The 57671-nt window shown below is 66.0% G+C and carries 46 protein-coding genes (1 of these 46 running past the window's edge); 21 read left to right on the forward strand and 25 right to left on the reverse strand.

Translation table 11 applies throughout. The features are described 5' to 3' along the window. A partial coding sequence (locus NMD1_RS00715; RefSeq protein WP_158453836.1) for a TolC family protein occupies positions 1–298 on the forward strand: 298 nt, incomplete at its 5' end. After that, positions 291–878: a TetR/AcrR family transcriptional regulator gene (locus tag NMD1_RS00720; RefSeq protein ID WP_199558034.1), complete on the forward strand. Its 588-nt coding sequence runs from the start codon at positions 291–293 to the stop codon at positions 876–878. The genes NMD1_RS00715 and NMD1_RS00720, both read left to right, overlap by 8 nt. A gap of 14 nt (positions 879–892) precedes the next feature. Here the strand turns inward: NMD1_RS00720 and NMD1_RS00725 are convergent, their stop codons facing one another. Further along, positions 893–2005 carry a LuxR family transcriptional regulator gene (locus tag NMD1_RS00725; protein ID WP_125953195.1) on the reverse strand — a complete coding sequence of 371 codons (1113 nt, stop codon included), beginning with the start codon at positions 2003–2005 and terminating at the stop codon, positions 893–895. An 80-nt stretch (positions 2006–2085) separates the two neighbouring features. Between NMD1_RS00725 and cysD the strand changes: the two genes are divergently transcribed. The 4 genes from cysD (at position 2086) to estDL136 (ending at position 6678) form a co-directional block, all read left to right on the forward strand. Next, positions 2086–3006: a sulfate adenylyltransferase subunit CysD gene (gene cysD, locus NMD1_RS00730; RefSeq protein ID WP_124810989.1), complete on the forward strand. Its 921-nt coding sequence runs from the start codon at positions 2086–2088 to the stop codon at positions 3004–3006. Further along, positions 3006–4931 (forward strand): sulfate adenylyltransferase subunit CysN, encoded by a 1926-nt coding sequence (gene cysN / locus NMD1_RS00735; RefSeq protein ID WP_125953196.1) that lies wholly within the window; start codon positions 3006–3008, stop codon positions 4929–4931. The genes cysD and cysN overlap by 1 nt, the downstream gene beginning before the upstream one ends. Then, a complete protein-coding gene (locus tag NMD1_RS00740) occupies positions 4928–5668 on the forward strand; it encodes a 3'(2'),5'-bisphosphate nucleotidase CysQ (protein ID WP_125953197.1) in 741 nt (246 codons plus the stop codon). The genes cysN and NMD1_RS00740 overlap by 4 nt, the downstream gene beginning before the upstream one ends. A 74-nt stretch (positions 5669–5742) precedes the next feature. Continuing rightward, positions 5743–6678, forward strand: coding sequence for a chloramphenicol hydrolase (gene estDL136 / locus NMD1_RS00745; RefSeq protein WP_125953198.1), 936 nt, complete (start codon positions 5743–5745; stop codon positions 6676–6678). 81 nt (positions 6679–6759) lie between these two features. Here the strand turns inward: estDL136 and NMD1_RS00750 are convergent, their stop codons facing one another. From NMD1_RS00750 to NMD1_RS00775, 6 genes are all read right to left on the reverse strand, one after another. Then, positions 6760–9174 carry a TonB-dependent receptor gene (locus NMD1_RS00750; protein ID WP_125953199.1) on the reverse strand — a complete coding sequence of 805 codons (2415 nt, stop codon included), beginning with the start codon at positions 9172–9174 and terminating at the stop codon, positions 6760–6762. 165 nt (positions 9175–9339) lie between these two features. After that, on the reverse strand, positions 9340–10743 hold the full coding sequence (locus NMD1_RS00755; RefSeq protein WP_125953200.1) for an efflux transporter outer membrane subunit: 1404 nt from the start codon (positions 10741–10743) through the stop codon (positions 9340–9342). Then, positions 10736–11902 carry an efflux RND transporter periplasmic adaptor subunit gene (locus tag NMD1_RS00760; protein WP_125953201.1) on the reverse strand — a complete coding sequence of 389 codons (1167 nt, stop codon included), beginning with the start codon at positions 11900–11902 and terminating at the stop codon, positions 10736–10738. Before NMD1_RS00760 ends, NMD1_RS00755 begins: the two co-directional genes overlap by 8 nt. Then, on the reverse strand, positions 11892–15119 hold the full coding sequence (locus NMD1_RS00765) for an efflux RND transporter permease subunit (protein WP_125953202.1): 3228 nt from the start codon (positions 15117–15119) through the stop codon (positions 11892–11894). The genes NMD1_RS00760 and NMD1_RS00765 overlap by 11 nt, the downstream gene beginning before the upstream one ends. A 152-nt stretch (positions 15120–15271) precedes the next feature. Next, positions 15272–16642: a HAMP domain-containing sensor histidine kinase gene (locus tag NMD1_RS00770; protein WP_125953203.1), complete on the reverse strand. Its 1371-nt coding sequence runs from the start codon at positions 16640–16642 to the stop codon at positions 15272–15274. After that, positions 16632–17312, reverse strand: coding sequence for a response regulator transcription factor (locus tag NMD1_RS00775; protein WP_124810998.1), 681 nt, complete (start codon positions 17310–17312; stop codon positions 16632–16634). The genes NMD1_RS00770 and NMD1_RS00775 overlap by 11 nt, the downstream gene beginning before the upstream one ends. Before the next feature lie 195 nt (positions 17313–17507). Here NMD1_RS00775 and NMD1_RS00780 point away from each other — a divergent pair, with 195 nt between their 5' ends. From NMD1_RS00780 to NMD1_RS00795, 4 genes are all read left to right on the forward strand, one after another. Continuing rightward, entirely contained in the window at positions 17508–17927 is a 420-nt protein-coding gene (locus NMD1_RS00780; RefSeq protein WP_124810999.1) for a group II truncated hemoglobin, read from the forward strand. 407 nt (positions 17928–18334) lie between these two features. Beyond that, a complete protein-coding gene (locus NMD1_RS00785; protein ID WP_125953204.1) occupies positions 18335–19531 on the forward strand; it encodes an AAA family ATPase in 1197 nt (398 codons plus the stop codon). 44 nt (positions 19532–19575) lie between these two features. Then, a complete protein-coding gene (locus NMD1_RS00790; protein ID WP_125953205.1) occupies positions 19576–20670 on the forward strand; it encodes a ParB/RepB/Spo0J family partition protein in 1095 nt (364 codons plus the stop codon). Between the two features lie 106 nt (positions 20671–20776). Beyond that, positions 20777–22027, forward strand: coding sequence for a replication initiator protein A (locus NMD1_RS00795; protein WP_125953206.1), 1251 nt, complete (start codon positions 20777–20779; stop codon positions 22025–22027). A gap of 660 nt (positions 22028–22687) precedes the next feature. Here NMD1_RS00795 and NMD1_RS00800 read toward each other — a convergent pair. The 14 genes from NMD1_RS00800 to NMD1_RS00865 all read right to left on the reverse strand — a co-directional run bounded on the left by NMD1_RS00800 (position 22688) and on the right by NMD1_RS00865 (position 34825). After that, on the reverse strand, positions 22688–22963 hold the full coding sequence (locus NMD1_RS00800; RefSeq protein ID WP_158453837.1) for a helix-turn-helix domain-containing protein: 276 nt from the start codon (positions 22961–22963) through the stop codon (positions 22688–22690). Positions 22964–23224: 261 nt separating this feature from the next. Next, a complete protein-coding gene (locus NMD1_RS00805) occupies positions 23225–25234 on the reverse strand; it encodes a TonB-dependent siderophore receptor (protein WP_125953208.1) in 2010 nt (669 codons plus the stop codon). A 227-nt stretch (positions 25235–25461) separates the two neighbouring features. Then, positions 25462–26058: a response regulator transcription factor gene (locus tag NMD1_RS00810; RefSeq protein ID WP_125953209.1), complete on the reverse strand. Its 597-nt coding sequence runs from the start codon at positions 26056–26058 to the stop codon at positions 25462–25464. Positions 26059–26297: 239 nt separating this feature from the next. Then, on the reverse strand, positions 26298–26507 hold the full coding sequence (locus NMD1_RS00815; protein WP_125953210.1) for a hypothetical protein: 210 nt from the start codon (positions 26505–26507) through the stop codon (positions 26298–26300). 11 nt (positions 26508–26518) lie between these two features. Next, positions 26519–27256, reverse strand: coding sequence for a PilZ domain-containing protein (locus NMD1_RS00820; RefSeq protein WP_125953211.1), 738 nt, complete (start codon positions 27254–27256; stop codon positions 26519–26521). A gap of 166 nt (positions 27257–27422) precedes the next feature. Continuing rightward, positions 27423–27698 (reverse strand): hypothetical protein, encoded by a 276-nt coding sequence (locus tag NMD1_RS00825; protein ID WP_125953212.1) that lies wholly within the window; start codon positions 27696–27698, stop codon positions 27423–27425. Then, a complete protein-coding gene (locus NMD1_RS00830) occupies positions 27695–28141 on the reverse strand; it encodes a chemotaxis protein CheW (protein WP_125953213.1) in 447 nt (148 codons plus the stop codon). Before NMD1_RS00830 ends, NMD1_RS00825 begins: the two co-directional genes overlap by 4 nt. Positions 28142–28160: 19 nt before the next feature. Beyond that, positions 28161–28532, reverse strand: coding sequence for a response regulator (locus NMD1_RS00835; RefSeq protein ID WP_125953214.1), 372 nt, complete (start codon positions 28530–28532; stop codon positions 28161–28163). 15 nt (positions 28533–28547) lie between these two features. Beyond that, positions 28548–29102 carry a chemotaxis protein CheD gene (locus NMD1_RS00840; RefSeq protein ID WP_371431877.1) on the reverse strand — a complete coding sequence of 185 codons (555 nt, stop codon included), beginning with the start codon at positions 29100–29102 and terminating at the stop codon, positions 28548–28550. 2 nt (positions 29103–29104) lie between these two features. Then, a complete protein-coding gene (gene cheB / locus NMD1_RS00845; protein ID WP_125953215.1) occupies positions 29105–30136 on the reverse strand; it encodes a chemotaxis-specific protein-glutamate methyltransferase CheB in 1032 nt (343 codons plus the stop codon). Next, on the reverse strand, positions 30133–31005 hold the full coding sequence (locus NMD1_RS00850) for a protein-glutamate O-methyltransferase CheR (protein ID WP_125953216.1): 873 nt from the start codon (positions 31003–31005) through the stop codon (positions 30133–30135). The genes cheB and NMD1_RS00850 overlap by 4 nt, the downstream gene beginning before the upstream one ends. Beyond that, on the reverse strand, positions 31002–33125 hold the full coding sequence (locus NMD1_RS00855) for a chemotaxis protein CheA (RefSeq protein WP_125953217.1): 2124 nt from the start codon (positions 33123–33125) through the stop codon (positions 31002–31004). The genes NMD1_RS00850 and NMD1_RS00855 overlap by 4 nt, the downstream gene beginning before the upstream one ends. After that, on the reverse strand, positions 33122–33382 hold the full coding sequence (locus tag NMD1_RS00860) for a lipid asymmetry maintenance protein MlaB (protein ID WP_124811351.1): 261 nt from the start codon (positions 33380–33382) through the stop codon (positions 33122–33124). Before NMD1_RS00860 ends, NMD1_RS00855 begins: the two co-directional genes overlap by 4 nt. 33 nt (positions 33383–33415) lie before the next feature. Further along, positions 33416–34825 carry a methyl-accepting chemotaxis protein gene (locus NMD1_RS00865; protein ID WP_125953218.1) on the reverse strand — a complete coding sequence of 470 codons (1410 nt, stop codon included), beginning with the start codon at positions 34823–34825 and terminating at the stop codon, positions 33416–33418. A 221-nt stretch (positions 34826–35046) separates the two neighbouring features. Here NMD1_RS00865 and NMD1_RS00870 point away from each other — a divergent pair, with 221 nt between their 5' ends. The 3 genes from NMD1_RS00870 (at position 35047) to NMD1_RS00880 (ending at position 39542) form a co-directional block, all read left to right on the forward strand. Further along, positions 35047–36075 carry a chemotaxis protein CheB gene (locus NMD1_RS00870; RefSeq protein WP_125953219.1) on the forward strand — a complete coding sequence of 343 codons (1029 nt, stop codon included), beginning with the start codon at positions 35047–35049 and terminating at the stop codon, positions 36073–36075. A 37-nt stretch (positions 36076–36112) separates the two neighbouring features. Further along, positions 36113–37651 (forward strand): globin-coupled sensor protein, encoded by a 1539-nt coding sequence (locus tag NMD1_RS00875; protein WP_125953220.1) that lies wholly within the window; start codon positions 36113–36115, stop codon positions 37649–37651. Positions 37652–37739: 88 nt separating this feature from the next. Continuing rightward, positions 37740–39542 carry a bifunctional diguanylate cyclase/phosphodiesterase gene (locus tag NMD1_RS00880; RefSeq protein ID WP_124811355.1) on the forward strand — a complete coding sequence of 601 codons (1803 nt, stop codon included), beginning with the start codon at positions 37740–37742 and terminating at the stop codon, positions 39540–39542. Positions 39543–39569: 27 nt separating this feature from the next. On the opposite strand, the gene NMD1_RS00885 is transcribed toward NMD1_RS00880, so the two are convergent. After that, positions 39570–40550, reverse strand: a complete 981-nt coding sequence (locus tag NMD1_RS00885) for an alpha/beta hydrolase (protein ID WP_125953221.1) — start codon at positions 40548–40550, stop codon at positions 39570–39572. A gap of 246 nt (positions 40551–40796) precedes the next feature. On the opposite strand from NMD1_RS00885, the gene NMD1_RS00890 reads away from it, so the two are divergent. Genes NMD1_RS00890 through NMD1_RS00905 form a run of 4 tightly spaced genes read left to right on the forward strand, consistent with a single transcriptional unit; the run spans position 40797 to position 45545 of the window. Further along, the gene (locus tag NMD1_RS00890; protein ID WP_125953222.1) at positions 40797–41921 is read left to right on the forward strand and encodes a fumarylacetoacetate hydrolase family protein; all 1125 of its coding nucleotides are present in this window, start codon (positions 40797–40799) and stop codon (positions 41919–41921) included. A gap of 53 nt (positions 41922–41974) precedes the next feature. Then, entirely contained in the window at positions 41975–42757 is a 783-nt protein-coding gene (locus NMD1_RS00895) for an SDR family NAD(P)-dependent oxidoreductase (protein WP_124811358.1), read from the forward strand. Next, a complete protein-coding gene (locus NMD1_RS00900; RefSeq protein ID WP_125953223.1) occupies positions 42748–43644 on the forward strand; it encodes an SMP-30/gluconolactonase/LRE family protein in 897 nt (298 codons plus the stop codon). The genes NMD1_RS00895 and NMD1_RS00900 overlap by 10 nt, the downstream gene beginning before the upstream one ends. Then, positions 43641–45545 carry a sialate O-acetylesterase gene (locus tag NMD1_RS00905; RefSeq protein ID WP_233497268.1) on the forward strand — a complete coding sequence of 635 codons (1905 nt, stop codon included), beginning with the start codon at positions 43641–43643 and terminating at the stop codon, positions 45543–45545. Before NMD1_RS00900 ends, NMD1_RS00905 begins: the two co-directional genes overlap by 4 nt. Positions 45546–45561: 16 nt before the next feature. Here the strand turns inward: NMD1_RS00905 and NMD1_RS00910 are convergent, their stop codons facing one another. Then, a complete protein-coding gene (locus NMD1_RS00910) occupies positions 45562–46620 on the reverse strand; it encodes a LacI family DNA-binding transcriptional regulator (RefSeq protein WP_125953224.1) in 1059 nt (352 codons plus the stop codon). 242 nt (positions 46621–46862) lie between these two features. On the opposite strand from NMD1_RS00910, the gene NMD1_RS00915 reads away from it, so the two are divergent. Beyond that, positions 46863–48278: a sugar porter family MFS transporter gene (locus NMD1_RS00915; RefSeq protein ID WP_125953225.1), complete on the forward strand. Its 1416-nt coding sequence runs from the start codon at positions 46863–46865 to the stop codon at positions 48276–48278. 117 nt (positions 48279–48395) lie between these two features. Here NMD1_RS00915 and NMD1_RS00920 read toward each other — a convergent pair whose 3' ends face one another. Then, the gene (locus tag NMD1_RS00920; protein WP_125953226.1) at positions 48396–49406 is read right to left on the reverse strand and encodes a cupin-like domain-containing protein; all 1011 of its coding nucleotides are present in this window, start codon (positions 49404–49406) and stop codon (positions 48396–48398) included. Positions 49407–49411: 5 nt separating this feature from the next. After that, a complete protein-coding gene (locus NMD1_RS00925) occupies positions 49412–50104 on the reverse strand; it encodes a SapC family protein (RefSeq protein WP_125953227.1) in 693 nt (230 codons plus the stop codon). A gap of 367 nt (positions 50105–50471) precedes the next feature. On the opposite strand from NMD1_RS00925, the gene NMD1_RS00930 reads away from it, so the two are divergent. The 3 genes from NMD1_RS00930 to NMD1_RS00940 form a co-directional block, all read left to right on the forward strand. Next, the gene (locus NMD1_RS00930; RefSeq protein WP_125953228.1) at positions 50472–53393 is read left to right on the forward strand and encodes a TonB-dependent receptor; all 2922 of its coding nucleotides are present in this window, start codon (positions 50472–50474) and stop codon (positions 53391–53393) included. A gap of 79 nt (positions 53394–53472) precedes the next feature. Then, positions 53473–55035 (forward strand): tryptophan halogenase family protein, encoded by a 1563-nt coding sequence (locus tag NMD1_RS00935; RefSeq protein WP_125953229.1) that lies wholly within the window; start codon positions 53473–53475, stop codon positions 55033–55035. Positions 55036–55108: 73 nt separating this feature from the next. Further along, a protein-coding gene (locus NMD1_RS00940) for a glycoside hydrolase family 3 C-terminal domain-containing protein (RefSeq protein ID WP_125953747.1) crosses the window boundary here: on the forward strand, positions 55109–57671 show its 5' portion. 101 nt of this gene lie beyond the right edge of the window; the window shows 2563 of its 2664 coding nt (coding positions 1–2563); its start codon is at positions 55109–55111; its stop codon lies off the right edge, out of view.

Below are 57671 nucleotides of genomic sequence, written 5' to 3' on the forward strand. Positions count from 1 at the left end.
GGTCGCCAGCGCCGAAGTGGCGGACGCGGTCGCCGCGCTGGCCGAAGGCCGGCGGGAACAGGACGAACTGGCCCGGCAAGTCGCCTTGCTCCGCCGTGCGCGCGATCAGGCGCGCGAAGCTTACGCGCAGGGAATCGTGGCCCTGATCGACGTGCTGGATGCCGATCGCAATCTGCTGGAGGCGACCGATCGCCTCGCGCAGAATCGCGAAGCGCTTGCGCGCGCCTCGGTGGCGGCGGTACGGGCGATGGGCGGCGGCTACGGCCCCGGCGAGCAGGAGGCGGATCACCATGGCTGACAAGAGCGCCCACAAGGCCAAAGTGCGCGCCCGGATTCTCGACGAGGCCGCCATCGCACTGCGCAGCGGCGGCACCGAAGGGTTGAGCGTCGCCAATCTGATGAAACGCGCAGGCCTGACGCATGGCGGGTTCTACGCCCATTTCGAGAACCGCGACGATCTGGTTGCCCACGCCGTCGATCGCATGTTCGAAGACAGCCGCGCGATGCTGGAACGCTTCCTGGGCGACCGGCCCGACCTTGGCGGGCTGATCGACCACTACCTGTCGGAAGCGGCCATGCGCCGGCACGATCTTGGCTGTCCCCTGCCCTGGCTGGCGGGTGAGGCCCCGAGAATGCCCGAGTCCGCACGCCGCCGCTTCCAGGCCGGCATTTCCGCCATGCGCGATGCCATCGCCGGCGCGCTGGTCAGAAGCGGCCACCCAAAGCCCGAAGCCGATGCCCTTGCCGCCTCGATAGTCGCCGAAATGGTCGGCGCCATGACTCTCGCCCGCGCACAGGGCGAAGGCGAGGAAGCCGTCGCCACGCTGAAGGCCGCGCGCGCGGCGCTTCACGCACGCGTGGCGTTACGGCCTCACTGAACCGGGCCGCGGACTCAGGCGAAAGGCGTCAGCCCGGTCAGCACCATCCGCACCAGATCGGCCTGCCCGGCGGCCCCGGTCTTGGCATATATGCGCTTCGAATAGTTCCGCGCGGTCTCGCTGGTCAGGCGCAGGCGGCGGCCGGCCTCCACGATCGTTTCGCCCATGCTGATGGCGTGCGCCAGCGCGGCTTCGCGATCCGACAGGCCATGGACCGCCGCCAGCGTGCGGACCGCTTCGCGCGCGGCTTCGCGGTGTTCGCGGCGCAGCGTGCCGATCACTGCCGGGAAGGCGCAAGGCTCCACCAGGGCAAGGTCCGACTTGCGCAGCAACACGTCGAGCGCCGAGCGCTCGTCGAGCCGGATCACGCGCGTTCCGCCCGCCGGACCGGCCGCCAGCGCGGCGCAGGCGGCATCGAGCGCGCGCGCGACATCGGGAAGCACCTGCAACCGGCGGCCCGGCGCCGGCCCTGGTTCGGGCGTGAACGCCAGCAGGGCTTCCGCCCAGGGATCGGCGGCCATGACCCGCCCGCCAGCATCGAACGCCAGTTGCCCCACGCCCAGCCGCGCCAGCGTGGCCTGCGCCATCGCCGCCTGGAGCCGCTGCTCGGTCAGCGCGCCCAGCGTACGCAGGGCGGCGGTCAGGTGCGGCGCGATCGCCGCCAGCGCGGAGACGGCGGTGGCGCTGAAATCCTCGCGCTCGCGCACCAGCAGCAGCCAGGCATCCGCCGAGCCGCCCGCCGAGACGCGCAACCAGCGACCATAGCGGATGCCCATGTCGTGCAGCGCCGCGCGCTGTTCGGCGAGCCGGGCGGGATGGTCGTAGTCCAGCATTTCGTCGAGCGCATAGACCCGGCCGGGGCGGAGCGCGCCGTATGGATGCAGCCGCAGCGCGTCGAGCCGGCGGAAGTCGAGCGGCGGCTCCTGCGCCGCGCGAGGCGCGGCGACATGAAGCACCGTGGGGTCCTGCGCAGGCGTCGCATTGGCCAGAGTCACGATCAGGAACGCCCGCCGGGCATAGGTGCGCGCCACCAGATTGCGCATGAACGCAACCCATGGCGGGCTTTCGTGAATGCCCTCGATCAAGGGCAGGAAAAGCTCGCGTTGATCGGCCGAAAGAAATGCCATCTGTTTTTGCTCCCATATGGGAGCTTCATGGTCAAGCCGTTACGCCGATGTGACAGGCAGCCACTCCCACGGAGTCATCCATGTCCAGTTCGTTGCCCCGTTCCTCGCTGACCCATCTCGAACGGCTCGAGGCCGAAGCGATCCACATCATGCGCGAAGTCGTGGCCGAGGCCGAACGCCCCGTCATGCTCTATTCGGTGGGCAAGGACTCCGCCGTGATGCTGCATCTGGCGCGCAAGGCGTTCTATCCCTCGCCACCGCCCTTCCCGCTGCTGCATGTCGATACGACGTGGAAATTCCGCGACATGTACGCGCTGCGGGACCGGATGGCTTCGGAAAGCGGCATGGAACTGCTGGTCTATCGCAATCCCGAAGCGCTGGAGCGGGGCATCAACCCGTTCGATCACGGCGCGCTCCACACCGACATGTGGAAGACCGAGGGGCTGAAGCAGGCGCTCGACAAGTGGGGCTTCGACGCGGCCTTTGGCGGCGCGCGGCGCGACGAGGAGAAGAGCCGGGCCAAGGAGCGCATCTTCTCGTTCCGCACCGCCAGCCACGGCTGGGACCCCAAGAACCAGCGCCCCGAACTGTGGAGCACGTACAACGCCCGCAAGAACAAGGGCGAATCGATCCGCGTCTTCCCGATCAGCAACTGGACCGAGCTGGACATCTGGCAGTACATCCACCTGAACGACGTGCCGATCGTGCCGCTCTATTTCGCAGCCGAGCGCCCCACCGTGGAGCGCGACGGCATGCTGTTGATGGTCGATGACGATCGCTTCCCGCTGCGCCCCGGCGAAGAGCCGGTGATGCGCTCGATCCGCTTCCGCACGCTGGGCTGCTATCCGCTGACCGGCGCGGTCGAAAGCAGTGCCGCCACGCTGCCGCAGGTGATCCAGGAAACGCTGCTGACCACCACCAGCGAGCGCCAGGGCCGCGCCATCGACAAGGATGCGGGCGGCGCGGGCATGGAAGTGAAGAAGCAGCAGGGGTACTTCTGATGTCCGAAGCAGACGTCATCTACAAGACCGATGCCCTCATCGCCGAGGACATCGACGCCTATCTCGAAACGCATCGCAACAAGACGATGCTGCGCTTCATCACCTGCGGTTCGGTGGATGACGGCAAGTCCACGCTGATCGGCCGGCTGCTGTATGATTCGAAGATGATCTTCGAGGACCAGCTCACCGCGCTGGAAGCCGACAGCAAGCGCGTGGGCACGCAGGGGCAGGAGATCGACTTCGCCCTGCTGGTCGATGGCCTTGCCGCCGAACGCGAACAGGGCATCACCATCGACGTCGCCTATCGCTTCTTCGCCACCGAAAAACGCAAGTTCATCGTTGCCGACACACCCGGCCACGAACAGTACACGCGCAACATGGTGACCGGCGCCTCCACCGCCGACCTCGCCGTGATCCTGATCGACGCGCGCAAGGGCGTGCTGACGCAGACGCGGCGGCACTCGTATCTCGCGCACCTGATCGGCATCCGCCACATCGTGCTGGCGGTGAACAAGATGGACCTTGTCGATTACGACCACGCCGTGTTCGACGGCATCGTCAAGGACTACACCGCCTTCGCGCGCTCGATCGGCATCGAAACCTTCGTGCCGATCCCGATCTCCGGCTTCAAGGGCGACAACATCACCACGCTTTCGGCGAACACGCCCTGGTACCAGGGGCCGGCGCTGATGGAACACCTGGAGACGGTGGAAGTCGACGCCACCATCGACCAGACCAAGCCGTTCCGTCTGCCGGTGCAGTGGGTCAACCGCCCCAACCTCGATTTTCGGGGCTTCTCGGGCCAGATCGCGACCGGTTCGGTGAAGCCGGGCGACGCGGTGCGCGTACTGCCTTCGGGCAAGACCAGCACCGTCACGCGCATCGTCACGCTCGATGGCGATCTGGAGGAAGCGGTCGCCGGCCAGTCGATCACGCTGTGCTTCGCCGACGAAATCGATTGTTCGCGGGGCGACGTCATCGCCGCCGCCGACAATCCGCCGCAGGCCGCCGACCAGTTCGAGGCAACGTTCGTGTGGATGGCCGACGAGGCCCTGATCCCCGGCCGCGCCTACTGGCTCAAGCTGGGCACGCAGACGGTTTCGGCAACGGTGCAGCAGCCCAAGTACACCGTCAACGTCAACACCATGGAGCAGCTGGCCGCCAAGACGCTGGACCTCAACGCCATCGGCGTGGCCGAACTGACGACCGACCGCGCAGTGGTGTTCGAACCCTATGCCGAAAGCCGCGCGCTGGGCGGGTTCATCCTGATCGACAAGATCACCAATGCCACGGTGGCGGCGGGGATGCTGAACTTCAGCCTGCGCCGCGCGCAGAACGTCCACTGGCAAGCGCTCGACGTGACCCGCAAGGCGCATGCCGCGCTCAAGCACCAGACGCCCGCGGTGCTGTGGTTCACCGGGCTGTCCGGCTCGGGCAAGTCCACGATCGCCAACCTCGTGGAAAAGAAGCTCCACGCATCGGGCAAGCACACGTTCCTGCTCGATGGCGACAACGTGCGCCACGGGCTGAACAAGGATCTCGGCTTTACCGAGGCGGACCGCATCGAGAATATCCGCCGCGTGGGCGAAGTGGCCAAGCTGATGACCGACGCCGGCCTGATCGTGCTGACCGCCTTCATCAGCCCGTTCCGCGCCGAACGCGAGATGGTGCGCGCGATGCTGCCCGAAGGCGAATTCATCGAAGTGTTCGTCGACACCCCGCTGGAGGAAGCGGAGCGGCGCGACGTGAAAGGCCTCTACAAGAAGGCGCGATCCGGCCAGCTCAAGAACTTCACCGGCATCGACAGCCCCTATGAAGCCCCCGAGCGGCCGGAAATCCGCATCGACACCACGCGCGAAACACCCGAAGATGCCGCCGAACGCATCGTCGAGCGCGTGATCGGCAGCTGGAGCCCCGTGATATGAACGACACCGAACTGGCCGCCCACCTCGCCGACGTGGCGGGCAAGCTGCTGATCACGGTGCGCGAAAGCGGGATGCTGAGCCTCAAGGCGCTGGGCAAGGCGGGCGATGCCACCGCCAACCAGTTCCTGTGCCACGCGCTGCGCGAACAGCGCCCGGACGATGCGCTGCTGTCCGAAGAGGAGAAGGACAGCCCCGAACGACTCGAGGCCGCGCGCGTGTGGATCGTCGATCCCGTCGACGGCACCCGCGAATATGGCGAGGCGCGGACCGACTGGGCGGTCCATGTCGGGCTGGCGGTGGACGGCGCACCGGTGCTGGGCGCGGTGGCGCTGCCCGGCGCCGGGGTGATACTGCGCTCCGACCGGCCGATCCCCCTTCCCCCCGCGCCCGCGCGGCTGCGCATGGTCGTCAGCCGCACGCGCCCCGCGCCAGAGGCGACCGCCGTAGCCGCACGGCTCGGCGCGGACCTGGTGCCGATGGGTTCGGCCGGGGCGAAAGCCATGGCCGTGATCCGGGGGCAGGCGGATATCTACCTGCATTCGGGCGGACAGTACGAATGGGATTCCTGCGCGCCGGTCGCGGTCGCGCTGGCCCATGGCCTCCATGCCAGCCGCATCGACGGCAGCCCGCTCGTGTACAACCAGCGCGATACCTACATGCCCGACCTGCTCATCTGCCGGAAGGAACACGCGCAACAGGTGCTCGATCTGGTGCGCGACGTGCGCGTGGAGGCATGATCACGCGCTAGCCTGGACACGGCGCCGCGGCGCGATCCGACAGAAATGAAGATGCGGAAGGGGAGAGTGGTTTCATGGCGTTGAATGCACAAGTCGAAGCCCTGCTCGCGATGTTCGCGCAGATGCCGCCCGTCGATTTCGCCGCGATCTCCGCACGGGCACTGCGCGAAATCAACGACCAGCGACCGATGCAGATGGGGCCGCCGCCCGCCGTGGCGATCGTCGAGGACCTGGCGCTGGACCTTGCCGGGCGGACGATCCCGGCGCGGCTCTACGTTCCCGAAGGTTCGGGCGAGAACCCGCCCCTGGTGATCTACTACCATGGCGGCGGCTGGGTGATCGGCACGCTCGATACGCACGACGGAACCTGCCGCGCGCTCGCGCGGGCCAGTGGCGCGGCGGTGCTTTCCATCGGCTACCGGCTGGCGCCCGAGCACCCCTTCCCGGCCCCGTTCGACGATTGCTACGACGCGCTCGTCTGGGCGCGGGACCATGCCGCCGATCTGGGAGTGGACGGCACCCGGATCGCCGTGGCGGGGGACAGCGCCGGCGGCAACCTGGCGGCGGCGGTGGCGATCCGCGCGCGCGACGAAGGCGGACCGGCGCTGCGCCACCAGTTGCTGATCTATCCCGTCACCGATGCCGATTTCTCGCTGCCATCCTATGCCGCCAACGGGGGCGGGCAGTATTTCCTCTCCACCGCCGCCATGCGCTGGTTCTGGGACCAGTATGTCGGAACCGAGGCTGACGGGCATATCCACGGCGCAACCGTGCTGCGCACCGAACACCTTTCCGGGCTGCCATCGGCGACGGTCATCACCGCGCAATACGATCCGCTGCGCGACGAAGGCGTCGCCTATGCGGAACGGCTGGCGGCCGCCGGCGTGCCGGTGGAGGCGGAGGAAGCGCCGGGCATGATTCACGGCTTCTTCTCGATGTTCGCGTTCGTGCCGGATGCCGTGGCCTATATCGATCGCGCCGGCGCGCGCCTGAAGGCGGCGCTGGCCTGATCGAAGAAAAGGGGTGGATGGCCATGCCACCCACCCCAGTTTTGCGCAGGGTGAGGATCCTGCGCGCCCTTCGATAGCTCGTCAGAAGTTGATAGAGGCTTCGAGGCCGAACGTGCGCGGCGGGTTGAAGTTGCCGTAATCGCCCAGCACCGCATCGTTCGCGCCCGAGCGGCGATAGATGTGCGTTTCGTTGAACAGGTTGCGCGCCCAGGCGGCGACCGTCAGCTTCTGGCCGTTGCCGTTCATCGGAATGTCCGCCAGCGCGAGCCGGCCGTTGACGATGAAGCTGTCGTCCGTCTTCACGTTCTCGGACTGGAAGCTGTACATGCTGCTCGCGTAGTTGGCATCGATGTGGAAGCGCAGCGCGGTGCCGGCGGCATTGAGCGGCACTTCGTAATCCGCGTAGGCCGAAGCCGCGTTCCGGGGCGTGTACACCACGAAGACCTGCGTCAACTGCCCGAACGTCGGCCCCGGGTTCGGGTTCGCCGTGGCGGGGATGTTGGTGTAGGTATAGGCATAGGACGCGCCTAGGGTCATGTTCTCGACCGGACGCACCGTCAGGTCCGCTTCCACGCCGCGGATCTTGGAGGTGCCCGGCGCATTGGCGGTGTTTTCGGTGTGCAGGTTGTAGGTCGGGTTGGGCGAGCCATCGGCCAGGAACTGCAGCGTATCGACGTTGTCGAAATCGATCTGCGTGCCGGTGCGATCCATGATGTAGCCGGCAAGGTTCAGGCGCACCTTGTGATCCAGGAAGTCCATCTTCGCGCCGAGTTCGTAAGCCTTGACCTTCTCCGGCCCGAACGCGCCGAACGTGCTCGACCGGTCGTTGGCGCCGCCGGCGCGGTAGCCGGTGGAATACTTGGCATAGACGTTCACGCCGGAGGACAGGTCATAGGCCAGCGTGACCATCGGATCGAACCGGTCCTTGTCGAACCGGAACGTCCACGGCGTGGCGACGCCCGAAACCGTGGTCAGCGCGCCATTGCGCTTGTCCTTGGTATAGCGGCCGCCGACGGTGATGTGCAGCGGATCGATCGGCGACCAGGTGACCTGCGCGAAGGCGGCATAGCTGCGGGCCGTGGCATGGCTGTCGCGCTGGATGAAGCGCGAGCCATAGGCCCAGCCGTTGTTCGACGAGGTGATCGCGCCGTTCACGATCTCGCTGTTGATGATGTAGCCGGTGCCGTCCGCGTTCCAGGTGTTCGACGAAGGCGTCGCCGCCGATTCCTGGGCGTTTTCGGTGAAATAGTAGAGGCCGACCACATAGTCGAAACGCGCCACGCTGCCCACCGCCTGCAGTTCCTGGCTGAACTGGCGCTGGTGCAGGTCGGAAAGGCTGTAGCGGCTGAACGTGGCGTTCGGCAGGAACACCGTGCGGTGCGCGCCGCCGGAATTGTCCCACTGGTTGGTGGTCACGCCGCGCCACGCGGTGATCGAGCGCAGCTCGAGGCCCGGGCTGACCTTGTACTTGAGCACGGCGGAGAACCCGTCGGTCTTGTCCACGCTCGGCTGCTGCGGCACGCCGATGTCCGCAACCGACATGCGCTGGTTGCCGCTCACCACCACCAGCGGCGAAAGCGGCGCGATAAAGCCCTTGGGCAGCTTGCCGCCGTTGGCCTGGATCTGCGCCAGCGTGGCAACCGGCAGGCCATTGGGGTTGTAGTTGATCAACTGGCTGTAGAACGGCGTGTTCTCATCGCGCGACTGATCATAGGAAAACTCGGCCGAAAAGCCGTCGAACGGCTTCCACAGGGCGGTGGCTCGGCCACCGACGCGCTGATACTGGTTCCAGCCCGCCTGACCCGCCAGCGGGTTCTTCACGGTCGGGTCCTGATGCTGGACCACGCCGTCCAGCTTGAAGGCGATGTTGTGGAATTCGGGCAGGTTCACGTGCAGTTCGCCGTTATAGCTGCCGTAATTGCCCACGCCCGCCAGCACCCGGCCGCCGAACTCGCCGGTGGGCTGCGCGGTAACGATGCTGACCGCGCCGCCTTCGGTGTTGCGGCCGAACAGCGTGCCCTGCGGTCCGCGCAGGACTTCCACGCGCTGCACATCGAACAGCGCAGCGTTCAGCCCCTGCTGGCGACCCAGATAGACGCCGTCGAGATAGACGCCCACGCCTTGGTCGCGCGCGGTCTGGTTGGCGTCGAACGGCACGATGCCGCGAATGCCGACCGTCAGCGCCGACTGGCGCGCTTCGAACGTGGCCACGCGCAGCGACGGGATGGCGCCATCGGCCAGATCGATCAGGCTTTGCACGTGGCGATCGCGGATGACCGTGGGAGTTACCACGGAAATGGCGATCGGGGTCTTCTGCAGATTGGTCTCGCGCTTGGTCGCGGTGACGACGATCTGCTCCAGCCCGCGGCCGGAGTCGGGGCTTTCCGCCTCGGCGGCGGCGGCGGTTGTCGCATCGTCAGCGGCGTGCGCCATGGCGGGCGCGAACGCGAGCGGAAGCGCCAGCGGCAGGGCCGCCAGCGACGTATGGAACTTCATTTCCGAATTCCTCCCTGGGGTGATGGACGGGCTGCGACGATCGCTTGCGCCCAAGTCCTTCGACACCGCGGGAGCTAACTTTAGTAATTTGCATTCACGTTACAGAAACAGTGTGGAAAATTAACTTTAGGTAATCTTCAGCAGATTCCTGCGCGACGGCCACGATCAGGCCCAGCCGCCACCAACGGCCTTGAACAACCCGACGGTCGCCTGCTGCCGGCGCGTGTCGATCTCGATCGCCTGCCGCTGCGTCCGCAGCGCGGTGGTTTGCGCCGTCACCACGTCCAGGTAGCTCACCGCGCCCTTCTCGTACCGCCGCGTTGCCAGCTGCTCCACCTGCGCCGCCTGTTGCGCGGCGCGTTCTTCGGCGGCCGCTTCGTCTCCCAGGTGATGCAGACGCGACAGTCCGTCCTCGACATCCTGCATCGCGCCCAGCACGCGCAGGCGATAGTCCGCCGTGGCCTGCTCCCACCCGGCCCTCGCTTCGGCAACGCGCGCCCGGTTGCGACCGCCATCGAACAGCGTCAGCAGGACGTTGGGACCGACCGACCAGAACAGGTTGGGCGCGCTAGCCAGGCCCGCCAGCGCGGTGTTCTGGACACCCCCCTGCCCGCCCAGCAAAAGCGAAGGGAAGAAGGCCGCCTTGGCAACGCCGATCCGGCGGTTGGCGGCGAACATCCGGCGTTCGGCCGCCGCCACGTCTGGCCGGCGCTGCAGCAACGTCGATGGCAGGCTGACCGGCACCTCCGGCATGGGCAACGGCGCGGAGGAGGCGGCGATCGAGAAGCCCGACGGTGTGGTTCCGACGAGCGCGGCAATGGCATGTTCGGTCAGCGCACGGGCGTTGCGCAGATCGGCCAATTGGCCCTGCGCCTCGGCAAGCTGCGTGGCCGATTGCCCGGTTTCCATGCCGTTGGCGATACCGCCCGCGAACCGCCGGCGCGTCATGGCATCGGCGCGGGAATAGGCATCGACCGTCCTTTGCAGCAGATCGATCTCGCGATCGTAGCCGCGCAGGGCGATGTAATCCGTCGCAAGCTGCGCTTGCAGCGAAACCCGCACGGCCGCCAGATCGTCGGCACTGGCCTCCGCATCGGCACGACCGGCCGCGACGCTGTTGCGTACCCGCCCCCAGAGGTCGGCCTCGTAGCTCACCTGCGCGCCCAGCGTATCGGCGGCATAGAGGTCTGGCTGCTTCTGTCCGCGCAGCGGTCGATTGTCCGACTGGCGGTTCTGCGTGACCGTCGCCTGCGCCCCGATCTGCGGGAACAGGCCCGCGCGCACTTCGGCGAGATAGGCCCGCGCCAGGTCATAGCGGCCGACCGCCACCGCCAGCGATGGATTATCGGTGGCGAGCCGGGTTTCCAGCGCATCGAGCGTGCCATCGCCGAACGCGGTCCACCAGGTTTGCGACGGCGCCGCATCGCCGGGCGCGGCCGGCGTCCATGAGCCGGCCTCCGCATACGTCGCCGGCACCGACACGGCGGGCGGCTGGTAGGGCGGCGCCATCGAGCAACCCGCCAGCGCGGTAAGTCCCAGTAGCGCGGCCAGCGCGCGACGATCAGCCATGGCGGCTCTCGTCGACATGGACCGCTTCGCCCGTGGCGATCGAATCCGGCGGGTTGTCGACGATCCGCATGCCCGGAGAAAGGCCGGAAAGGACCTCGACCGTGCTGCCGAGATCGCGCCCCAGCGTGACGCGAACAAGGCGGACTTTCGAATCCGCCCCCACGGTCGCGACCTGGGTGCCGGCGGCGCGGAACACCAGTGCGCTGGAAGGAATTGCCACGGCCCCCGTGCTGCCCGGCAGATCGAACGAGACCTGCGCATAGCCCCCCGCGCGCAGCACCTGCCCCGGATTGTCGGCAACAAGCTGGACCTGCAGGGTCCCGGTCTGGGGATTAATCGCGTCCGACGTGCCGACAAGACGCGCAGTGAACTGCCGGCCCGGATAGTCGGGCACGGTCAACCGCGCCTGCAAGCCCGGCTTCATCGCCGCCGCGTAATTCTGCGGCACGCTGACGTAGAGGCGGATGCGGCTGATGTCGGCGATCGTGAACATCGGTTGCTGGCTGGAAGCGCCGGGACCGACAAGGTCGCCAATGTCGGCATTGCGGGCGGTGACCACGCCGGCAAACGGGGCGCGGATGGTGGCATAGGCCTTCATCGCCAGAAGCCGGCCGAGATCGGCCTCAGCGCCGCGTACCGTCGCCACCTGCACGGCCAGATTGCCGTTCTTCTCGTCCGCCTCCTGTTGCGACACCGAATGATCGGTCAACAGGTCGTTCCAGCGGGCCGCCGTGCTGCGCGCAAGACCGGCGCCGGCCCGCGCCCGCGCCAGGGACGCCCGCGCCGCGACGATCTGCTGATCCAGTTCCGGCGTATCGATCCGCCCCAGCGGCGTCCCCAGCCCCACGGCCGCGCCGATGTCGCGATCCCAGGACCGGACGTAGCCCGGCACGCGCGCGAAGATGTGCGCGGTGTTCCACGCCGCCATCGTGCCGGGCAGTTCGAGCTGCCCGTTCGCATCGGCGCCGCGCACGGGGATGAGGTGAACCGTGGGCAGCGAGCGCGCGTCGCTCCACGCCTGCGCGCGGCTGGTGTCGCTGGTGCGGCTGATCATGCCGGCGGCCACCACGGCCAGCGCCAGCGCTCCGGCAACGATCCCGGCGGTTTTCAGCCCCCGTGGGGACGCGGCCGGCGTTTCGGCAAGCCGTTCACTCTGCATGGACAAGGTCTCCCGTGGAAGAATGGGGCGCGGCATCGGGCGCGAGGCGATCCTTGCGATGCGCGATGGAGAAGACGACCGGCACAAACACCAGCGTGGCGATCGTGGCGCAGATCAGGCCGCCGATGACGGCACGGCCAAGCGGCGCGTTCTGCTCGCCACCCTCGCCCAGCCCCAGCGCCATCGGCGCCATGCCGATGATCATGGCCAGCGCGGTCATCAGCACCGGACGGAAGCGGGTCGATCCGGCTTCCACCGCGGCGGTCACCGCATCGCCCACGGCGGCAAGGCGTTCCCGGGCGAAGCTCACCACCAGCACCGAATTGGCGGTGGCAACGCCCATGCACATGATCGCTCCGGTCAGCGCCGGCACCGACAGCGGGGTGTGCGTGGCGAACAGCATCCAGGCGATGCCCGCCAGCGCGGCCGGCAGGGCCGAGACGATCACGGTGGGATCGATCCAGCTCTGGAAGTTCACCACGATCAACAGGTAGATCAGTGCGATCGCGCCCAGCAGGCCAAGGACCAGGCCGACGAACGCGGTGTTCATCGTTTCCACCTGGCCGCGCAACTTCACCGTCGCGCCCTTGGGCAGGCCCGCCTTCGTCGCGTCCAGCACCTTCTGCACATCACCGGCGACGGCCCCCAGATCGCGGCCTTGCGTCGTCGCGTAGACGTCGAACGCCGGCTGGACGGCATAGTGCGAGATCACGGCGGCCGAAGGTTCGCGGTGCATCGTGCCGAGCGCGCCCAGAAGCTGCACGTCGCCGGGCCGGCCGCCGCTGACCGGGATGTTCTGGAGATCGGGGATGGTGTCCGTCCGGTACTGCGGCGTCTGGACGACGATGGGATAGGACACGCCGTTGCGGGGGTTGAGCCAGAACGCGGGAGCGACCTGGAAGCTGCCGGCAAGGTTCACGGAAAGGCTTTTCGTCACGTCGTTCTCGGTCACGCCGACGCGGTCGGCGGCGGTGCGATCGACGTCGAACCGCAGTTCCGGATAACTGCTGGCCTGTTGCAGGCGCACGTCGGCGATGCCGCCCACGTGCTGCATCCGCGCCACCAGTTCGTGCGCATAGGCTTCGTTCTCGCGCACGTTCGGGCCGGTCACCATGACGTCGATGGGCGCGGGCGAACCGAAGTTCAGGATCTGGCTGATGATATCGGCCGGCAGGAACGAGAACGTCGATCCGGGGAAAACCCGGGGCAACCGTTCGCGCAAGGCACGGACATAGCCTGCCGTGGGCCGGTGCCCTTCGCCCAGCGTGATGAGGATATCGCCGTCCTGCGGGCCGACGCCGCCGGTGTTGGAATAGGCGCGGTTGATCCCCGACACCGGCAGGCCGATGTTGTCCACCACCGACACCAGTTCGTCCTTCGGCACGGTGCGCCGGATCTCGTCCTCGATATGGTCGAACAGCGCCGCCGTTTCCTCCAGCCGCGTGCCCACCGGCGCGCGGACATGCAGGCTGATTTGCCCGGAATCGACGCTCGGAAAGAAGTTGCGGCCAAGGAACGGCACCAGCGCCAGCGATGCCAGGACCACCGCCATGAAGGCCGGGACGAACACCCTGCGCCGCTCCAGCGCGAACACCAGAACCGACACGTAATAGGCGCGCACTTTCTCGAACCGGTGCTCGAACCCCTGCTGGAAACGCCGCAGCGGATGGCCGCGCGGCGCGCGCCCCGCCAGTGCGTCGTGGCTCGCCATGATCTCCGCCGTGTGCTGCGAGGCGTGGTCGCGCAACAGGTAGTTGCTCATCGTCGGCACCAGCGTGCGCGAAAGGACGAAGCTGGCGATCATGGCGAAGACCACCGCCTTGGCCATCGGCGCGAACAGGAAGCCGGCGACGCCGGGCAGGAAGAACATCGGCACAAAGGCGATGCAGATACACAGCAGCGACACGAAGGCCGGGCGCACGATCTGCTCCGCGCCGTCCATGATCGCGGCGCGCACGGTCTTGCCCTGCTCCAGATGCCAGTTGATGTTCTCGATGGTGACCGTGGCGTCATCGACAAGGATGCCGACGGCGAGCGCCAGTCCGCCCAGCGTCATGATGTTGAGCGTTTCGCCCGCCGCCGACAACCCGGCGACCGCGGCCAGAATCGCGAGAGGGATGGATGTCGCGATAATGACCGTCGATCGCCAGGAACCGAGGAACAGCAGGATCATCAGCGAGGTAAGGCCCGCCGCGATCACGCCTTCGCGCACCACGCCCGACACGGCCGCCTTCACGAACAGCGACTGGTCCGACAGCAGCTGCACCTTGAGATCGGCGGGAAGCGTCTCCTTGAGCTTGGGCAACAGCGCCTTGACCTGATCGACGATGGCGATGGTGGAAGCGGAGCCGGACTTGAGGATCGTCATCAGCACGGCGCGGCCACCGTCCACGCGCACCTCGTTGCGCTGCGGCGGCGAACCATCGCGAACATGCGCCACGTCGCGCATATAGACCGTGGTGCCATCGACCGTGCGGATCGGCAGATTGTTGAGCTGATCGACCACTTCCGGGCTGTTGTTCAGCCGGATATTGTATTCGTACTGGCCGATCTTGGCCGTCCCGGCGGGCACGATCTGGTTCTGCGCCGCCAGCGCCAGGCCGACGTCGGTGGCGGAAAGGTGGCGCGCGACCAGAGCCGCCGGGTCGAGATCGATCTGGATCTGGCGTTCGCGCCCGCCATAGGGCGAAGGAATCGCCGCACCCTGTACCGATGCCAGCGACGGCCGGATGAAGTTCTGCCCCAGATCGAAGATCTTCTGTTCGGACAGGCCTTTCGATGACAGCGCCATTTGCAGGATGGGCACCGTGGAGGCGTTGTAGTTCAGGATCAGCGGCGGGGTGATGCCCGGCGGCATCTGCTTGAGCACCGTCTGCGACACCGACGTGACCTGCGCCGTCGCCGTGCGGATATCCACGCCGGGACGGAAGAAGATCTTCACCACGCCGATCCCGTTCAGCGACTGGCTTTCGATATGGTCGATGTCGTTGACCGTCGTAGAAAGCTGGCGTTCGTAATAATAGACGACCCGGCCCGACATGTCCTCCGGCGGCAGGCCGCGATAGGTCCATACCGCCGCGATCACCGGGATGCGGATGTCGGGGAAAATGTCGGTGGGTGTCCGCACCCAGGCGATCGAGCCGGACAGCACGATCAGGATGGCGAGGACGACGAACGTATAGGGCTTGCTCAAGGCAAGCTTGACCAGTTGCAGCATGGCAGTTCCGCAAATCGCGCTCGCGCAACCAGGGCCGGAAGGGGGGAGGCTGGTTGCGCGAGCGCCAAAGTTTGCCGTGGTCGCCCGTTGCGTGCGCCGCCGGCCGGCGCTTCAATCGCGCCGGCGCGGCCCGAGCGCCAGTGAAATGAATTTCACCTTGCCTGTTGCGCTTCCACAGGCGCGACGATGCGCGCGCGCAGGCCCGGTTCCGCCGGCAGAAGCTCCAGCGCGAAGTGGTGCAGATGCACGATCGCGGCCACCACGCTGAGGCCCAGCCCCGATCCGGGAACAGCCGCGGACGCCACGCCCCGATCATAGCGCCGCAGCACGGCCTGCAACTGGTCCATCGGAATACCCGGACCGTTATCGCACACCTCGATCGCCACGAATCCATCGTCCTTCGCCAGCCGGATGGACACGCACCCACCCTCCGGCGCGAACTTGATCGCATTGTCGACAAGGTTGCTGAAGGCCTCGAAGATCAGCTTCTCGTCGCAGTACAAGTGCACCGGCTCGGCACCGTCCCATCGCAACGCGACATCGCGCTCCTCGGCGAGCGGGCCGTACAGTTCGACCACCGCGTCCAGCAGCCGATCGATGCGGCTCGTCGCGAAACCCTGGCGGCGGCCGGACGCCTCCAGCTCGGAAATGCGCAGCAACGCCGCGAACCGCGCCAGAACGAGATCAAGGTCGGCCATGGCCGCCTCGATCCGCACGACATCGGCCGGTGCCATGTCCGGATCGCGGCTGGCGCGATAGAGCTGGTTACGCACCCGGGTCAGCGGCGTGCGCAGATCGTGCGCGATCGCGTCGGTGACGGATTTCACCTGGTCGACGGTGCGCTCCACCTCCCCGATCATGCGGTTCACGGTTCCGGCAAACAGGTCGAGTTCATCGCCGCGCCCCTCTATCGGCATCCGCGCCGCCAGCCGGCCCGATCCGATCTCCAGCGCCACCCGCTGCAGCCGGTCCACGCGCCGGAGCGGTCCAAGGCTGACAGCGAACCCCGCCGCCAGCAGCAAGGGCGCCACGAACAGGCCGCTGAGGACGAGAATTTCCACCATCCGCCCGCGCAGATCGACGATGGGCCGCACATCGCGGCCGACCATGAGCAGGGCTCCGCCCGAGGTTCGCGCGGCCAGGATGCGCAACGGCCCGCGCACGTCCGGCCCGTCATCGCGCTCATAGGGATGCCCGATGACCAAGGGCGGGCTCGCTCCCATGTCTCCCGCCAGCCAGCGTCCGCCCGGAGAGAGCAGGCCGAAGTGGTTGAGACCGCTGACACTCGTCGCCGATGATTTGTCGATTTCCCCCGGCAGGTCCGCCTCCGGCAAGGCCGCCAGCCGCGCGATTTCCGTGCGGAGGATGCGATCGCTACGGTCGTTCAGTTCGCGCTCGGTCAGGCTGTAGATGATCAGCAGCAGCAGAAGCACGCCGACGGTCGCGGCCCCGCCCAGTGCCAGCGTCAGCCGGAAGGTGCTGGTCTTGCGTATGTCGCGCAGATGCGGCCAGTCACCCGGCATCGAAGCGGTATCCCTCCCCCTTCACCGTCGCGATCAGCGACGCGTGCCCTGGTCGATCGATCTTCTTGCGCAACCGCGCGATATGCACGTTGATGAGGTTGGCGCCCGGATCGAAATAATACCCCCACACGCGTTCGAAGATGATCTGCCGCGTGACGATCTCGCCCGCATTGCGCATCAGGAATTCCAGTAGCCGGAACTCCATGTGCAGCAACCGCACCGGATCGCCATCGACGCGCACCTCACGCCGGATCAGGTCCATCTCGACCGGTCCGCCCCGCAGCATGGCGGCAGCCGTTTCCAGCTGCCGGCGCCGACGCAGCAGGACTTCCACCCGCATCGCCATCTCGTCCGGCGCGAAGGGCTTGATCAGATAGTCGTCGCCCCCGGCGCGCAGCCCGTCGATCCGCGCATCGACGTCACCCAGCGCGCTGATCATCAGCACCGGCGTGACGATGCCGGCGGCGCGCAGCCGCGCCACGACGGCCAGACCATCAAGGCCGGGCAGCATCCGGTCCAGCGTGATCGCATCGAACGGTTCGCGCAGGGCGCGCTCCAGACCGTTCTGTCCATCCGCCTCGGCGTGGACGGTGTGACCGTGCACGCGCAATTCGTCCGCAATCTCGCGCGCCGTTTCGGCATCATCTTCAATGACGAGAATGGAAGCCATGTGCACCGTCGATCGGGCCGCTGCCCTGAAAGCCCGCTCCTCATAGCGAACAGGGCCGGTGCGGCGCACGTTACATCTGCGTCACGTGGTTTGCCGCATTCCGCGCACGGCGCGCGGAGCCAGGCCGCCACGATGCCGCTTGATTTCCTGCGCGGCATCGCGTGAATGCGCGGTCGCACACGGACAGGACACGGCATGACGGACATCCCCGCGCCCGCAAGCGCCACACCCTACGAGACGCTGGGCGGCGAACCGTTCGTGCGCGCGCTTTGCGCCCGTTTCTATTCGCTGATGGATACCCTGCCCGAAGCCGCCGCCTGCCGGAACGTGCATCCGCCGTCGCTGGCCCGGGCGGAAGAAAAACTGTTCGAGTATCTTACGGGCTGGCTGGGCGGCCCGCCGCTCTACACGGACAAGTACGGCCACCCCCGCTTGCGCCAGCGCCACTTCGTCGCGGCCATCGGACCGGACGAGATCGAGGGCTGGCTGCTGTGTTTCCATCGCGCATGGAACGAACTGGCGGAACCCTCTCCGGTGGCAGATGCCATCCTCACCAAGATCGACGCCCTGGGTTGGCACATGCGCAACCAGGCAGGCGCCGCGCCAGTGGCCTGATCCATCGTCTGGAATCCGAATCGGCGCGGCGACGCACGGCGCCCGAATCGATTCTCATGTGTCCCGGCGGCTCGATCGGCACGCGCCGATGGCCCGATGACGGGCAATCCCGATAAAAGTATTTGTTTACAAGCGGTTAACAAACTCTCCCGGAAACGCCCCGTAGAGACGAAAAATCCGCCTTCCGGTAATCGTGTGTAGGGTGCACGCCTTTTTGCGCTCTACGGGGCTCTGAGGGCAAAATCCGGCCAGGAAAGGCCAATGTTCGCCCGAAGGATGCGCGAACAGGGGGGCGTATCGGGCCAGAACGCGCTTTCCTGAACCCGTAATGCATCATCCGTTGCTTGTTGAAGCACTTTCATGCATGTATTCTGAACAAAGCTTCATATCCGCGCGCGGGGCAATCCATGAATGAAATCGTAGCCCAGATCGGCGATCTTGCCGATGCCGGCGAAAAGATGATCGAGCGACTGCGTCGCAAGGCCTTTCTGCCCGAAAGCCGCAAGGGGCTCAACTTGCGCTTCGGCATTGCCGAGGCGGCGCAACTGCTGGGGTGCTCCACCAACCGCATCCGGATGGCCGAGGACGACGGACGGCTGCCCCCTCCCCCCGCTGGAGAGAATGGGCGGCGCGTGGGCTATACCGTCGAGGAACTGCTCAACATGCGCGAAGTGCTGGGCGCCGCGCCACACCGCGCGCCGCTCGATGTCCCCGCCGTGATCGCGGTGCAGAACTTCAAGGGCGGCGTGGGCAAGTCCACGGTGACGACGCACCTTGCGCACTACTTCGCCGTTCAGGGCTACCGCGTGCTGGTGGTGGACTGCGACAGCCAGGCGACCACCACGACGCTGTTCGGCTTCAACCCGCACTTCAACATCACGCGCGAGGAAACGCTCTACCCCTATCTTTCGATCGATCCGACGCAGGCGGACCTGCTCTATGCGGTGAAGCGCACACCCTGGCCCAACGTGGATCTGATTCCGTCGAACCTCGAGCTGTTCGATGTCGAATACGAGCTGGCAGCCGGCGGTGCGGACGGGCAGTCGGTCCTCGCCGCGCGCTTCCGCAAGCTGAAGGCGGGCCTGATGGACCTCGCGCGCGATTACGACGTGGTGATCCTTGATCCCCCGCCGGCGCTGGGCACCATCAGCCTCGCCGTGATGCAGGCGGCCAACGCGCTGCTCGTGCCCTTGGCGGCGACGACGCCGGACTTCTGCTCGACGGTCCAGTTTCTGTCGATGATGGACCAGGTGATCGCGCAGCTCGTCTCCGCAGGCATCACCGTCGACTACAATTTCGTCCGCCTGATCTGCTCCAAGTTCGACAGCAACGACCCTAGCCACGCGATGATCCGCACGGTCATGGAACAGACGTTCGGGCCGGCCCTCCTTCCCGTTCCGATCCTCGAATCCGCCGAGATCAGCCACGCGGCGATGCGGATGATGACCGTGTACGAACTCGAAAAGCCGATCGGCACGCCGAAGACGCACAAGCGCAGCAAGGCCAATCTCGACGAAGCGCTGGGTCAGATCGAACAGCTGGTCCGGCAAGGCTGGGGCCGCGTGGCCCCGGCGCGCGAGGAGGATGTCCTCAATGCCGCATGATCCCCCTTCCCCCCGTGGCCTGACGCCATCCAGCGAGAAATTCCATGGCGCGTAAGCAAAGCGACTATCTCGCCGCACTGCTCGCGGACGATGAACCGATTGAGAAATCATCGGAAAATGACCTGATCCAAGCGGAATCGCGGGCGCCGGCCACCCCGCCTGCCCCAATCGAGACCCCACGGGCCGAACGGCTGCGCGGAACCACGCTGCTGGGGCGCGAAAGCGCTCTTGCCCGCGTCGCGAGCGGCGAGGTCCGGCAGGTTACGCAACTGTTGCTCAATCCCGAACGGGTGCGGATCTGGCCCGGGAACGCCCGTTCCTATGGTCATCTGACCGAGGAATCCTGCCGCGAACTGATCGATTCGATCGTGGCGGAAGGAGGGCAGAAAGTGCCCGCCGTGGTCAGGCGCGTCGAAGGCGATCCGGCGCACGATTACGAAGTGATCGCCGGCACGCGGCGGCACTGGTCGATCGCCTGGCTGCGTCGTCATTCCTATCCGGACATGATGTTCGTCGCGCAGGTCGCCCAGCTTGACGACGAGGCGGCCTTTCGCCTTGCCGACCTGGAAAACCGGGCGCGCAAGGACGTCTCGGACCTCGAGCGCGCGCGCAACTACGCCCAGGCGCTCAAGGATCATTACGGCAACCACCAGTCCCGCATGGCAGAGCGCCTCAAGCTGTCCAAGGGTTGGCTTTCCAAGATGCTCAAAGTCGCCGCCCTGCCCGACGACGTGGTCGCCGCGTTCGCCTCCCCGGCCGACGTGCAGTTGAAGCCGGCGTACCCGCTGGCGCAGGCGCTGGACGATCGCGGGGCCGCGCAAGCCATTCACCGCGAAGCCAAGGCGCTCGCCCGGCTTCAGGACGCCCGGCGCAAGGCGGGCGATGCCACGCTTCCCGCCGCGGAAGTGCTTCAGCGGCTGCTCACGGCTCCAGTCGGCGACAAACGCCCCGCCGGACCGCTTGCCGAATGGGTCAACCCCCGCACGCAGCGCGCGGCGGTTTCGGTGCTGTCGTCCAACCGGCAAGGCGCGACCGTGCGCCTGCACGCGGGTTCGGGATCGAACATAGAAGACCTGCTGAAGGGCATCCGCGATGTGCTGGAAAGACTGGCGGCGGACGGCAAGGGCGTACAGGCTTGACGCCGTGCGACCGCTTTCCGTCGGCCCGCGGATGGTCCCAGCTCCGTCCTGATTGCAGGAATGCGTGCCGCATTGTCGCTCCGGTTTCCCCGGGGAAACTTTCCCCGTGAGCCGGGTGCGCAAGTCTGGCGAGTCAGACCAGTTCGACCTGTTTCTTCCCTACATCGCCGACCTCCCCTTGCGCGATCAGCGCGAGATGATGGAACGGCCTTTCTTCAGTCTCGCCAAGTCGAAGCGCCTCAAGCCGATCGACTACACCTCCCCCGACGGGAAGCTGTGGGTGCATGTTTCGGCCAACCCGGACTACGGCATGGCAACGATCTGGGATGCGGACATCCTGATTTATTGCGCCAGCGTGCTTGCCGACATGGCCAGGCGTGGCGTGAACGACGTGCCACGCAAGCTGCACATCATGCCCTACGACCTGCTGCGCGCGATCGACCGGCCCACCACGGGACGCGCCTACGAGCTGCTGGGCCAGGCGCTCGACCGGCTTGTTGCCACAACGATCAAGACCAACATCCGCGCCGAAAACCGGCGTGAAGCCACGTTCTCGTGGCTGGATGGCTGGACCCAGTTGGTCGACGAGAAGACCGAACGGTCGCGCGGCATGACCCTGGAGCTATCCAACTGGTTCTGGGAGGGCGTGATGATGAAGGGCGGCGTCCTGTCGATAGACCGCGCCTATTTCAAGCTTACCGGGGGCCGCGAACGGTGGCTCTACAAGGTCGCGCGCAAGCACGCAGGCGGCGCCGGCGATGACGGGTTTGCCATTTCAATGCCGGTGCTGTTCGAGAAAAGCGGCGCCGAAGGCGAATACCGCCGCTTCAAGTTCGAGATCGTCAAGCTGGCGGAAAAGAACGCCCTGCCCGGCTACACGCTGACCATCGAGCCCGGCAAAAATGGCGAGCCGCTGCTGCGTGCCACGCGTACCGATGGCAAGGATGGAGGCAGCCGCGCGGCATCCCATCCGGCAGCCGCGATGGTTTCCCCGGGGAAACATCCCTCCCCTGCTCCGCTTTCGCCCTCCCCCCTCCCCAAAGTGGCAACGGCTCCCGCACCGTCAGCGCCAGATCGCATCGCTCCGACCGGCAACGACGACATGGTGATCGATGCCGGCGCGCTCGTCCGGACTGCCCTTGCCGGTCTGACCAGCGCCTCGACCCGTGGTTTCGTCACCGGCGAAACCGCGGAGTATCTGCGCGAAACCTGCCCCGGCTGGGACCTCTATGCCCTGCATGCGGAGTTCGAACGCTGGGTCGATGCGGACCCGGAACGTACCCCCGCCAACTGGCAGCGCGCCTTCATCGGCTGGGTCAAACGCCATCACGTCAAGAACCGGAACAGCCTGCGCTGAGTTCCGAGCCGGGCGCAACACCCGCCCGGCTTCTCCTCCAGCCCCACCTCCACGATGGCGCGATAAGGGGGGGAGGGGAGGGGGCCTGTTCGGTTTCTTCAGCGGGCCGACAGTTCTTCCGCCATTCGCGACCCTGCCGCGAAAGAGCCGCCACCAGATCCAGCGCGCCACAACGCCGATTCGGCGCAAGCTCCCTGCTTCCAACGCAGACCAACGCGGCATTGCTCTTGCTAATGCCCGTTCCCGAAGTGTCGGGCGGGTCGAGGCAGGCATCGCATTCCCCCATCCACCCGCATGCCGATCTCGCGGTTTTGAACCTTGATTCGGACTCGTTCGCCGGAATTGATTCAAACCTGCGCGGCAGGGATCAATCGGTAGGTGATCTTCGATCTATCAGGAACAGGAGTTCGGCAGCCTTCGATCCATCGGGAACGCAAGCACGATCCTTCGAGAACATAATGTCGTTCCTTCGGGAACGGATTAGCGGCACATCGGGAACGCACGCATCACGCGACTCGCGCGGAACCAACGAGTCGGAAGCCTGCTCTGCGCTTTAACTCTTCTAAAGGCGTTTAACCCTATCTAACGCCACCGGAAATTTCATACTGAAATAGATTCCGGAGAATGCTTGTCCGGCAAGCGCCACCATAACGACGATCGTCAGGGGAGGGGAGGGGATGCGCCGGCTGTCTGCCTTTCGTCCAGGTGGCGCAGCAACCGCAGCAGACGCGGGCCGGCGACATAACCTCCGCCCGCGCCCCGCGCGAGATAGCCTTCCGCCACCAGAGTTACGACCTGCCGGTGCGCGGTTGCCGGCGGAATGGCGAGATCGCGCGCGATATCCGCAATTGGCCGGCCCACACCGTCTATCAGCACGGCGTCGAGCGTTGCCAATGTCCGCTTGAGCGAACTGATGTGCGGTGTACCCGATCTCATAATATGAGATCGTATCATCTCGTGCACGGATGCCAAGAGGGAAGGGGAGGGCAGCCATGCGCGCCAAACGCGCTCACGCCCTCGGGCTAACTTCAACGGTCTGTCTGCGGCGATTTCCGGGCACCAGCCATGGCAGAATTCATCAAGGCGGCGCGGATCTGCATGGTCGCCGCGTGCGCCCCGTTCGGCTCGGCCGCAAACAGGCCTTGGGCGGGGGCAGGGCGCGGGTCGGCCGTCCGTTGGACCAACCCGCGCTCCGCGTCAGAACGTGGCGATCCGGGCGACCAGGCGGACGGACCGGCCGGGCATGACCACCAGATCCTTGTTGAAGGCGGTGGCGTAGCGCTGGACGTCGTTGGTCAGGTTCTGGCCGACGATAGAGAACTCGACCCCGGGATGCGCCTTGAATGGCCGCGCGGTCAGATGCGCGCTCAGGGCGTTGTAGCCGTCCGTCGGGGTGTCGAACGCGCCGTAGTCGTTCTGGCGCCCGTAATGGATCAGCAGCATTCCGGCGTCGAACCGGGGGCTGGTCCAGTCGAACCCGCCGCCGATCCGATAGGGCGCGATGCGCGGCACATTGTTGCCGTCATCCAGCGTGGCGCGGGTATAGTCGCCCAGCATGCGCGCCGTCAGCACGCCCTTGCCGCTTTTGAGCAGGTCATAGGTCGCTTCTGCCTCGATTCCCCTGAAATGCGCGCCCTGCTGGCGATAGAAGACTTCGCGCAAGTCGTTGCCGCCGCCGACCACGCAGGTGCCGTCGTCGTCGCAGGAGCGCCCGGTGAGATCGCCGTAGATGTAGTTGCGGAACCATGTGCTGTAGAGGCTGCCGTCCAGGTGGAACGGCCCTTTGTTGACGCGCAGGCTGAGTTCCAGCGCATTGGCGCGCTCGATCCGGAGATTGGGATCGCCGGTTTCGTAAGTCTGCGGACCGTCATGCCCGCCGCGCGCGAACAGTTCGGTCAGCGCCGGGGCGCGACCGGTGCTGGAGAACGTGGCCCCCAGCTTCACGCCGTCGGTGGCGGTGAACAGCACGCCCAGCGCGCCGCTGACCGGGGTATAGGTGCGCGTAGTGAACTGGTCGGTGTTCGGCGTGCCGGTGATGTGGACGTTTTCCACGCGGCCGCTGGCTTCCAGATGCAGGCGCTTTGCCAGCTCCACTTCGGTGAACAGGTAGCCGGCGAAGTTTTCCGACGTGGCGGGGGACAGGTAGGAGCTGTCGTCTCCGATCGCCGAGAAGTTGCGGTGCTGGTATTCGAAACCCAGCGCCGTGTTGCTGATCGGCCCCAGGCGGTTGAGCAGCAGTTCGCTGCGCAGGTTGTATTCCTTGTTCTTGAACGTGGTGTTCACCGAACCGTCGGGGTTCTTCTCCTGATGCTGGTAATCGCCATAGCTGCCGTCGATGTTGAGCGACTTGAACAGGCCGGTGCCCAGATCGAACACGTCGCGCGTGATCACCTTGGTCTGGCGCATGTCGATATAGGTGGTGTCGCTGGGAATGCCGTATTGCGCGTCGTAGTGCGTCACCGCCAGGCCGACATGGCTGCCGCCGTCCTTGAGGAAATAGGAGCCGCCAACCGATCCGCCCCAGCCATGGAAGAACGAGTTGGCTTGCTGGCCCAGCGGCGTGTCGTAATCATCGGTGTGCCGGTAGTACCCATCGGCGTGGAGCGCGAGATTGCCGGCCCTGGCATCGACCAGCCCCGCTACTTCCGCCGCGTTGTTGACGCTGCCATAGCTGCCCGTCAGCTCCGCGTTGAGCGGATCGGCGGGAAGGCTCATCGGCACGCGGTTGTTCAGCGTGTTGATCACGCCGCCGATCGCCTGGCTGCCATAGCGCAGCGTGGCCGCGCCGCGCACCACTTCGATGCTGCGCGCGGAAAGCGGATCGATCGGCGTGCCGTGGTCCGGGCCGATGTCGGACACGTCGGAAATGCTGGTGCCGTCTTCCAGCAGGCGCACGCGGTTGGAATCCATGCCCCGGATGATCGGGCGCGAGGCGCCCGAAGCGAAGCCGGAGGCGGAGACGCCGGGCACGGTCTGCAGCGCATCGGCAATGCTGGCGCCACCGGCCTGGCGGATCTGGTCCGCATCCACCCTGGCCGGGATCGAAGGCGTTTCGTCCTGCGTGTGGCGGAACGGGGTGGCGGTTACGATGATCGCGGGATCGGCCGTGCCGCTCGCCGGGGCGGAAGCATCATCGGCGAGGGCGGGGGAGGTCCCCAGCAGCACGGACAGCATCGAGCCGCCGGCAAGGAGGAACGGGTAGCGCATGACAGCGTCCTTTCAAGCAAACGCATTCTCACTGTCATGGATCGCAAACGTGGGGTCGGGCGGGGGCATATCCGGATCGTCGCAATGTTACAAGATAACATATCAAAATGCGGCGAATGCCTGAAGGCGATTTGGTTCTGGTCATTGGAGGAGGCCGCAACCGAGATCGAGGCGAGGCGAAACGAAGGGAACTTCTGCGCGACCGGGGCGTCACACGCCCCGGATGTTCAGGCCCGGACGCCCGGGGTAACACCGCCTTCTACGGCAATGCGCACCATCTCCGATGCGCGTCCCGCACCGAACTTCTTCATGATCTTGCCGCGACAGGCCTCGATCGTGCGTGCGCTAACCCCAAGCCGCTGCGCTATCTCCCGGCTCGATTGCCCTTCGACGACGCCCTGGACGATGCTCTTTTCCCGTTCGGACAACAAACCCACCTTGTATTGCGCAATGGAATCACCCGCGTGATTCCAATTCACCCGGGCGATTGCGTCGTCCACCGCACCGGTGAACTCGGCGTCCGTAAAAGGCCAGACAAGGTAGGATTTTGCGCCGTTGAGCGCCGCCGTAATGATGCGCTGGGCGTCCATGTCGCGACAATAGGCAACGATCGGCAAACGTTGTCCCTTGATCGCTATCTTCAGCGCGGCATCGGCGATCATGTCGTTGCGATCATGGACCAGGAACACCGCATCATCATGGGCCATCCGGACCGCTTCATCGACGGAATCGAAAGGTTCGGCATGAAATCCGCGCGAGAACAGATGACTGCACATCTGCGCGCGGCACCCCTCCCTGTCGTCCACAACATAGATTTTCTGCATTGTGACAGTAATCCTACGAACCCCCAACCTATCCGCAAATATCGTCCGTTTCGGGGAAATCTTTGATCGTTATCAAGAATAACATCCGATAAGGCTTTTTTATTTCGTCAATATTTTCTTCAGAATCAGCGCTCCCGCGGTTCGCGTCACCCGGTCATTGATGTGGATCAAAGTAAGCGCCGTCACTTGAGCTATGATTTTCTGCACACAGGATAAGGGTATTGCCCTTGTGGATAAAATTACGAGTTTTCAAAGTAATACGGGTCGATGGCAAGGTAGCGGAGGTTGTTGAAACCCGGGCGTCCGACGCTGCGCGACAAGGCGCAGATTCGCAGACATGCCTTTTTCTGAGCGATGGCACAGAGGTGATGCGCGATGACGCTGGCGGTCTTTTCCTTTCGACCACCGGTGAAAGGCTGATGATCCTGGGCGAGGGTGATCCGGCGCACGGCCCGCCGAATTAGCCCGCGTGCCTGCGGCCTTGCGCGAACATGGGCCCGGAGGCGTGGGGGTCACGGCGATTTGCGGTATGGCAACTGCGCTGATTAGGGCATGCCCGGCAAAGTTCCACCGAATTCACCAGCCAGCCATCGAGCTTGCTTAGCTGAATCCGTTCGTAGAACTGAAAGCCCAGGCGCCCGTCCACCTGCCAGCGGACTTCCGCCGGGCGTTGCAGGAAGTTCTTGATGGACACCATGATCTGCGTGCCATGCGGGAATGTACGTGGCGTCTTCAGAGTGACGCCGCCACCGCCCGGCGTGATATCGATCAGACTGGCTTCCACTTCCAGCGCCGCGGTCGAAAGCAGCACGCGCGCGCACCGCTGGATGCGCGGGGTGGATCGGCGCGCATCCTTCGGCGTCGTCGCGGACAGGACGTTTTCCACGTCGATGCAGTAATCGAACTGCACGCCAGCCGTCCCGGGCCGCACCCAGCGCACCGTGGCGTCCACCGACAGGCTGCCGCCGAATTCCAGCACAACCCGATCGTCCACGCGCAGCGTCTGCTGCGTCCGGATCTGGGCACCGGACGAGGATACGTCCCGCACAAGGCACATGTCATCGGCATCGCCACCAATGAGCCTTGCGACCAGCAGCACCGAATGGGACCGTTGCGATGCCCTTCGCCCCAGCGGCCCGTCGGTCATCGTCCCGGGCTGCAACTCGGCGGGTTTCAGAAAGTCGATTGCGGTCGGCATGGAACACCTCTCCGGTTCATCACGCCGCCAGGATACGCAAAGCAAGAAATGAATTCGTAATCGCACCTTGCGGTTAAATGAAATGGAAAAACGTTGAAATATTAATCATCGATGAGGTTGATTTTTCTCATAAAATCCCTGTCTATTTTTGAGATCGTTATGAAATTCACTGGTTAATTGCTGGCCCTTCGAAACGACTCGCCAACATATCGATATCGATCATGAAGCGGGTGCCCCCGGGGGTGACGGCATCGCCCAGCAGGCCGGACAGGGCGCGCAACTGCTGGCCGATCAGATCGATCGCCTGCAGTTCGCGCAGGTGGTTGGCGATGACGTTCGCGTCGGCGCACAAGCGTGTTCCCAGCGCTTCCACATCCTCGCTCAGCTCCAGCAGCACGTCCGCCGCGACGCGGACATGCGCATGTCCCGATGCTCCGTTCATGCCGCACACCCCAACTCTTCCGGCGCATCCTCAAGAATGGCCTCAAGGTTAAGCACCATCACCATCCGGTCGCCAACCGTCGCAAGCCCTTCGAGAAATGGTACGATCGCCTCCAGCGATACCGCCGGCGGCGGCTGCATCGCATCGGACGGCACGGTCACGATATCGCTCACCGAATCCACGATCAGCCCGCGCGCCTGGCCGCGCACCTGCGTGACGATGATCGCGTGGCGCGGGGAGGCGTCGGTAACCTGCCAGCCCAGGCGCGCGCTCAGATCGATTACCGGCAGCACGCTTCCGCGCAGATTCACCACACCCGCGACATAGTCCGGCACGCGCGGCAGCCGGGCGGCCGGCGTCCAGGCGCGGATTTCGCGGATCGCCATGATGTCTATGCCGAAGATCTGTCCGGCCACTTCGAAAGTAATCAGTTCGCGATGCATGGCTCGCTCCTTCTGTCCATCAATGAGCAACACGCCGCACGGCGGCCACCAGCTTTTCGGCGTCGAACGGTTTCACGATCCAACCGGTGGCGCCGGCATCACGGGCGCGCGCCTTCTTCTGGTCCGAACTTTCGGTGGTCAGCACCAGGATCGGCCGATCGCGATGCCGGCTCCCGGCGCGCAGGCGCTCGATCAGCCCGAAGCCATCAAGGCGCGGCATGTTGATGTCGGTAATGACGACGTCGGCCTCGTTGGCGGCCAGCCATTCGAGCGCGGCCTGGCCGTCTTCGGCCTGAACGACGCTGAAGCCGTGGCTGCTCAGCGCGTGGTTCAGCAACGCGCGCATGCTGGCGCTGTCATCTACAGTCAGAACGCGGGTCTGTTTGTTCATGGGCGGGACTCACTTTCAGAAGAGTTCGACATCGCCGTTGGCGCGGCGCGGTCTGGTTTCAGGCACTTCGTGCGGGGCAAGGCTGTTCACCACATGGCGGCAGCGGACCTGTCCCCGCACCGGACGAAAATCGACGCGTCGGGCGTTGGAGCCGCCAAGGTCTGCGTGCTGCAGCACGATCCGTTCGCGTTCCAGAAAGTTGCGCGCGAAATCCGCGTTCGCCGTGCCGATGGCTTTCATCCCGGTTCGCAGGTTGGCTCCACCGTAAAGGTGCGCGCGCAAATCCGCCTTGCAGGCGCCCTGCGCCAGCATCTCGTTGATCAGCATTTCCATCAGATAGGTGCCGTAATGCACGTCGATCCTGCCGCCACCGTGCGCGCTGGGCGGCTCGGCCAGCAGGAAGTGGTTCATGCCCCCGACCCCGGCCAGAGGGTCAAAGAGGCAGGCGGCAACGCAACTGCCCAGGACGGTGCTGAATTCGTCACGCGGATCGCTGGTTGCGCGCGCATCGCCCTGCAGGATCGTTACCCGCCGCATCTCCTGCATCGGGGGGAAGGGAGCATGGTGCATGGTCATGCCGCGCCTCCCGCAAGCAGGTGATCGGCGATGCGCTCGATCGGCGCCACGACACGCGCCGCGCCAAGCGAGATCGCCGCACGCGGCATCCCGAACACGATGGACGTCGCCTCGTCCTGCGCGATGGTTTTCGCGCCCGCCCGTGCCATCGCCAGCAGGCCTTGCGCGCCGTCGCAGCCCATGCCCGTCAGCACGGCGCCGGCAGCGCGCGCGCCCACGGTCTGCGCGGCCGATTGCAACAGCACATCCACGCTGGGCAGGTGCCCCGCAACCGGATCTCCGGTCCGCAACTTGATGCATGGCGTGGCCGTTCCGCCAATGCGCATGTGGCGATGATCGCCCGGCGCGATGTAGACACGGCCCGGATGCATCGGCATGTCCGGTTCAGCCACCACCACCTCCGCATCACAAATGGCGTTCAGCGAATTGGCGATCGCCGGCACGAACCGGGCGTTGACGTGCTGCACGATTGCGGTGGGAGGGCAATCGGCCGGAAAGCCGCGAAGCAGCGTCTGCAGGGCCTCTATGCCACCGGTCGATGCGCCGATCGCGATCAGGGCCGGTCGTGCCGTACCACCGCGGGCGACCTCCCGGCTTGCCATCACCCCGCCATCCCGCGCTTGCCGGGCCTCGCTGAATCTGACCTGCGCGGCCTCGTGGATCAGATCGGGCAGAGCATCGCCACCGGTCCGGTCCACCGTGATGTCCGCTTTCGAACAGCAGGCGACAGCCCCGAGCATGAGCGCCCGGGCGGTAACCTCGGCGCCCTTGGTGGTCGCCCCGGACACGATGATGACCGGCGTGGGCCGCAGGGTCATGATCTTTTCCAGGAAATCGAGCCCGTTCATCCCGGGCATCTCGATGTCCAGCGTTACCACATCGGGATTCAGGCGCTTTATCAGGTTGCGCCCCTCGACAGCGTTGGCGGCGGCGCCGACCACCTCGATCCCCGCTTCGCCCGACAATCGGGACAGCAGCAGGGCCCGCATCGTGGCGGAATCATCGATCACCAGGACACGAATGGTCATGCCGCGGCCTTTCGGTAAATAGTGGGGCCTACCGGCCGTAGGATGCGCGCCGCCGGTCCGGTCACGCGCTCGCTGTGCCCGATGTAAAGGTAGCCCCCCGGAGCGAGAGCATCGGCGAACCGCGCCACGAGCTGCTCCTTCGTCTCTGCATCGAAGTAGATCATCACGTTCCGGCAAAAGATGACGTCGAACGGGTGCCGCATGGGCCAAGGCCCCAGCAAATTGAGGATGCGAAAACGCACCAGCGCGCGCGTCAGGTCGCTGACGGTCGCCATCCCGTCGGCTTCCTGCGTCCAGCACCGGCGCAATTCCTGGGGCACGGGTTCCAGATCCTTGGCGGGATAGGTCGCCGCTTCGGCTTGCCGCAGGACATGCGGGGCAAGATCCGTTGCCAGCATCTTCAGATCGCGCCCGGCCAGCCTTCGTCCGGCCAGTGGCTCGCTGCCCAGCAGGGTCATGGCCAGCGACCATGTTTCCTCGCCACTCGAACAGCCCGCCGACCACAGCCTTACGCCGCGCCCGGCTTCCAGCGATGCGACGAGCGCCGGCCTGACCTGTTCGGCAAAATGCGCGAAATGGTGCGGTTCACGGTAGAAGAACGTGTGGTTGGTGGTCAGCGCCGCCACCGCGCGCGCTTCTTCCGCCGCATCGGTGCGCAACCGTGCAACGTAGTTTCCGAAACTGCCGCATCCGGTTTCGCGCACCAGCGGCGCGAGCCGCGAATAGACCAGCATGGCCTTGCCTTCCGGCAGTATGATGCCGGCATGGGCATAGGCGATATCGGACAGTGCCCGGAAGTCGACCACCGAATAGATGGCCGGGCTGATACCGGGCAGCGGTTCGGCAAAACCGGCGTGCGCGGCGCTCATGCTGCCTGCCTTTCGGAAAGGATGTTCATCGCGCCGGCCGCAAGGCCATCGACATCAAGGATCAGCGCAACCTGTCCGTCGCCAAGGATCGTCGCGCCGGCGACGCCTTCGACCTGGTGAAAGTGCGTATCCAGGCTCTTGATGACGAACTGGCGCTGATCGTGAATGTGGTCGACCAGCAGCGCCGCTTTGCCCGCCGCTTCGGTATCGACCACGACCAGGACACCCCGTTCGCCGTCCGGCGCGGACCCGCCGATTCCGATCGTCTCGCCCACCGGCAGAACCGGGATGTAGCGTCCGCGCAGGTTGATCATATGGCGACCGCCCATCGCTTGCAGATCGCCCGGTTCCGGCCGCAGGCATTCGACGATATGGGCCAGCGGCACGACCATGGTCTCGTCACCAACCCCGACGACCATGCCATCGGCGATGGCCAGCGTCAGAGGCAGCGTGAGCGTGAACGTGGTGCCTTTGCCGAAATGGGATTCGATCGTCACGCGACCGCCGAGATCCTTCACGTTCTGACGCACCACATCCATGCCGACGCCCCGCCCGGAAACGCTGGTGACGCTGGCGGCGGTCGAAAAGCCGGGCGCGAAAATCAGGTTGTCGATCTCTTCCGGCGAAAGCTGCGCGTCGGCCGAGACCAGCCCTTGCGCCACGGCCTTGGCCAGCACGCGTTCGCGATCGATACCGCGTCCGTCATCGGCGATCCGGATCAGAATGCGGCCCGACCGATGCTCGGCCGACAAGGTCAGCGTGCCATCGGCCTCCTTGCCCGCGGCAAGCCGCTCCTCTGCGCTTTCGATACCGTGATCGACCGCGTTGCGGATCAGGTGGGTCAAGGGTTCGCCCAGCCGTTCGATCACGGTCTTGTCGAGCTCGGTCGCTTCGCCCGACAGCGACAGACGGACATGCTTGCCCGTGGATGCCGCCAGTTCGCGCAATATCCGGGGCACGCGGCTGAAGACCGTGCCGATCGGCTGCGCGCGAATCGACATGGCGCTTTCCTGGATGTCGCGCGTCAGGGAATCGAGCAGGGTCAGCTCCTCGCTGGCGGAAACCCCCTGGTTCGCCATGCGCTGCGCCACCATCGCCTGCGCGATCACCAGTTCGCCCACGGAATCGATCAGCCGGTCGAGCTTGGCCAGGTCGATGCGGATGGTCTGCCCTGCGACAGCCGCCGGAGACGCCGCGGCGGCTGTATCTGCGGCAGCGGCCGCCGGGGCGCTGTCGGCCGGCTGCGATCGGGATTCGGCAGCCTGCTTCACGCTCACCGCCGGCAAAGCGCTTTCGATACGCGGCGCCGGAATGGCCGCATCGTTACCCATCGCGATCGAACAATCGTCTCCCACGAAATCGAAGATGTCACGCGCCTCTGCCTCATCGACATGCGCGGGCATGCGGAACGTCCAGCCAAGGTATCCCTGCCCGGGGACAAGCAGGTCGAGTGGCGGGACGTTCGCCGTGTCGCACAGGATGCATTCCCCGCCGAGGCTTGCGACTTCGCGCAGCAGCAGAAGAGGTTCGCCGCCGTTAAGCATGGCTCCGGCATGCGGACGCACATGCAACAGCCAGCCCTCGGCCGTTTCACCCGCTTCCGCGGCTGCCGTCTCATCCACCCCCACAAGGTCGTCCAGCAGCGAATCAAGGTCGAAATCCAGCTCGGCATCGTCTGCCGAGGCGGCCGGTCCGCATTCATCGACGGCCACGGCCACCGCCTCCTCTGCCGGCTTCGCGCCACCGCCACCCTGCGCGGCGGCCAGCTCCGCTACGACGGCGGCATCGTCGACATCCGGCGCCCCCTCGCGCACCGCCGCGACATGATCGCTGAGCACATCCAGAGCGCGAAGGAGCAGATCAACCAGACCCGGCGTCAGGTCGACCATCCCTTCACGCACATCCGAAAGCAGCGTTTCGAACGTGTGCGTATAGGCCTGCAGCGCGGCAAACCCGAAAGCGCCGGCGCCGCCCTTGATCGAATGCACCGCGCGAAAGATCGCGTTGACGGTCTCGGCGTCGTGCGTCCCCGCCTGGCACGCGGCAAGCCCGGCTTCGGCGGCCGCCAGCGATTCTTCGCATTCGACGAAGAATATCTGCTGAAGTTCCTCGTTCGTCATGCCGGTTCACTTTCGTTCAGGATAGCGGCGAGTCCCGCCATGCGCGCGATTTCGGACAGGGCTTGCGACGGCACGATGCGAACGGTGTCGCTGGTCTTGCGCGCGCTGATGACAAGCTGCAGCAGGGCCTGGCTGACGTGCGTCACCTGCGCGGCGTCGATCGTCAGCGGACCTGTGCCGACCGCCGCGACAAGATCGGGCAGCAAAGCCTCTACAGTCGCGCGATCGCAGCGGGGGGGAAGCGGAAATGTCTGCATGATGAAACGGCGTCCTTTGCGGGCTGGCGCGGCTCAGAATTCGGACCAGTCGTCTGCCTGGTCGGCGACAGCGGCCGCCGGTTCGGAAGCGAGAGCAAGATTGCCTTGCACCCTGGGTATCGACGGGATTGAAGGCTGGGATCGCGCCGCCGGGCGATAGGCGGGACGGTCTTCGCTTTCGCCCATGCGGAACCGGTCCACCAGCGCGGTCAGTTCATGCGCTTCGCTGGCGAGACTGCGCGCCGCGGCCGTGGCCTGTTCGACCATCGCCGCGTTCTGCTGCGTCATGCGATCCATCTCGCCAACCGATGTGTTGACGTGGCGCAGATTCTGCGCCTGCTCCTGCGCGGTATCGGCAATCTCCGTAACCAGCGCCGAGATGTCACCGACACCCCCGACGATCCTTTCAAGCAGGCCGCCGGCTTCACCCACCAGCATCACGCCGTCGGCAACCTGCCGCGAACTCTGGGTGATCAGTTCCTTGATGTCTCGCGCGGCGTTGGCGGAGCGCTGGGCCAGCGCCCGCACTTCGTTCGCCACCACGGCGAAGCCCTTTCCGGCATCGCCTGCGCGCGCCGCTTCAACCCCTGCGTTCAGCGCGAGCAGGTTGGTCTGGAAAGCGATGCCGTCGATCACGTTGATGATCTGGCTGATTTCGCGCGCGGACGACTCGATCGCGGACATCGCCTCGGTCGCCCGCGTCACCACCTCGCCGCCTTCGCTGGCTTCGCGATGCGCGGCCCCGATGGTCTGCTGCACTTCGCCGGCGCGTTCCGCCGTCGACACCATCTTGCCGGTGATCTGGTTCATGGCCACCGCCGTTTCTTCGAGGCTGGCCGCCTGGCGTTCGTTGCGCTGGGCAAGATCGTCCGACGCGGCCCGGATTTCCGATGCTCCGACCAGCACCCCGGAGGCTGCGGCCCGCACCGACTGGAGCGCCGTGGCAAGGGCTTCGGCCGCCGCGTTGAAATCCCGCCGGACGGCATCGTACGCGCCGGGGAAGGGCTTCTCGAGACGGAATTCCAGATCGTTGGCCGCAAGGTGCCCCAAGCCGTCGCTGAGGCTGTTGATGATTTCGCGCTCCTCGGCGGCGCGGCCTTTGCGCAGTTCCAGCGCATTGTTGCGAAAGATCGCCATCGCCTTGGTCATCCGGCCAACGCAATCGCGGTATTCGGTGAAGCGGACCGGCGCATCGACATCGCCCGCAGCCAACGCCTCCATGCGTTGCACGGTCTGGACATAGGGCGTGCAGATCGCGCCGCGCGCGTATGCCAGGATCGCCACCGCCGTCACCGCAAGGGCCAGCGCGGCTGCCATCACCGGGGCGCTGCCGCCGGCGGCGAGCACCAGAATCACGCCAGCGCCGGAAAGCGCCGCCTGAATAGAGATCAGAACGGCGAATTTCGTGCGGATCGGCGCGTCTTTGACAAACCAGTCTAACATCGGACCTCCTGCACCAGCCCCATCCCGACAGCGCCATCTGGCCGCGCGGGACTTGCGGTGTGGTGCAGGGTTTATCCCTACGTAATGAACGCAAGGCCCTGTTCGGGGATCGTAAATCTACGATCAGGCGGCAGCGGTTTGCTTGCTTTTTATGGTTAGAAGGGACCCGTGCCCTAGCGGCTGACGAATCCACCAATACGTTGAAATGAAAGACTTATGCCATGCATGACGCAAGGGTTCTCGTGGTCGACGACTCCGCAGCGATGCGCGCCCTCTTTTCCGATCTGCTGGAACAGTCCCGCAACGTCCGGGTCGTGGGAACCGCCGCTAACGTCAACGAAGCGCGCGAACAGATCGAGCTGCTGCGTCCCAACGTCCTGACGCTCGACGTGGAAATGCCGGGCATGAGCGGGATCGAGTTTCTCGAAGAGATCATGGACAGCAATCCCATGCCGGTCGTCATGCTTTCCAGCCTGACGCAAAGCGGCGCCGTGACGACGCTGCGGGCCTACGAGCTGGGCGCGGTGGAATGCTTTCCGAAGCCCTTGAAAGTCAGCCCTGAACAGTTCGCCAAGAACGTCAGCAAGCTTGGCAAGATCGTGCTGGCGGCCGCCAACAGCAACGTGCGCCAAAAACGGCCCCACCACGTGAATCGCTGGCACAAGGAGCAGTTCCACTGGAACGGCACGCTGATCGCCATCAACGCATCGATGGGCGGGTTCGAGGCCCTGACAGATCTGTTTGCCGCTTATCCGCCCAATTGCCCGCCGACGGTGGTGGTTTTGCAAGCGGAACCCGAAGTGGCCAATGCGTTCATCCAGCGGCTGAACACCGAACTGGCCTGCACCGTAACGCCCGCAAAAGACGGTACGTCGCTGCTCCAGGGCGGCATCTACATCGCTTCCGATCCGGATTTCCACGTTGTGCTGGAAGCGGGCGAACCGGCGCAGTTGCGCCTTCTGGCGAGAGAGCCGGCCAACGGGGTTCGCCCGTCGGCCGACCTTCTGTTCGGAACGATCGCCCGCGCCGGCGTGCCGGCCATCGGCATCATGCTGTCCGGCCTGGGGCAGGACGGGGCCAAGGGCCTTTTGCTGATGCGCAACGCGGGCGCCGAAACGTTCGCGCAGGAACGAGGCAACGCCATCGTGCCCGAGGCCCCCGCCGCGGCGATCAACCTGAACGCGGCCATGCACGAACTGCCAGCCGACCAGATAGGCGCCGAAGCCATCAAGGCCTGCACAGAAAAATAGACCTGCAAACGTCTCAACCGATCGCGAAGGACCACTCATGAGCAATATCAACGTAAACGAATTCGTGAACGAGCGCGTCGATTTCTTCGGTATCGACGATGCCGATTATGGCAATTTCGCCAAGATTGCCGAAGCGCTGGCCCGTCATGCCCCCGCCGCGCTCGATCGCTTCTACGACAAGGTCGGAGCGACTCCCAAGACGGCGGCCTTCTTTTCGTCGCGGCAGGCGATGGATCACGCCAAGGGCAAGCAGATCGCGCATTGGGCGGCGCTGTTCTCGGGCCGGGTGGATGGCAGCTACATCGCCAAGGCGGAACAGATCGGTACGGTCCACGCCCGCATCGGGCTGGAGCCGACCTGGTACATCGGCGGCTATGCCCGCGTCCTTTCGGCCATCATCACCACCATCTGCGACAAGGGCTCGGGCCTGTTCGGCAACAAGGCCGCCGGCCGGCAGGTAGCCACGCTGGTCAAGCTGGCTTTGCTCGACATGGAAATCGCGCTGTCCGCCTATTTCAAGGCCGAGGAGAAATCCCGCCTTGCCGTGATCGAACAGCTGGGACACGCGCTGGCGGAAGTCGCCAACGGGCGTTTTTCCACCAAGCTCGAAGGACTGCCCGAAAACTATCGCCAGATTGAAGCCGATTTCGAAACGATGCGTCTCGAAATCGGTGGCGCGCTGGCGTCGGTTGCCGAGGCGGCATCGACGATCAACACCGGCGCTGCCGAAATCCGCCAGGCTTCGGACGACCTTGCCAACCGCACCGAACGGCAGGCTGCCTCACTCGAGGAAACAGCCGCCGCGATGCAGGAGCTGACCACCGGCGTGCGCGAAGCGGCCGATGGCGCCGTTCACATGACCGGTTCTGTGGCGGAAGCCGATCACGAGGCCGTGCAGGGACGCAACGTGGTCAAGGAGGCCGTGGGCGCGATGGACGGAATCCATCGCACGGCCACCGAGATCAGCAAGATCATCGACGTGATCGATGGAATCGCCTTCCAGACCAACCTGCTTGCGCTCAACGCGGGCGTCGAAGCGGCCCGGGCGGGCGATGCCGGCAAGGGGTTTGCGGTGGTGGCCAACGAAGTGCGGGCGCTGGCCCAGCGCTCCGCCGACGCCGCCAGCAATATCAAGCACCTGATCAACGGCAGCGTCGAACAGGTCGAACGCGGGGTCAAGCTGGTGGGGCAGTCGGGCGAGGCGTTCGGTTCGATCGCGGCGCGCGTTGGCGAGATCAAATCGCTGGCGACGGGCATTGCCGATCTCGCGCAGGCCCAGGCGCTGAACCTGCAGCAGGTTAACGATGCGGTTCGTGAAATGGACCAGATGACGCAGCACAACGCGGCAATGGTGGAACAATCGAACGCCGCGTCGCGCAGTCTGGCCGGAGAAGCCGAACAACTGGCCACGCTGGTTTCGCGCTTCAACGTATCAGGCGCCGCGGTCGTGCCCATTGCCAAAGCCAAGGACCGGCGCAAGACACCGGCGGCCACTCCACGTCCTTCCCCCGCCGCAGCACGGAAATCCGCGGGGATGGCGGCCACGGCAACGGCCGAGGACTGGTCGGAATTCTGAAGCGGCAGCCGGCCCATGACGCCGTGCATCTGCCCGGGACTGCGCGGTTTCGCTGGCCGGAACCGCCACAGCCGAAAGACGCCTAGCCATGCGCGAATATTCCATCAGCCATTTCGACTTCCCGGGCAGTGACGGACTGCCCGGCGAGGCCGCGCCGAAAAACGTCTCCGACGGCGCGGCCTCGCCCCTCCGTGATCCCGACACGCCATCGCAAGTCGGCATGCGCAGCCGCTTCTACCAGCATGCGCTGGACGAAGCGGCGGTGGTTGCGGTGACGGACCGCAAGGGGACGATCGTGTCGGTAAACCGGAAGTTCTGTGACCTGTCCGGCTATTCGCGCGAGGAACTGATCGGCCAGAACCATCGCGTCTTGAAATCCGGCCGCCATGATCGCGCCTTCTTCCACCAGTTGTACCACACGATCAGCCAGGGCGGCATCTGGCATGGCGAAATCTGCAACCGGGCCAAGAACGGCGGGCTTTACTGGGTTGATACCACGATCGTGCCGTATCGGGGCGCCGATGGTGAAATCGAACGGTACATCGCGATCCGTTTCGACATCACCCGCCAGAAGATGGCCGAGGATCGACTGTGGCATCTTGCCAACTTCGATCCGCTGACGGGGTTGCCCAACCGGCTTTGGTTCATGAATGAAATCAAGGACTGCATCCACCAGGGCCTTGAACGCATAGCTCCGTTTGCGATCGCTATGCTCGATCTCGATAATTTCAAGGATATCAACGACAGCCTGGGCCACGCCGCCGGCGATAGCGTGTTGCGCGCCGTGGGCGACCGTTGTCGCGCGGCGATCAGGAATGGCGATTGCATCGCCCGCATCGGCGGAGACGAATTCGCGATCATCATGCACGACTGCGGCGATCCGAAGATGGCCATGGAACGTGCCGACACCCTGTTGCGAGCCATAACTCCGCCGGTCCATGTGAAGGGTAGCGATCGGACAATCTGCGCCAGTATCGGCATCGCCATTTTCCCCCGTGATGGCTGGGACCAAAACGAATTGCTGAAATGTGCGGATATCGCGCTCTATTCCGTGAAATCGAACGGACGGGCGCGTAGCGCCCTGTTCGACAGCGAGATGCGCCAGGCGGTGCTGCAGCGCGCGCGCATACGGGCCGATTTCGAGACCGCGCTGCACACTGGTCAGCTACGCGTGTTCTATCAGCCGATCATCGAGAGTGAAGGCCGTTCGCCGATCGCGATGGAAGCCCTGCTGCGCTGGCAGCATCCGCGCGATGGCCTGATTTCGGCTGCGGCTTTCGCGGACGCCTTGATCGAGGAGAGCCTCGCCGCCAGGGCCGACATGTTCGTCCTGCGCACGGTGATCCGGCAGATCCGCGCATGGCGCGATGCGGCGGTGCCGTTTCGCTCCATTTCGATCAATGCAACGATCGCGGATTTCAGATCATCCGACTATGTCGACCTGATCATCGAAGCTGTCGAAAGCGGCATGATCGACCGACGGGACATCTGCGTGGAAATCAACGAGGATACGCTCCTTGGAAGCCAGCAGAACGAGGCGATCCTGCAAATCAGCCGCTTGCATGACGCAGGCGTGGGAACGGCCTTCGACGATTTCGGCACCGGGTTCGCATCCTTGCGGCATCTGCGCGATATTCCCGTGGACACCGTCAAGATCGACAAGAGCTTCATCGATTCCGTGGAAACCAAGCCATCCGACTGTGCGATTGTGACCAGCGTGATCGAACTGGCCCATCGGCTGGGCAAGAAGGTGACTGCCGAAGGCGTGGAAACACTGGCGCAAGCCGACATCCTGCAACGGCTGCACTGCGACAGCATCCAGGGCTATCTGGTCGCTCCGGCGATGGACAACACCATGATCGAGCGGTTCATCGGTGACATCGAAGTGTGACTGCTGTTGTCACCCTGTTCCGCCGGTTCAGCGCGCGGCCTTGACCCAGCCGTGCATGTCCATCCAGCGCACGAACGCATCGAACCAGCCGGTGCTGGTCGTTGTCTTGGGGTACATGCCGAATCCGTGCCCGCCCTGTTCGTAGAGGTGGAATTCGACCGGACGCCGGGCGGCGCGCCAGCTTTCCACGAGGCCAAAGCCATTGTTGGCGAAGAAGGGGTCGTCTGCGGCAATGGCCAGGAACATCGGTGGCGCATCGGCCGGCACGGTGACAGGGGCAAGCGGGCCATAGACAAGGCCGAGGAAGGCGGGCCGGGCATCCTGTCCGGACAATTCGGTAGCCAGCGTCAGCATCGCGCCGGCGGAAAAGCCGACCATGCCGACACGGTTGGGATCGATATGCCATTCGCCGGCACGCTGGCGGATCAGCGCGAAAGCGGCGCGCGAATCGGCAATTTGCGGCGCAAGCCCCGCCATCCGTTCTTGCGGGGTCGGCTGGGATTGTGCCGGAGACTGCGAAGCGCGGGCCACCCCCGCGAACATGGCGCGCATGGACTTGTCGAACTCTGTCATCGTCGCCGGGGTCTGGTTGAGCCGGTACTTCAGCACGAAAGCGGCGATGCCCCTGGCGGCAAGCGCCTTTGCCACGTCGGAGCCTTCGTTCTCCATGGAGAGCGTGAGAAAGCCGCCGCCCGGCGCCACGATCACGGCCGTCCCGCTGGCCTTGGCGGGATCGGGCAGGTACGGGGTGAGCGTCGCGATCGTCACATTGCGGGCGAAGCGGCTACCATACTGCGCATGCCACGTCTCGGGGTTGCGTGCGCCGGGCAAGGGGCCGGTGCCGAGTTCGATCGCACCAGGCTGGGCCGGTGTGGGGATCGGCGTCATAGCGTCGTTCTGAGCCCGGAGCGGTGTCGCCATGGCCAGCGCCGCCGCGAGGCTCGTGACGGCAAGACGCGCCGGAAAGTGCCGGGTTGCGCGGGATTTGGCCTTGCATCCATGCTTCATGACATCTCTCCTGAAGATGCGCGCCCTGTTTTCGGGGATCGGCGGGCGCGCCGTTGCCGCATGTGGTAGCGATACCATAGCGCCGGGGCAAGGGGCCAGCCGCATGCCGCTGCGCTTGCGCGGCCCGAAGCCGCTACAGCCATGCGGAGGGTACGTTGAAAACGAATGCGCGTCCGTCCGCACTTGATATTGGCGGTGCGGCCACGTAAGGTAGCGCTATCAATTAGAGAAACAAGGGATGCATTGATGGGTATGAGCCTTACGGCTTGCCTTCCGCACGACTTTACGGACGGGGCCTTCATCGGTCGTGCGCAAGCGCCCGATGGGCCGCATGTGATCGTCCTTGCAAGCGGCAGAATCCGCGACATCACCGAGATTGCGAGCACGGTTTCCGGTGCGCTGGCGCGGGGTGTGCCCGATGGGGGCAAGGACCTGGGCGTCATCGAGGACGGCTTGCCCGAAGGCTGGGAACTGCTTTCGCCGATCGACATCCAATGCGTGAAGGCCTGTGGTGTGACCTTCGCCGTTAGCGCTATCGAACGTGTGATCGAAGAACGCGCGCGGGGCGACGCGGGCGCGGCGGCCGAAATCCGCATCGGCCTGGAAGCCACGATCGGCGCGGGAATTCGCGCGGTGGTCCCCGGCAGCGATGAGGCCATGGCGCTGAAGCAGGCGCTGATCGCGCAAGGCATGTGGTCGCAGTATCTCGAAGTGGCGATCGGGCCGGACGCGGAGGTGTTCTCCAAGTCGCCGGTGCTTTCGACCGTCGGCCATGGCGCGCCGATCGGGGTGCGTTCGGATTCGAGCTGGAACAACCCGGAGCCGGAGGTCGTGCTGGTGGTCGATCCGGCCGGCAAGGCCGTTGGCGCCACGCTGGGCAACGACGTGAACCTGCGCGATTTCGAAGGCCGTTCGGCACTGCTGCTGTCGAAGGCGAAGGACAACACCGCGTCCTGCTCTATCGGCCCGTTCATCCGCCTGTTCGACGCGGGCTTCGGCATCGACGACGTGCGCCGCGCCGATGTGGAACTGGTGGTGGAAGGGCAGGACAACTTCCGCATGGAAGGCACCAACCGCATGACCGAGATCAGCCGCGATCCGCTCGAGCTGGTCCGCCAGACGCTGAGCGAACACAGCTATCCGGACGGATTCGTGCTGTTCTGCGGCACCCTGTTCGCCCCGACGCAGGACCGCGACGAACCCGGCGGGGGGTTCACCCACAAGGTGGGCGATCGCGTGACGATCCGTTCCGAACGGCTCGGCACGCTGACCAACACCGTCACCACATCGCGCGATGCGCCCAAGTGGGCGATGGGCATCGGCGCCTTCATGCGCAACCTGGCCGCGCGCGGTCTGGTGGACCGGGCGTGAACGCGGTGACGTCGACCGAATCCGGGGCTGCTCCGCAAATCAAGGGAAAGCAGGTGCTTGCACAGACAGAGAGCCGCGCGTTGACGGCACAGTACCCCAGCATCCGCGACAAGCGGGTGATCGTGACCGGTGGCGCGAGCGGGATAGGCGAGGGCATTGTCGAGGCTTTCGTGCTGCAGGGTGCGCAGGTCGGCTTCGTCGACATCCTGCCCGAGGCAGGGGAGCGCCTTGTGCAGCGGCTTGGCCATGCCGAGCACGTGCCGGTGTTCCGCGCGCAGGACGTATCGGACAGCGATGGGCTGGCCGGCGCGATGACCGCGCTGGCCGGCGTGCTGGGCGGCTGCGACGTGCTGATCAACAATGCCGCCAGCGACGACCGCCACATGCTGGATGACGTGACGCCGGCCTACTGGGACGAGCGGCTGGCGGTGAACCTGAAGCACAAGTTCTTCGCCTCGCAGGCCGTATGGCCGGGAATGAAGGCCGGCGGCGGGGGCGTGATCCTCAACCTCGGTTCGATTTCGTGGCATCTGGGGCTCGACGAACTGGCGCTCTACCAGATCGCCAAGGCCGGCGTCGAAGGCCTGACCCGTAGCCTTGCGCGCGAGCTGGGGCCGTATAACATCCGCGTCAACACGATCATTCCGGGCAACGTGCAGACCGAGCGCCAGATGCGCTGGTACACGCCCGAAGGGGAGGCGGAAATCGTCGCGGCGCAATGCCTCAAGGGCCGGCTGCAACCGGTGGACATCGCCGCGATGGCGCTGTTCCTCGCCTCGGATGACGCGCGCTTCTGCACGGGCCACGAATACTGGGTCGACGGGGGATGGCGTTGAACGCGACCCGAAGGGTGGAGCACGCGCTCGCGCTCGGTTGCACGCTGGGCGAAGGCCCGGTGTGGGACGCGGCACGCCAATGCCTGTGGTTCACCGATATCAAACAGCGTCGTATCCACCGCTTCGATCCGGCGGACGGGCGACACCAGAGCTATCCGGTGCACGAGCAGGTGGGCTGGGTGCTGCCAGTCCGCGGCGGGCAGCTGCTTGCCGGGATGAAGGACGGGCTGCATCTGTTCGATCCCGCCACCGGCCTTTCCCGGCACGTGGCGCACGTGCCGGGCGAACCGGCGGGCAACCGGCTGAACGATGCCTGCACCGATAGCCGCGGGCGCGTGTGGTTCGGTTCGATGGACGATGACGAGACCGCCACCAGTGGGCGCTTCTATCGCGCGCAGGGCGGCCGGATCGTGCCGCAAGGCCCCGACCGGGTGTGCATCACCAATGGCCCGGCGATCGCGCCGGATGATTCCAGGCTTTATTTCACCGATACGCTGGCACGCGCGATCATGGTGGCGGATGTCGATGCCGACGGTGATGTTGGCCCGGCGCGCCTCTTTGCCGATGTGGCACGCGATTTCCCGGAGGCTTACCCTGACGGGCCGGTGTGCGATGCGCAGGGCTGCGTCTGGACCGGGTTGTGGAACGGCTGGGGCGTCGCGCGCTATTCGCCAGAGGGCGAACTGCTGGAAAAGGTTGAGGTGCCGGCCGCCAACGTGACCAAGCTGGCCTTTGGCGGGGCGGAGATGACGCGCGCCTTCGTCACCACCGCGCGCAAGGGGCTGGACGCGGCGGCGCTGGCGGCGCAGCCGCTGGCGGGCGATCTTTTCGCCTTCGATGTCGATGTGCCGGGCGTGGCGCCGGCGCTGGCGGACTTCCCCGCGTGATACGGCTGGCGTTCACGGGGCTGGCGCATGGCTTTGCTGCTCCCGCATTGGCGGCGCCCGCGCTCGAACTGGGCGCGGTGTGGAGCGACCATGCCGTGATACAGCGCGATCGGCTTGTGCTGGTGGAAGGGCGGGCGGCGCCGAACGCCGTGGTGTCCGCCACGCTGGGCACCGAACGCGCCGAGGGCAAGGCGGACGCCGCCGGCGATTTCACCTTGCGCTTTGCCGCGCGGCCGGCCTCGGCCGCTCCGGTCGACCTGGCGGTGACGGCGGGTGGGCAAAGCCTGCGCGTCACCGATCTGGCGGTGGGCGATGTCTGGCTCTGCTCCGGCCAGTCGAACATGGAATTCCCGCTTGCGCACGCGCTGAACGGCGGGATGGAAGTGGCACGGTCGGGGGACCCCGGCCTGCGCCTGCTGCAGGTGCCCAAGGCGATGGCGTATCTGCCGCAGCGCGCGTTCGGGAAGCCAACGCGCTGGGCCGCCGCCGGGCCGGACACGACCGCGGACTTCTCGGCGGTGTGCTACTTCATGGCGCGCGAATTGCGCCGGGCGCGGGGCGTGCCGATCGGCGCGATTCACGCCAGCTGGGGCGGATCGAAAGTGACGCCGTGGCTCGATCCGCAGGCCGGCGCCGCGATCGGCGGGGCCAGCGACATGGCACTGCTGGGCCTGTTCGCGAAAGACCGGCTGGCCGCCGTGACACAATTCGCGCCGCGCTGGCAGGCATGGTATGCGGGCGAGGCCGGCGGTGGCGCGCCGTGGACCCGGCCCGACGATCTGCCATGGCAGCCCGTGCCGGCGATCAGCGGCTGGCTGGCGTGGACCGGTACGCCACTGGCCACCAAGGCGACCGGCACGGTCTGGCTGCGGCGGCAGGTCACGCTGACGGCGGATCAGGCGCGGGCCGGGGCGACGCTGATGCTCGGCGTGCTCGACGACATGGACATGACCTTCGTCAACGGCCACGCGGTGGGCAACACCTTCGGCTGGGACGAGGAACGTGCCTACAAGCTGCCGCCGGCGTTCCTGCGCGCGGGGGTGAACGAGGTCATGGTCGCCGTGACCAACACCTATGCCGATGGCGGATTCGCGAGCCCTGCGGACCGGCTGGCGCTGGTGACGGGTGACGGCCAGCGCATGCCGCTGGCAACCGGTTGGCGCTATACGATCGCGCCCGTGCGCCGCTATCCGCCGCGTCCGCCATGGGATGCGAACGCGGGCATCGGGCTGATGCACAACCGCATGATCGCCCCGCTCGGCCATTTCGCCATGGACGGCGCGGCCTGGTATCAGGGCGAAAGCGATGTCGACACGCCCGACTATGCGCGGCGGATGAAGGCGCTGATCGCGGGCTGGCGCGCGCGCTTCGGGCCGGCGCTCAAGGTCGGCATCGTGCAACTGGCGAATTACGGCCCGGTAGCGGACAAGCCGGTATCATCCGACTGGGCGCGGACGCGCGATGTGCAGCGGCGCATCGTGGCAGAGGATGGCAACGCCGCGTTGGCCAGCGCGATCGACATTGGCGAGCCGACCGACATCCATCCTGCCAACAAGCTGCTGGTGGGCCAGCGGCTGGCGTTGGGGGCGCTGGGCAAGCCCGTGCCGATGCCGCTGGCGGCGCGGCGCGAAGGCAATGCCGTGCGGGTGACGTTCGGCGGCATCGAAGGCGGGCTCCATGCGCTGAGTGCGGCGCAGGCGATCGGCTTCGAACTGTGCGACGCGGGCGAAGCCTGCCGTTTCGCGCCGGCGCGGGTCGATGGCGATGCGGTGGTGATCGCCGGGAACGGCGGGCCGATTGCGAAGGTCCGCTATGGCTGGGCCGACAGCCCGGTCGTCAACCTGTTCGACGCGCGCGGGCTACCGGTGCCGGGGTTCGAACTCGACGTGGTGGGCGAATGAGGATCGTCCGCGCGGCCTAGGCCTTGCCGGGCGGCGCGGCATCGGATTCCCGCCGAACCAGTTCGTACGCAAGCGTGGCGAGGCGCGGTTGCGGGTTTTCCTCGGCGCGGTCGGCGCGGATTTCCTGCGCGAGCAACTCCAGCGCGGTCTCGGCCATCTTGCGGATCGGCTGGCGGATCGTGGTCAGCTCTGGCCAGATCGTGGAGGCGAACGCGGTATCGTCGAAGCCGCAGACGGTAAGGTCGCGCGGCACTTCCAGATCGTTGCGGTGCGCTGCCGCCACGCAGCCGGCGGCCATATCGTCGTTCGAGGCGAAGATCGCGGTCGGGCGCTGGGGCAGGGCGAGCATGTCCATCGCCGCGTCCAGCCCGGAGCGGTAGGTGAACTGCCCCTGTTTGACGAGCGCCTCGTCCACGTTCACGCCGGCTTCGGCCATGGCATCGCGAAAGCCGGCAAGGCGCAGCGCGCTGGCCGATTGGCGGGGGTTGCCGATGATGAAGCCCACGCGCTTGTGGCCCAGATCGAGGATGTGGCGCGTCATGTCGTAGGCGGCCTGGTAATCGTCGATCATCACCACGCCGTGATGCGCTTCTGCTTGGCCGGGGCCGACCAGCACGGCGCGGGTTCCGGCGCGGCGCAGGCGGGCGAGCAGCGCGGTGTCGTCGCACAGCGGCGGGGGGAGCAGGAAGCCATCGACCGCGCTTTCCACCAGCCGCGCGATCATTTTCGCCTGATCGCGATCCGGATCGCAGCGTTCGACCATGAGGTGGGCATCGAGCCGCGTCGCCGCGTCCATGCAGCCGATCAGCAGTTCGCTGAGATAGGAGGCGGAAGGGTTGGCATAAAGCAGCGCGATGCGCAGCTGCGATGCGCCGGCAAGGCTGCGCGCGGCGCGGTTGGGCGCGTAGTTGAGTTGTTTGATGGCCGCTTCGACCGCAAGGCGCGTTTCCTCGCGCACGCCCGCGCCTCCGTTGACCACGCGGCTGACGGTCATCGGCGAGCACTGGGCGAGGCGCGCGACGTCGGTCACCGTGGGGCGCCCGGACTGCCGACGGCGCGATCGGATATCGTTCATCTCTTGCTGCTCCCGTTGCGGATTTCCTGACCGTGCGGCACGCCCTTGGCAAGCGGGATTGTCATTTAAGCAGACTTAAACCTATTTCACGCTTGCGCGGCGCGAACGGCGCGATATTGAGGTAGCGCTATCATCGAGCGGGAGAGCGGCATCGGCAGAACCGGTGACAGCTCAAGCAAGACCGTCGATGCAAGGCGAAATGCGTGGCAATCAATGCGCATTGAACGAGTCGGGAGAGGAAAATGACGGCAGTGCAGCAAGACCGGGTGAACATGGCGCTTGTGGGCGCCATCGTATCGGTCGCCACGATCGGCGGACTGCTATTCGGATATGACAGCGGCGCGGTCAACGGCACGCAGGCGGGCCTGAAGGCGGCGTTCGCGCTCGATGACAATGGTCTTGGCTTCACCGTGGGGTCGCTGCTGGTCGGTTGCGCCGCCGGCGCTTTCACCGCCGGGCGCATGGCCGACCGCTTCGGGCGCAAGCGCATCATGGTGCTGGCCGCGATCCTGTTTCTCACCGGCGCGCTGGTGCAGGGCCTTACCGGAAATCACACCCTGTTCGTGATCGCCCGCTTCTTCGGCGGCATGGCGGTGGGCGCGGCCAGCGTGCTGTCGCCCGCCTACATTTCCGAGGTTGCGCCGGCGGCGATCCGCGGGCGGCTGACCAGCGTGCAGCAGGTCATGATCATCACCGGCCTGACGCTGGCCTTCGTCGTCAATTACGTGCTCGCGCGGCAGGCAGGGGATTCGCTGGGGCAATTGGGCGGTGTTCCGGCCTGGCGCTGGATGTACATCGCGCAGGCGATTCCGGCGGTGGTGTTCTTGGTCGCGCTGCAGTTCATTCCGGAAAGCCCGCGCTATCTGGTCAGCAGCGGCCGCGCCGAGGAAGCTCACGCGGTGCTTTCGCGCCTGTTCGGCGAGACCGAGGCCCGCCGCAAGGTCGATGAGATCCGCGCATCCTTCGCCACCGACCACCGCCCGCGCCTGGCCGATGTGCTGGCGCCGGGAACGGTGCTGCGCCCGGTCGTGTGGGCGGGGTTGATCATTGCCGTTTTCCAGCAGTTCGTCGGGATCAACGTGATCTTCTACTACGGCGAAACGCTGTGGAAGCTGGCGGGCGTTTCCGAGCAAGCGGCGCTGGAACGCAACATCATCTCGGGCCTCGTTTCGATCGCGGCCTGCTTCGTCACCATGGCGCTGGTCGACAAGGTCGGGCGCAAGCCGCTGCTGCTGATCGGTTCGGCGGGGATGACGCTATCGCTCGGCGCGATGAGCTGGGCGTTCTCGCGCGGGACGCTCGACGCCGCCGGGGCGCTGCAGATGGACCAGCATCTGGGCCTGATCGCGGTGATCGCGGCCAATATCTACGTGGTGTTCTTCAACGTCAGCTGGGGCCCGGTGATGTGGGTGATGCTGGGCGAGATGTTCCCCAACCAGCTGCGCGGATCGGCGCTGGCGGTGTGCGGGCTGGCCCAGTGGGGCGCGAACTACGCCGTGGTGCAGAGCTTCCCGGCCATGGCGAGCGGCCTGGGCCTTGCCGAGACCTATGTACTCTACACGCTGAGCGCGGCGGTGAGCTTCTGGCTGGTCAAGGCCTTCCTGCCCGAAACCAAGGGCAAGGAGCTGGAGCAGATGGAAGGCTGGGGCGGGCACTGATTCAAACGTTCCCTCGCTGCGGCCCCAATCCCTCCTCTCCCGGGGCCGCCGCAGTACCTGAGAAGGCCCGGAAGGCACATGCTTTCCGGGCCTCATTTTTGTAGGCGGGTCGGGAAGTCAGCCGCCGCGCAGGGCGCGCAGCACCATCGCGCGAATCGGACCATAGCCAGCCCCCTTGATGTCGCGCAGCACGCCGCGCCGGTCTTCCGGCAGGTGCGCGAGGGGGTGGCCATCCGGCCGGAACACGTAATGATCGAAGAACGCGCGGAACGCCGCGCGCTCCGCCTCCGGCCGCTCGGCGATGGCGATCATCGAGAGCAGCATGGCGAGCAGCGGGGCGTCGGGGCCGATCGCGGTCGCATCCCACCAGTAATTGAGCATCACGTTGACCGGCGCGGTCGCTTCCACCTGGTGCCACCACAGCTTGGGCAGGAACAGCGCGTCGCCGGCAGCGAGGTCCACCGTGATCGCGCGGTCCCGCGCCGCCGCGAACCGGGGGTAGCGCTCGGGGTCGGCGCTTGCCGCGGCAAGGCTGGCGGGCTGGCCGGCCATCGTGTGATCGATTGGCCCGACATAGAGATCGCCGATCGCATCGGGCGGATAGAGGGTGAAGCGCCGTGCCCCCGCCAGCACGCAGGCGAGGTTTTCATAGGCGTCGTAGTGGGTGGCGGCGGTCGACGGGTTGCCGATCCACAGCCGCGCTTCGACCTGCGGCGGCACGATCGGCACCGCGTTGGCCTCGGCAAAGCCGGGAAGATAGGCGGGCGCGACCAGCGAGCCGAGATAGGCGGTGGGCGCGGACGGATCGTCGGCATGGCGCAGCATGTGCGTGAAGGCCTGCGCCAGCGGCAGTTCCACGCGGGTGAAATTGAAGCCGGAAAGATCGTCGCTGTAGTAATAGCGGCCGCCGATCGCCGGATCGCCGAGAAAGACCTGCGGCCGCCGCCCCGTATCGAACGACAGGACATGGTCGAGCGCGGCGCGGGCGGATGCGCGCGCCGCCTGCGCCGCCGGCAGATCGGCGCACAGGCCCCGGATGACAACGGGCGTGCCCGCAAGGATCACGCCGGCGTGAAAGCTTTCCGCACTCGCCAGTTCGGGCGCGCCGGGTGCAAGCTCCGCCAGCATCAGGCTCAGTTCCAGCCGCCCGCGAGCCGTTCGTTGCGGCGGCGCGCCAGGATGCCAACCTGCTGCAGCGAGCCGTGGATGGCGAGAGCGGCCTGGAGCCAGCCCTGCCGGAATAGTCTGATGATTGTCGCATCCTCGAGCGCCGACAGCGCCTCGCCGCTCACCGAATAAAGGCCGTTCAGCGCGATCGTCTGCCCGTCGTCGAAGGAAAGCGAAATGTCGACGGGTTCGATCAGCCGCTCCTCCACGAGCATGGCGATGAATTGCTCGGTCGGCGCGGCGGTGCCCATGAGATGGCCGATCGCGCGCTGCACAAGGCGCATCTCGTCGCTCGGCCCCCCCATCGCGTCGAACAGCGGCACCGTGCCGCCGGGCGCGAAGCGCGGGTGGGCAAGGTCGATCGCGATATTGTCGTCCGCGGTGAAGAAGCCCTGGCGTTGCAGGTCGAGCGGAAGAAAGGCCGCGTTTCCGGCCTCTGCGCCCTCGACCAGCACTTCGCCCGGCTGGAATCCGAACAGCGCCACCAGCGCGAATCGGCCCGTCTCGGGCGACTTGGCGAGCACGACCGGGCAGCAGGCGGCGGCGCGTGTCACCTCGGTAACGACGATCTGCACCATGTGCGGATGCGGCCCCGCCAGCGGGTGCATGGCAAGATTGCGATGGGCATCGCTGTTCAGAATCTCGATTTGCTCCGCCAATCGTCCTCTCCTGCATTCTCGCGTGTTTTGCGATGGTTATTACATGATATTGCGGGCCGCGATGTGCGCGCTACCATCGAAACTCTAACCGGAATCGTGGGCTTTTTGCAACACTGCCGGGCACCCGTCTGATTGCGCAGACAATTTCATGTTGATAGCGCTACCTTTATCGGTTACTCAAAATGGGCAAGGTGACGAGCAGAGCACCGGCGTGGCGGAGAGATGGCTGGCAACCGCAGTTGCACGGCGTTGTCCTCAGCGACCCTGGAGCTCCCCGTTTCGGCCCGTTCGGGAGGCAGTGAACGGTGCGAGCGATGTCGTCTCCTTCCCGGGCGGGGGGGCCGTCAGACAGAGCAGTGGAGAGGGTATGAGGACTTCAATCAATTCGCGGTTCCTGCTGGGCGGGGCGTCGGGCGCCATCGCGCTCGCGATCGCCATGCCGGCGGTGGCGCAGCAGGCGCCGGCCGAAAGCGCAAGCCCGGCCGATGCCGAGGTCAGCAATGAGCCAGGCTCCGAAATCATCGTTACCGGCATCCGCGGTTCGCTCCAGCGCAACATGGAAATCAAGCGGAGCGCCTCCGGCGTGGTCGACGCGATTTCCGCCGAGGACATCGGCAAGTTCCCCGATGCCAACGTGGCCGACGCGTTGCAGCGCCTGCCCGGCATCTCGATCCAGCGGTCGGGCGCGCGCGGCGAAGCCAACGGCGTGACCGTGCGCGGCTTCGGCGGCGATTTCAACGATACCCAGTTCGACGGCCGCCACCTGTCGACCGCATCGGGCAACCGCGCGGTGGATTTCACCACGATCGGTTCGGACTTCGTCCAGAACATTTCGGTCTACAAGACGCCCGACGTCGAACTCGGCAACAGCGCGATCGGCGCGACGATCAACGTCGCGCTGCCCAAGCCCTTCGACAGCAACGGCACCAAGCTGGCGCTGAAGGCATCGGGTTCGGTGCAGGACCGCAGCGGCCGGGTCGTCCCCTCTGGCGCAGCGCTGGCCAGCACGACCTTTGCCGACGATACCATGGGCATCCTGGCCTATGTCGCGTACAAGCGTTCGGACACGACCTCCAACCAGGTCTTCATCCCCGGCTGGATCGGCAACTACTTCTATCAGTGCCAGTCGCAGCCCGCGTGCCAGACCAGCGACTTCACGCCCGCCAAGAAGAATGTGCTGGGCTGGTTCCCGCAGCAGCTGGGCGCTAACCAGGTCAATACCAAGGACGAGCGCATCGACGGCCGCCTGGCCTACCAGTGGCGCCCCAGCGACAAGGTGCTGGTGACCCTGGACGGCAATTTCACCCGCCAGACGCTGCACACCGCGACTTACGGTTACGGCGCGTGGTTTAACGGCGATGACCTGCGCAACGTGAAGCAGGACAGCAACGGCACCGTGGTGGACTTCAACCAGTTCGGCACGCCGATGGACTTCAACGCCAACCTCGCGCGGGACATCAACCAGACTTACATGGTGGGCGGCAACCTGAAGTGGGAAGCGACTGACGAACTGAGCTTCGATGTCGATGCCTCGCTCTCGCGCTCGGTCCTGAACCCCGGCAAGAACGGGTACGCCAACGCCATGGACATCGGCTATGGCGGCACCAACGCCGATCCGAACGGCGGGTTCCTCTCGACCGGCTGTACCTATCCGGCCGGCGCGGGGCCGACCACGCCGCCGACCTCGTGCACCCGCTATTCGACAGTGCTGGGCGCCAACACCGGCGTCACCATCGGCGGCCCCAGCTCGGGCTATCTGCCGAGCATCCACGACGTCGGCCCGAACGGCAACGTCGGGAAGTTCACCGACCCGTCGCTGATCGGCAGCCACGTGATCGCGGGATTCCCCAATTATTACACGGATCTGGTCAAGCAGATCAAGATTTCGGGCAAGTACGAAAGCGACGCGATCAAGATCCACTTCGGCGCGAGCTATCAGGAAAACAAGTTCCACAAGGAAAACCAGAGCCCGTTCGTCAATGGCACGTTCTTCCGTTACGGCGGCTATGGCGCGCCGTCGGGCCGCACCGGCGCGGTGGCGCCGTTGCCCAGCAGCATCTACCAGGGCACGATCAGCACCGCCAACTTCATCCCCGGCTACAAGGGCAACCTGGCGCCCGCGATCATCGCCTACGATCCGGTGGCGGTCTATCGCGCTCTCGAAGCGACCGGTGGCGGCACGACTGCGCCCGCGTTCGATCCGGCCAGCGTGCTGAATGTGCGCGAACGGACCTTTGCCGGCTATCTGCGCATCAACTTCGACAGCATGGTCGGCAACATGCCGATCCACATCAGCGCCGGCGTGCGTGACGAGTACACCAAGCTGACCTCGGGCGCGATTGGTCGCAACCCGGTGACGCTGGTGACGGTCCCAACCGACCCGACGCTGATCTCGGTGGGCTCCTATACCCCCGACCAGCTCATCACCCGCGAGACGAGCTACAACTACGTCTTGCCGAGCCTGGACGTGAAGCTGGAAGTGACGCCGAAGCTGCAGCTGCGCTTCGACGCTTCGCGCACCCTGACCCGGCCGGTGCTGAACGACCTCAGCCCCACGATCACTCTGGGTACGCTGCGCAAGGGCAGCCTCGCGGCATCGGGTGGCAATGCCAACCTCAAGCCCTACCTGGCCGATAACCTCGATCTGGGCGCCGAATACTACTACGGCTCCAACTCGTACTTTGCGGTCAACGGCTTCATGAAGTTCATCTCGAACTTCATCGTCGGCGGCGTGCGCACCCAGACGATCAACGGGGTGACCGATCCGTTCACCGGCCAGGCCGCGCAGTTCCAGGTGAACGGCAAGGTCAACGGGCCGGAAGGCGTGGTGCGCGGCGTGGAAATCGCCTGGCAGCACGTGTTCGGCGAAACCGGCTTCGGCTTCAACGCCAACGCCACGCTGGTCAGCACCAACCGCACGTTCGACACGAGCGACATCTCGGGTTCGGCCTTCGCGATCACCGGGCTGGCCAATTCGGCCAACCTGATCGCGTTCTACGACAAGAACGGGCTGGAGGTTCGCCTCGCCGGCAACTGGCGCGACAAGTACCTGCTCAGCCTGGGCCAGACCCAGGGTGGCACGTTCGGCGCGGAACCGGTGAACGTGAACCGCCAGTTCCAGATCGACGCCAGCGCCAGCTACCAGCTGACCAAGCAGGTCTCGGTCTTCTTCGAAGGCACCAACCTCAACAACTCGACCTACAGCACCTATGGCCGGTTCTCGAACATGCCGCTCGATACCTGGTCCTACGGTCGCCGCTTTGTCTTCGGCGCCCGTTTCAACTACTGATGCGGTGTGGCGGCGGCGCCGGTTCTCATGCCGGCGCCGTCACCACCAATAGTCGTTCGAACAACGGGGCAGGACGCGGATGGTGCGTGCAGTGCGCGATGTCGTGATTGTCGGCGGCGGGACCGCCGGATGGCTGACTGCGGCGATCATTGCCGCCAAGCATCGCCCGCGCATCGGGCACGACTTTTCCGTTACCCTGGTCGAATCCCCCAACGTGCCGATCATCGGCGTGGGCGAGGGGACGTGGCCGACCCTGCGCTCCACGCTGAAAAGCGTCGGCATTTCCGAAACCGATTTCTTCCGCGAATGCGATGCCGCCTTCAAGCAGGGCGCGCTCTTCGCCAAATGGACCACCGGCGCCGAGGACGATGCCTATTACCACCCGCTGGTGCTGCCCCAACGCTTCGGGCAACTGAACCTCGCGCCGCACTGGCTGGCGGGAACGCTGGTCGAAGATGAGGACGCGGACGAGACGTTCTGCGATGCGGTATGCCCGCAGGGCCGCATCTGCGACGAGAACCTGGCACCCAAGACCATGGCCGATGCCGAGTTCGAGGGGCAGGCCAATTACGCCTATCATCTCGACGCCGGCAAGTTCGCGCCGTTCATGCAGCGGCACTGCACCGAAAAGCTGGGCGTGCGCCACGTGCTAGCCGATATGCGCCAGGTGCTGCAGGACGAGAGCGGTGACATCCGCGCGATCGTGACCGAGCAGGCGGGCGAGATCGCCGGCGACCTGTTCATCGATTGCACCGGCATGCGCAGCCTGCTGCTGGGCGAGACGATGGGCGTGGGCTTCCGCGACTGCAACGACGTGCTGTTCTGCGATACCGCGCTGGCCGTGCAGGTGCCCTATCCCGACCCGGACGCGCCGATCGCCACGCACACCATCTCCACCGCGCAATCGGCGGGCTGGATCTGGGACATCGGTCTGCCGACCCGGCGCGGCGTCGGCCACGTCTATTCAAGCCGGCATATCAGCCGCGAACAGGCCGAAGCCGAGCTGCGCGCCTATATCGGCCCGGCCGCCGACAGCCTTGCCGTGCGCAAGATCGATATCCGTTCGGGCCACCGCGAATTGTTCTGGAAGGGCAACTGCGTGGCGGTGGGGCTGGCGGCGGGCTTTCTCGAGCCGCTGGAGGCCTCGGCGATCGTGCTGATCGAGCTTTCGGCGAAGATGATCGCCGAACAGATGCCGCCGGCGCGCGAGGTCATGGACATCGTCGCCCGGCGCTACAACGAGAAGACGCTGTACCGCTGGGGGCGGATCATCGATTTCCTCAAGCTGCACTATGTACTGAGCCAGCGCCGCGACACCGCCTTCTGGCGCGACAACATGGATCCGGCGACGATCCCCGAACGCCTGCGCGAACTGCTGGCGCTGTGGCGCTGGCAGCCACCCTACCTGCACGAGGAGTTCGACCGGGTGGACGAGGTGTTCCCTTCGGCCTCCTACCAGTACGTGCTCTATGGCATGGGCTTCCGCTCCGAGGTTTCCGCCCGCGCGCTGGAACCTGAGGTGCGCGATGCCCGGCGGGCGAGAGGGCAGAACGCCGATATCACCACGCGGATGCTGACGGCCCTGCCGCGTCACCGCGACCTGATCAACCGCATCGTGGAATATGGCCTTCAGCCCGTGTGACCACGCTTGAACGCCGGCCGGGGTGCGACCCGGCCAGAAGACCAGAGAGGACATCTTCGTGATCGAGAGTTCGATGCCCGCGCGCCATCATGCGCGCTCGCTGCTCGCCGCCGCAAGTCTGGTAGCGCTAACTATCACGCCAGCCCAGGCGCGGGAGGCCGCTTCGGCGGCGCCCGAGGCATGGACCGAAGCCGATCGCGCGGCCTCGGCGCTGGTCGCGAAGATGACGGTCGACGAAAAGGTCGAACAGCTGCTCAACGTCGCGCCGGCAATCCCGCGGCTGGGCATTCCCGCCTACAACTGGTGGACCGAGAGCCTGCACGGGGCGGGCGGCGCGGTGCCGACCACGAACTTCCCGCAGTCCATCGGCCTTGCCGCCACGTTCGATCCGCCGCTGGTGCACGACGTGGCGCGCGTGATCAGCACCGAGTTGCAGGGGCTGCACACGCTGGCGCGCCAGACCGGGCATCTCGGCAAGATCGGTACTGGGCTCGATACCTGGGCGCCCAACATCAACATCTTCCGCGATCCGCGCTGGGGGCGGGGGCAGGAAACCTATGGCGAGGACCCGTTCCTGACGGCCCGGCTGGGCGTCGCCTATGTGCAGGGCATCCAGGGCCCGAACCCGGACCTGCCCGAAGTGATCGCCACGCCCAAGCACTTCGCGGTCCATTCCGGGCCGGAGCCGACACGCCACACCGACAACATCATGGTCTCGCGCCATGATCTGGAAGATACCTACCTGCCTGCCTTCCGCGCCGCGATCGTGGAGGGCAAGGCCGGATCGATCATGTGCGCCTACAACCGCGTCGATGGTCAGCCGGCCTGCGCCAGCGACCTGCTGCTGAAGGACCGGCTGCGCGGCGCGTGGGGCTTCAAGGGCTATGTCGTTTCGGATTGCGACGCGGTGGTCGATATCTACGACCGTCACAAGTACGCGCCCGATGCCGCATCGGGCGTCGCGGCGGGCCTGCTGGCGGGCGTGGACAACGAATGCCACACCGGCACGATCGGCGAGGCCCCCGGTCTGGCGGACCGCTACAAGGCGGCGCTCAAGGCCGGATACCTGACCGATAGCGACATCGACCGCGTGCTGGTGCGCCTGTTCTCGGCCCGCTACCGGAATGGCGACCTGCGCGGGATCGCCGCGCGCAAGCCCAACGCCACGCCGGTGAGCGCGGTGGGCACGCGCGAGGGATGGGACCTTTCGCTCAAGGCGGCCGAAAAAAGCCTTGTCCTGCTCAAGAACAACGGCGTCCTGCCGCTCAAGCCCGGCGTGCGCGTCGCGGTGATCGGGCCGCTGGGCGATGCCACGCGCGTGCTGCGCGGCAACTATTCCTCGCCCAATTCGGCGCCGCCGATCTCGGTGGTCGACGGTCTGCGCCGGGCCATGCCCGAAGCGAAGGTCACGCTGGTGCCGTTCGCCCCGTCGATCACCGACGGCGATCTCGTCACCGACGGCAATTTCCTGACGCCCGATGGCCAGCCCGGATTGCGCGCGGTCTATTACAACGCGATCGATCCCGCGAAGCCCCGCGGCGAACGGACTTTCTCCGCCAGGCCGGTGGTCACGCGGATCGAGGCCAATCTCCAGAGCAGCGCGATGCAGCTGAAAGAGGTTTCCGACGCGCACAAGGTGGTGTGGGACGGCTTCTTCGTCGCGCCGGAAAGCGGCCTCTACAAGCTGGGCGTGACCGGGGTGAAAGGCGCGCTGGAAATCGGCGGAAAGCCGGTTGTCAGGTCGGATCACTATTCGTTGTGGGGCGAAGCGCCCAAGTATGTCGAGGCCGAGCTGAAGAAGGGCGAGCGCTATCCGCTGCACTTCGATCTGGAAGGCGGCGGCGCGGCGGGGCCGGGCCTGTTCTGGAAGCGCATCACCCACGATCCCTGGGGCGATCTGGCGCGGGGCGCGGCCGACGCGGACGTGCTGGTGGCGGTGGTCGGACTGACCTCCGATCTGGAGGGCGAGGAAATGCCGCTCAAGATCGAAGGCTTCGACGGCGGCGACAAGACCGGGCTGGAACTGCCGATGGACCAGCGCGAACTGCTGATCCGCGCACGCACGCTGGGCAAGCCTCTGGTCGTGGTGACGATGAACGGCAGCCCGATCGACTTGTCATGGGCCAGGGACAATGCCGATGCACTGGTGGAGGCGTGGTATCCCGGGCAGGCGGGCGGTTTGGCCGTGGCCAACGCGCTCTCGGGCAAGGTCAACCCCTCGGGCCGCCTGCCGCTGACCTTCTACAAGGACACGGCGGACCTGCCGGCCTTCACCAACTATGCGATGGCGGGGCGGACCTACCGCTACTTCACCGGCAAGCCGGTCTATGGCTTCGGCTACGGCCTGAGCTACACCACGTTCGGCTATGGACCCGCGCGGGTGGAGCCGGTGGACGGCAGCACCGCGAACGGCATCCGCGTGACCGCGCAGGTCACCAACACCGGCGCGCGCGAGGGCGAGGAAGTGGTGCAGGCCTACCTGCGTTTCCCCGATCAGCCGGGCGCGCCGCGCGTGGCCCTGCGCGGGTTGCAGCGGGTGGCGCTGAAGCCGGGCGAGAGCAAGGCGGTGACGCTGGAACTTTCGCCGCGCGACCTTTCGGCGGTGCGGCCAGATGGCGTGCGGCAGGTCTTCGCCG

Origin of the sequence: Novosphingobium sp. MD-1, from assembly GCF_001014975.1 — a bacterium.
GTDB lineage: Bacteria > Pseudomonadota > Alphaproteobacteria > Sphingomonadales > Sphingomonadaceae > Novosphingobium.

Excerpts from the sequence above, each read along its gene's own strand:
- NMD1_RS00935 (WP_125953229.1), top strand. The coding sequence starts at position 53,473 with ATGGTGCGTGCAGTGCGCGATGTCGTGATTGTCGGCGGCGGGACCGCC.
- NMD1_RS00805 (WP_125953208.1), bottom strand. The coding sequence starts at position 25,234 with ATGCGCTACCCGTTCCTCCTTGCCGGCGGCTCGATGCTGTCCGTGCTG.
- cheB (WP_125953215.1), bottom strand. The coding sequence starts at position 30,136 with ATGACCATTCGTGTCCTGGTGATCGATGATTCCGCCACGATGCGGGCC.
- cysD (WP_124810989.1), top strand. The coding sequence starts at position 2,086 with ATGTCCAGTTCGTTGCCCCGTTCCTCGCTGACCCATCTCGAACGGCTC.
- NMD1_RS00830 (WP_125953213.1), bottom strand. The coding sequence starts at position 28,141 with ATGCATCGCGAACTGATTACTTTCGAAGTGGCCGGACAGATCTTCGGC.
- NMD1_RS00835 (WP_125953214.1), bottom strand. The coding sequence starts at position 28,532 with ATGAACAAACAGACCCGCGTTCTGACTGTAGATGACAGCGCCAGCATG.
- NMD1_RS00915 (WP_125953225.1), top strand. The coding sequence starts at position 46,863 with ATGACGGCAGTGCAGCAAGACCGGGTGAACATGGCGCTTGTGGGCGCC.
- cysN (WP_125953196.1), top strand. The coding sequence starts at position 3,006 with ATGTCCGAAGCAGACGTCATCTACAAGACCGATGCCCTCATCGCCGAG.
- NMD1_RS00900 (WP_125953223.1), top strand. The coding sequence starts at position 42,748 with ATGGCGTTGAACGCGACCCGAAGGGTGGAGCACGCGCTCGCGCTCGGT.
- NMD1_RS00765 (WP_125953202.1), bottom strand. The coding sequence starts at position 15,119 with ATGCTGCAACTGGTCAAGCTTGCCTTGAGCAAGCCCTATACGTTCGTC.
- NMD1_RS00725 (WP_125953195.1), bottom strand. The coding sequence starts at position 2,005 with ATGGCATTTCTTTCGGCCGATCAACGCGAGCTTTTCCTGCCCTTGATC.
- NMD1_RS00870 (WP_125953219.1), top strand. The coding sequence starts at position 35,047 with ATGCATGACGCAAGGGTTCTCGTGGTCGACGACTCCGCAGCGATGCGC.
- NMD1_RS00875 (WP_125953220.1), top strand. The coding sequence starts at position 36,113 with ATGAGCAATATCAACGTAAACGAATTCGTGAACGAGCGCGTCGATTTC.
- NMD1_RS00775 (WP_124810998.1), bottom strand. The coding sequence starts at position 17,312 with ATGGCTTCCATTCTCGTCATTGAAGATGATGCCGAAACGGCGCGCGAG.
- NMD1_RS00750 (WP_125953199.1), bottom strand. The coding sequence starts at position 9,174 with ATGAAGTTCCATACGTCGCTGGCGGCCCTGCCGCTGGCGCTTCCGCTC.
- NMD1_RS00755 (WP_125953200.1), bottom strand. The coding sequence starts at position 10,743 with ATGGCTGATCGTCGCGCGCTGGCCGCGCTACTGGGACTTACCGCGCTG.
- NMD1_RS00825 (WP_125953212.1), bottom strand. The coding sequence starts at position 27,698 with ATGAACGGAGCATCGGGACATGCGCATGTCCGCGTCGCGGCGGACGTG.
- NMD1_RS00790 (WP_125953205.1), top strand. The coding sequence starts at position 19,576 with ATGGCGCGTAAGCAAAGCGACTATCTCGCCGCACTGCTCGCGGACGAT.
- NMD1_RS00840 (WP_371431877.1), bottom strand. The coding sequence starts at position 29,102 with ATGCACCATGCTCCCTTCCCCCCGATGCAGGAGATGCGGCGGGTAACG.
- NMD1_RS00785 (WP_125953204.1), top strand. The coding sequence starts at position 18,335 with ATGAATGAAATCGTAGCCCAGATCGGCGATCTTGCCGATGCCGGCGAA.
- NMD1_RS00770 (WP_125953203.1), bottom strand. The coding sequence starts at position 16,642 with ATGCCGGGTGACTGGCCGCATCTGCGCGACATACGCAAGACCAGCACC.
- NMD1_RS00930 (WP_125953228.1), top strand. The coding sequence starts at position 50,472 with ATGAGGACTTCAATCAATTCGCGGTTCCTGCTGGGCGGGGCGTCGGGC.
- NMD1_RS00890 (WP_125953222.1), top strand. The coding sequence starts at position 40,797 with ATGGGTATGAGCCTTACGGCTTGCCTTCCGCACGACTTTACGGACGGG.
- NMD1_RS00800 (WP_158453837.1), bottom strand. The coding sequence starts at position 22,963 with ATGAGATCGGGTACACCGCACATCAGTTCGCTCAAGCGGACATTGGCA.
- NMD1_RS00820 (WP_125953211.1), bottom strand. The coding sequence starts at position 27,256 with ATGCCGACCGCAATCGACTTTCTGAAACCCGCCGAGTTGCAGCCCGGG.
- NMD1_RS00920 (WP_125953226.1), bottom strand. The coding sequence starts at position 49,406 with ATGCTGGCGGAGCTTGCACCCGGCGCGCCCGAACTGGCGAGTGCGGAA.
- estDL136 (WP_125953198.1), top strand. The coding sequence starts at position 5,743 with ATGGCGTTGAATGCACAAGTCGAAGCCCTGCTCGCGATGTTCGCGCAG.
- NMD1_RS00855 (WP_125953217.1), bottom strand. The coding sequence starts at position 33,125 with ATGACGAACGAGGAACTTCAGCAGATATTCTTCGTCGAATGCGAAGAA.
- NMD1_RS00860 (WP_124811351.1), bottom strand. The coding sequence starts at position 33,382 with ATGCAGACATTTCCGCTTCCCCCCCGCTGCGATCGCGCGACTGTAGAG.
- NMD1_RS00760 (WP_125953201.1), bottom strand. The coding sequence starts at position 11,902 with ATGCAGAGTGAACGGCTTGCCGAAACGCCGGCCGCGTCCCCACGGGGG.
- NMD1_RS00865 (WP_125953218.1), bottom strand. The coding sequence starts at position 34,825 with ATGTTAGACTGGTTTGTCAAAGACGCGCCGATCCGCACGAAATTCGCC.
- NMD1_RS00850 (WP_125953216.1), bottom strand. The coding sequence starts at position 31,005 with ATGAGCGCCGCGCACGCCGGTTTTGCCGAACCGCTGCCCGGTATCAGC.
- NMD1_RS00880 (WP_124811355.1), top strand. The coding sequence starts at position 37,740 with ATGCGCGAATATTCCATCAGCCATTTCGACTTCCCGGGCAGTGACGGA.
- NMD1_RS00810 (WP_125953209.1), bottom strand. The coding sequence starts at position 26,058 with ATGCAGAAAATCTATGTTGTGGACGACAGGGAGGGGTGCCGCGCGCAG.
- NMD1_RS00885 (WP_125953221.1), bottom strand. The coding sequence starts at position 40,550 with ATGAAGCATGGATGCAAGGCCAAATCCCGCGCAACCCGGCACTTTCCG.
- NMD1_RS00740 (WP_125953197.1), top strand. The coding sequence starts at position 4,928 with ATGAACGACACCGAACTGGCCGCCCACCTCGCCGACGTGGCGGGCAAG.
- NMD1_RS00720 (WP_199558034.1), top strand. The coding sequence starts at position 291 with ATGGCTGACAAGAGCGCCCACAAGGCCAAAGTGCGCGCCCGGATTCTC.
- NMD1_RS00780 (WP_124810999.1), top strand. The coding sequence starts at position 17,508 with ATGACGGACATCCCCGCGCCCGCAAGCGCCACACCCTACGAGACGCTG.
- NMD1_RS00910 (WP_125953224.1), bottom strand. The coding sequence starts at position 46,620 with ATGAACGATATCCGATCGCGCCGTCGGCAGTCCGGGCGCCCCACGGTG.